This is a genomic window from Luteimonas padinae (genome assembly GCF_014652935.1).
In the GTDB taxonomy this organism is placed as follows: domain Bacteria; phylum Pseudomonadota; class Gammaproteobacteria; order Xanthomonadales; family Xanthomonadaceae; genus Luteimonas; species Luteimonas padinae.
This window is the reverse complement of record NZ_BMZT01000001.1, coordinates 340,970-396,844: the sequence shown is the minus strand read 5'-3', so window position 1 is coordinate 396,844 and position 55,875 is coordinate 340,970. Positions and strand designations below refer to the sequence as shown.

Annotated in this window: 54 protein-coding genes (2 of these 54 only partly in view); 21 read left to right on the top strand and 33 right to left on the bottom strand. The window is 71.0% G+C overall.

The window, feature by feature from the left end; genetic code table 11:
• The 14 genes from lpxK to IE168_RS14675 form a co-directional block, all read right to left on the bottom strand.
• On the bottom strand, positions 1-597 hold the 5' portion of the coding sequence (gene lpxK, locus IE168_RS01810; protein WP_189494492.1) for a tetraacyldisaccharide 4'-kinase. 408 nt of this gene lie to the left of the window's left edge; the window shows 597 of its 1,005 coding nt (coding positions 1-597); the start codon lies at positions 595-597; the stop codon falls past the left edge of the window.
• Positions 594-2,258, bottom strand: a complete 1,665-nt coding sequence (gene msbA / locus IE168_RS01805) for a lipid A export permease/ATP-binding protein MsbA (RefSeq protein ID WP_229823004.1) — start codon at positions 2,256-2,258, stop codon at positions 594-596. The genes lpxK and msbA overlap by 4 nt, the downstream gene beginning before the upstream one ends.
• Positions 2,259-2,458: 200 nt before the next feature.
• Positions 2,459-2,905: an ExbD/TolR family protein gene (locus IE168_RS01800; protein WP_189494490.1), complete on the bottom strand. Its 447-nt coding sequence runs from the start codon at positions 2,903-2,905 to the stop codon at positions 2,459-2,461.
• A gap of 7 nt (positions 2,906-2,912) precedes the next feature.
• Positions 2,913-3,623, bottom strand: a complete 711-nt coding sequence (locus tag IE168_RS01795; RefSeq protein WP_189494488.1) for a MotA/TolQ/ExbB proton channel family protein — start codon at positions 3,621-3,623, stop codon at positions 2,913-2,915.
• The gene (locus IE168_RS01790) at positions 3,541-6,084 is read right to left on the bottom strand and encodes a DNA internalization-related competence protein ComEC/Rec2 (RefSeq protein WP_386659819.1); all 2,544 of its coding nucleotides are present in this window, start codon (positions 6,082-6,084) and stop codon (positions 3,541-3,543) included. The genes IE168_RS01795 and IE168_RS01790 overlap by 83 nt, the downstream gene beginning before the upstream one ends.
• A gap of 237 nt (positions 6,085-6,321) precedes the next feature.
• Positions 6,322-7,071, bottom strand: a complete 750-nt coding sequence (gene lolD, locus IE168_RS01785; RefSeq protein WP_189494484.1) for a lipoprotein-releasing ABC transporter ATP-binding protein LolD — start codon at positions 7,069-7,071, stop codon at positions 6,322-6,324.
• Complete coding sequence (locus IE168_RS01780; protein ID WP_189494483.1) at positions 7,064-8,305, bottom strand: lipoprotein-releasing ABC transporter permease subunit; 1,242 nt, start codon at positions 8,303-8,305, stop codon at positions 7,064-7,066. Before IE168_RS01780 ends, lolD begins: the two co-directional genes overlap by 8 nt.
• A 24-nt stretch (positions 8,306-8,329) precedes the next feature.
• Positions 8,330-8,782, bottom strand: a complete 453-nt coding sequence (locus tag IE168_RS01775) for a hypothetical protein (RefSeq protein ID WP_189494481.1) — start codon at positions 8,780-8,782, stop codon at positions 8,330-8,332.
• Positions 8,730-8,987 carry an FAD assembly factor SdhE gene (locus IE168_RS01770; RefSeq protein ID WP_225218168.1) on the bottom strand — a complete coding sequence of 86 codons (258 nt, stop codon included), beginning with the start codon at positions 8,985-8,987 and terminating at the stop codon, positions 8,730-8,732. Before IE168_RS01770 ends, IE168_RS01775 begins: the two co-directional genes overlap by 53 nt.
• A 46-nt stretch (positions 8,988-9,033) precedes the next feature.
• Positions 9,034-9,825 carry a succinate dehydrogenase iron-sulfur subunit gene (locus IE168_RS01765; RefSeq protein ID WP_189494480.1) on the bottom strand — a complete coding sequence of 264 codons (792 nt, stop codon included), beginning with the start codon at positions 9,823-9,825 and terminating at the stop codon, positions 9,034-9,036.
• Positions 9,826-9,838: 13 nt separating this feature from the next.
• Positions 9,839-11,629, bottom strand: a complete 1,791-nt coding sequence (gene sdhA / locus IE168_RS01760; RefSeq protein ID WP_189494478.1) for a succinate dehydrogenase flavoprotein subunit — start codon at positions 11,627-11,629, stop codon at positions 9,839-9,841.
• Positions 11,630-11,639: 10 nt separating this feature from the next.
• On the bottom strand, positions 11,640-12,047 hold the full coding sequence (sdhD, locus tag IE168_RS01755) for a succinate dehydrogenase, hydrophobic membrane anchor protein (RefSeq protein WP_229822985.1): 408 nt from the start codon (positions 12,045-12,047) through the stop codon (positions 11,640-11,642).
• A complete protein-coding gene (sdhC, locus tag IE168_RS01750; RefSeq protein WP_189494476.1) occupies positions 12,044-12,433 on the bottom strand; it encodes a succinate dehydrogenase, cytochrome b556 subunit in 390 nt (129 codons plus the stop codon). The genes sdhD and sdhC overlap by 4 nt, the downstream gene beginning before the upstream one ends.
• Positions 12,434-12,524: 91 nt before the next feature.
• Positions 12,525-12,704 (bottom strand): DUF1674 domain-containing protein, encoded by a 180-nt coding sequence (locus IE168_RS14675; RefSeq protein WP_268245184.1) that lies wholly within the window; start codon positions 12,702-12,704, stop codon positions 12,525-12,527.
• Between the two features lie 29 nt (positions 12,705-12,733).
• On the opposite strand from IE168_RS14675, the gene ygfZ reads away from it, so the two are divergent.
• A complete protein-coding gene (gene ygfZ, locus IE168_RS01740; protein WP_229822982.1) occupies positions 12,734-13,624 on the top strand; it encodes a CAF17-like 4Fe-4S cluster assembly/insertion protein YgfZ in 891 nt (296 codons plus the stop codon).
• A gap of 167 nt (positions 13,625-13,791) precedes the next feature.
• Entirely contained in the window at positions 13,792-14,280 is a 489-nt protein-coding gene (locus IE168_RS01735) for an OmpA family protein (protein WP_189494474.1), read from the top strand.
• 260 nt (positions 14,281-14,540) lie between these two features.
• Here IE168_RS01735 and IE168_RS01730 read toward each other — a convergent pair whose 3' ends face one another.
• The 4 genes from IE168_RS01730 to IE168_RS01715 all read right to left on the bottom strand — a co-directional run bounded on the left by IE168_RS01730 (position 14,541) and on the right by IE168_RS01715 (position 19,609).
• A complete protein-coding gene (locus IE168_RS01730) occupies positions 14,541-16,814 on the bottom strand; it encodes a thiamine pyrophosphate-dependent enzyme (protein WP_189494472.1) in 2,274 nt (757 codons plus the stop codon).
• A gap of 96 nt (positions 16,815-16,910) precedes the next feature.
• A complete protein-coding gene (locus IE168_RS01725; protein WP_189494470.1) occupies positions 16,911-17,465 on the bottom strand; it encodes a GNAT family N-acetyltransferase in 555 nt (184 codons plus the stop codon).
• Between the two features lie 52 nt (positions 17,466-17,517).
• Complete coding sequence (locus tag IE168_RS01720) at positions 17,518-18,687, bottom strand: acyl-CoA dehydrogenase family protein (protein WP_189494469.1); 1,170 nt, start codon at positions 18,685-18,687, stop codon at positions 17,518-17,520.
• 112 nt (positions 18,688-18,799) lie between these two features.
• A complete protein-coding gene (locus IE168_RS01715) occupies positions 18,800-19,609 on the bottom strand; it encodes a glycine zipper 2TM domain-containing protein (protein WP_189494467.1) in 810 nt (269 codons plus the stop codon).
• Between the two features lie 155 nt (positions 19,610-19,764).
• Here IE168_RS01715 and IE168_RS01710 point away from each other — a divergent pair, with 155 nt between their 5' ends.
• The gene (locus tag IE168_RS01710) at positions 19,765-20,025 is read left to right on the top strand and encodes a DUF6116 family protein (RefSeq protein WP_386659828.1); all 261 of its coding nucleotides are present in this window, start codon (positions 19,765-19,767) and stop codon (positions 20,023-20,025) included.
• A gap of 5 nt (positions 20,026-20,030) precedes the next feature.
• On the top strand, positions 20,031-20,795 hold the full coding sequence (locus tag IE168_RS01705) for a TatD family hydrolase (RefSeq protein ID WP_189494465.1): 765 nt from the start codon (positions 20,031-20,033) through the stop codon (positions 20,793-20,795).
• 4 nt (positions 20,796-20,799) lie between these two features.
• Here the strand turns inward: IE168_RS01705 and IE168_RS01700 are convergent, their stop codons facing one another.
• Positions 20,800-21,636, bottom strand: a complete 837-nt coding sequence (locus IE168_RS01700; protein WP_189494463.1) for a tRNA threonylcarbamoyladenosine dehydratase — start codon at positions 21,634-21,636, stop codon at positions 20,800-20,802.
• A 68-nt stretch (positions 21,637-21,704) separates the two neighbouring features.
• Between IE168_RS01700 and IE168_RS01695 the strand changes: the two genes are divergently transcribed.
• The 5 genes from IE168_RS01695 (at position 21,705) to IE168_RS01675 (ending at position 25,969) form a co-directional block, all read left to right on the top strand.
• On the top strand, positions 21,705-22,193 hold the full coding sequence (locus tag IE168_RS01695) for a hypothetical protein (RefSeq protein WP_189494461.1): 489 nt from the start codon (positions 21,705-21,707) through the stop codon (positions 22,191-22,193).
• A 167-nt stretch (positions 22,194-22,360) separates the two neighbouring features.
• Positions 22,361-22,837 (top strand): glycine zipper 2TM domain-containing protein, encoded by a 477-nt coding sequence (locus IE168_RS01690; protein ID WP_189494459.1) that lies wholly within the window; start codon positions 22,361-22,363, stop codon positions 22,835-22,837.
• Positions 22,838-22,907: 70 nt separating this feature from the next.
• The gene (locus IE168_RS01685; RefSeq protein ID WP_189494457.1) at positions 22,908-23,393 is read left to right on the top strand and encodes a DUF456 domain-containing protein; all 486 of its coding nucleotides are present in this window, start codon (positions 22,908-22,910) and stop codon (positions 23,391-23,393) included.
• Between the two features lie 80 nt (positions 23,394-23,473).
• Complete coding sequence (locus tag IE168_RS01680; protein ID WP_189494455.1) at positions 23,474-24,592, top strand: phospholipase A; 1,119 nt, start codon at positions 23,474-23,476, stop codon at positions 24,590-24,592.
• Between the two features lie 111 nt (positions 24,593-24,703).
• A complete protein-coding gene (locus IE168_RS01675) occupies positions 24,704-25,969 on the top strand; it encodes a phospholipase D-like domain-containing protein (protein ID WP_189494551.1) in 1,266 nt (421 codons plus the stop codon).
• A gap of 184 nt (positions 25,970-26,153) precedes the next feature.
• On the opposite strand, the gene IE168_RS01670 is transcribed toward IE168_RS01675, so the two are convergent.
• Positions 26,154-27,680, bottom strand: coding sequence for a fumarate hydratase (locus IE168_RS01670; protein ID WP_189494453.1), 1,527 nt, complete (start codon positions 27,678-27,680; stop codon positions 26,154-26,156).
• Positions 27,681-27,773: 93 nt separating this feature from the next.
• On the opposite strand from IE168_RS01670, the gene IE168_RS01665 reads away from it, so the two are divergent.
• The 7 genes from IE168_RS01665 (at position 27,774) to IE168_RS01635 (ending at position 35,715) form a co-directional block, all read left to right on the top strand.
• Positions 27,774-28,355 (top strand): RNA polymerase sigma factor, encoded by a 582-nt coding sequence (locus tag IE168_RS01665; RefSeq protein WP_189494451.1) that lies wholly within the window; start codon positions 27,774-27,776, stop codon positions 28,353-28,355.
• A 10-nt stretch (positions 28,356-28,365) separates the two neighbouring features.
• Positions 28,366-28,989 (top strand): hypothetical protein, encoded by a 624-nt coding sequence (locus IE168_RS01660; protein WP_189494449.1) that lies wholly within the window; start codon positions 28,366-28,368, stop codon positions 28,987-28,989.
• Between the two features lie 15 nt (positions 28,990-29,004).
• On the top strand, positions 29,005-29,901 hold the full coding sequence (locus IE168_RS01655) for a DUF4097 family beta strand repeat-containing protein (protein ID WP_189494447.1): 897 nt from the start codon (positions 29,005-29,007) through the stop codon (positions 29,899-29,901).
• Between the two features lie 132 nt (positions 29,902-30,033).
• On the top strand, positions 30,034-31,929 hold the full coding sequence (locus IE168_RS01650) for an ABC transporter ATP-binding protein (protein ID WP_189494445.1): 1,896 nt from the start codon (positions 30,034-30,036) through the stop codon (positions 31,927-31,929).
• Positions 31,930-32,090: 161 nt separating this feature from the next.
• The gene (locus IE168_RS01645; protein WP_189494443.1) at positions 32,091-32,900 is read left to right on the top strand and encodes a ferredoxin--NADP reductase; all 810 of its coding nucleotides are present in this window, start codon (positions 32,091-32,093) and stop codon (positions 32,898-32,900) included.
• 76 nt (positions 32,901-32,976) lie between these two features.
• Positions 32,977-33,399, top strand: a complete 423-nt coding sequence (locus IE168_RS01640; protein ID WP_189494441.1) for a universal stress protein — start codon at positions 32,977-32,979, stop codon at positions 33,397-33,399.
• A 96-nt stretch (positions 33,400-33,495) separates the two neighbouring features.
• Positions 33,496-35,715: a M3 family metallopeptidase gene (locus tag IE168_RS01635; protein ID WP_189494439.1), complete on the top strand. Its 2,220-nt coding sequence runs from the start codon at positions 33,496-33,498 to the stop codon at positions 35,713-35,715.
• A gap of 187 nt (positions 35,716-35,902) precedes the next feature.
• Here IE168_RS01635 and cfa read toward each other — a convergent pair whose 3' ends face one another.
• The 6 genes from cfa to IE168_RS14785 form a co-directional block, all read right to left on the bottom strand.
• Complete coding sequence (cfa, locus tag IE168_RS01630) at positions 35,903-37,021, bottom strand: cyclopropane fatty acyl phospholipid synthase (protein ID WP_189494437.1); 1,119 nt, start codon at positions 37,019-37,021, stop codon at positions 35,903-35,905.
• Positions 37,022-37,094: 73 nt separating this feature from the next.
• Complete coding sequence (locus IE168_RS01625; protein ID WP_189494435.1) at positions 37,095-37,943, bottom strand: DUF3298 and DUF4163 domain-containing protein; 849 nt, start codon at positions 37,941-37,943, stop codon at positions 37,095-37,097.
• Positions 37,944-38,082: 139 nt separating this feature from the next.
• Positions 38,083-38,292, bottom strand: coding sequence for a cold-shock protein (locus IE168_RS01620; protein ID WP_132999490.1), 210 nt, complete (start codon positions 38,290-38,292; stop codon positions 38,083-38,085).
• Positions 38,293-38,554: 262 nt separating this feature from the next.
• Positions 38,555-39,274 carry a pseudouridine synthase gene (locus tag IE168_RS01615; protein ID WP_189494432.1) on the bottom strand — a complete coding sequence of 240 codons (720 nt, stop codon included), beginning with the start codon at positions 39,272-39,274 and terminating at the stop codon, positions 38,555-38,557.
• Between the two features lie 66 nt (positions 39,275-39,340).
• The gene (locus tag IE168_RS01610; protein WP_189494430.1) at positions 39,341-39,619 is read right to left on the bottom strand and encodes a GNAT family N-acetyltransferase; all 279 of its coding nucleotides are present in this window, start codon (positions 39,617-39,619) and stop codon (positions 39,341-39,343) included.
• A gap of 9 nt (positions 39,620-39,628) precedes the next feature.
• Positions 39,629-40,504 carry a hypothetical protein gene (locus IE168_RS14785; RefSeq protein ID WP_189494429.1) on the bottom strand — a complete coding sequence of 292 codons (876 nt, stop codon included), beginning with the start codon at positions 40,502-40,504 and terminating at the stop codon, positions 39,629-39,631.
• A 206-nt stretch (positions 40,505-40,710) separates the two neighbouring features.
• Between IE168_RS14785 and IE168_RS01600 the strand changes: the two genes are divergently transcribed.
• Positions 40,711-40,893, top strand: a complete 183-nt coding sequence (locus IE168_RS01600; RefSeq protein ID WP_189494427.1) for a hypothetical protein — start codon at positions 40,711-40,713, stop codon at positions 40,891-40,893.
• Position 40,894: 1 nt separating this feature from the next.
• Here IE168_RS01600 and IE168_RS01595 read toward each other — a convergent pair whose 3' ends face one another.
• Entirely contained in the window at positions 40,895-41,497 is a 603-nt protein-coding gene (locus IE168_RS01595; protein ID WP_189494550.1) for a rhomboid family intramembrane serine protease, read from the bottom strand.
• 11 nt (positions 41,498-41,508) lie between these two features.
• On the bottom strand, positions 41,509-43,143 hold the full coding sequence (locus IE168_RS01590; protein ID WP_189494425.1) for a POT-type proton-dependent oligopeptide transporter: 1,635 nt from the start codon (positions 43,141-43,143) through the stop codon (positions 41,509-41,511).
• Between the two features lie 218 nt (positions 43,144-43,361).
• On the opposite strand from IE168_RS01590, the gene IE168_RS01585 reads away from it, so the two are divergent.
• Positions 43,362-45,131, top strand: a complete 1,770-nt coding sequence (locus IE168_RS01585; protein ID WP_229822997.1) for a M14 family zinc carboxypeptidase — start codon at positions 43,362-43,364, stop codon at positions 45,129-45,131.
• A 16-nt stretch (positions 45,132-45,147) separates the two neighbouring features.
• Here the strand turns inward: IE168_RS01585 and IE168_RS01580 are convergent, their stop codons facing one another.
• The 4 genes from IE168_RS01580 to IE168_RS01565 form a co-directional block, all read right to left on the bottom strand.
• Positions 45,148-46,221 (bottom strand): sensor domain-containing diguanylate cyclase, encoded by a 1,074-nt coding sequence (locus IE168_RS01580; protein WP_189494422.1) that lies wholly within the window; start codon positions 46,219-46,221, stop codon positions 45,148-45,150.
• A gap of 69 nt (positions 46,222-46,290) precedes the next feature.
• Entirely contained in the window at positions 46,291-48,231 is a 1,941-nt protein-coding gene (locus tag IE168_RS01575; protein WP_189494420.1) for an ATP-binding cassette domain-containing protein, read from the bottom strand.
• 38 nt (positions 48,232-48,269) lie between these two features.
• Entirely contained in the window at positions 48,270-49,877 is a 1,608-nt protein-coding gene (locus tag IE168_RS01570) for a protein adenylyltransferase SelO (protein WP_189494418.1), read from the bottom strand.
• Positions 49,878-49,918: 41 nt separating this feature from the next.
• Positions 49,919-51,445 (bottom strand): transglycosylase SLT domain-containing protein, encoded by a 1,527-nt coding sequence (locus IE168_RS01565; protein ID WP_189494416.1) that lies wholly within the window; start codon positions 51,443-51,445, stop codon positions 49,919-49,921.
• Between the two features lie 130 nt (positions 51,446-51,575).
• Between IE168_RS01565 and IE168_RS01560 the strand changes: the two genes are divergently transcribed.
• The gene (locus IE168_RS01560; RefSeq protein WP_189494414.1) at positions 51,576-53,102 is read left to right on the top strand and encodes a helicase HerA-like domain-containing protein; all 1,527 of its coding nucleotides are present in this window, start codon (positions 51,576-51,578) and stop codon (positions 53,100-53,102) included.
• A gap of 87 nt (positions 53,103-53,189) precedes the next feature.
• Positions 53,190-53,693: a transcription elongation factor GreB gene (gene greB / locus IE168_RS01555; protein WP_189494412.1), complete on the top strand. Its 504-nt coding sequence runs from the start codon at positions 53,190-53,192 to the stop codon at positions 53,691-53,693.
• A 267-nt stretch (positions 53,694-53,960) separates the two neighbouring features.
• On the opposite strand, the gene rimO is transcribed toward greB, so the two are convergent.
• Positions 53,961-55,349 (bottom strand): 30S ribosomal protein S12 methylthiotransferase RimO, encoded by a 1,389-nt coding sequence (gene rimO, locus IE168_RS01550; protein WP_189494410.1) that lies wholly within the window; start codon positions 55,347-55,349, stop codon positions 53,961-53,963.
• Positions 55,350-55,499: 150 nt separating this feature from the next.
• Here rimO and IE168_RS01545 point away from each other — a divergent pair, with 150 nt between their 5' ends.
• Positions 55,500-55,875 carry the 5' portion of a dienelactone hydrolase family protein gene (locus tag IE168_RS01545; RefSeq protein ID WP_189494407.1) on the top strand. It continues 368 nt past the right edge of the window, so 376 of the gene's 744 nt are visible here — the first part of the coding sequence; its start codon is at positions 55,500-55,502; its stop codon lies off the right edge, out of view.

The following is a 55,875-nucleotide window of genomic DNA, read 5'->3' as shown; positions in this document are numbered from 1 at the left end:
GTTGAGCACGCGGAAGTCACAGTCTTCGCCGCGCGCGGCCGGCTCGCGCATCGGGCCGGCGGGAATCGGGCGGCCGTTGCCGTGGCGGCGACGGCCGTCGATCACCTCGATCTCGATGTCGCGCGCCAGCGCGTAGTGCTGCAGGCCGTCGTCACAGACCACGATGTCGCAGCCGGCCCTGGCCAGTGCGCGCGCGGCGGCGACGCGGTCGCGGTCCACGCGCACGCGGGCCTCCGACTGGCGCGCGATCAGCACGGGCTCGTCGCCGGCCTGCCCGGGCGACGTGCCGGCCTCCACCCACAGCGCCTTCGAGGCGTCGACGCGGCCATAGCCGCGGGTAGCGACGCCGGGCGTCCAGCCTTCGGCGCGCAGGCGCTCGACGATGGCGATGGTCAGCGGCGTCTTGCCGCTGCCGCCGGCCACCAGGTTGCCGACGACCAGCACCGGCACCTTCAGCGACTGCCGGCGCAGCAGGCCGATGCGGTACAGGCGCCGGCGCAGCGCGACCGCCGAGGCGTACAGCGGCGCGACCGCGGCCGCCCACAGCGGCACGCGTGCGCCGGGCTGGTACCACCACTTCGGCGCCTGACGACTCACGGCGCGGCGCCCTCCCGGAACTGCATCGCGTGCAGGTGCGCGTACAGACCGCCGCGCGCCAGCAGCTCGAGGTGCGTGCCCTGCTCCACCATCCGGCCCTGGTCGAACACCAGCACCTGGTCGGCGTGCTCGATGGTCGACAGCCGGTGCGCGACGACCAGCGTGGTGCGGTCGGGCATCAGCCGCTGCAGCGCGTCCTGCACCAGGCGCTCGGACTCGGTGTCGAGCGCGGCGGTGGCCTCGTCGAGGATCAGGATGGGCGCGTCGCGCAGGATCGCGCGTGCGATCGCCAGGCGCTGGCGCTGGCCGCCCGACAGCAGCGAGCCGTTCTCGCCGATCGGCGTGTCCAGGCCCTGCGGCAGGCGCTCGATGAACTCCCAGGCGTTGGCGGCCTCGGCGGCGGCGCGGATGGACTCGCGCGGCGCGTCGATGCCGTAGGCGATGTTGGCGGCCACGGTGTCGTCGAACAGGGCCACGCGCTGGCCGACCAGCGCGATCTGCCGGCGCAGGTCGGCCAGCGGGTAGTCGGCCAGCGGCACGCCGTCGAGGGTGATGCGGCCCGAGGTCGGCTCGTAGAAGCGTGGCACCAGCCGCACCAGGCTGGTCTTGCCGCTGCCCGAGCGGCCGACGATGGCGGTCACGGTGCCGGGCGCGGCGCGGAAGCTCACCCCATCCAGCGCGCTGGCGTCACCGCGGGCGTAGCGCAGGCCGACGTCGTCGAACACCAGCTCGCCGCGCGCGCGCTCCACGCGGTGGCGGCCGCGGTCGTCCTCCTCCTCGTCGTCGAGGATCGCGAACAGGCGTTCGGCGGCGGCCACGCCGCGGCCGAGCACGCTCTGCACGTTGGTGATCCGGCGCAGCGACGGGATGATGCCCATCATCGCGGTCATGAGCTTGATGAACTCGCCCGGGTTCAGGCGCCCGGCCAGCGACTCGTGGATCGCGACCCAGACGATTGCCGCCAGCGCGGTCGCGGCCAGGATCTGCACCAGCGCCGACGAGGTCGCGCGCGTGGCCTCGACCTTCATGTTCAGGCCCAGCACGCGGTTGGCCAGCGCCGAGTAGCGCGACTGCTCGAAGCCCTGCGCGCCGTGCACCTTGACGTCCTGCTGCGCCGCCAGCGACTGCTCGGCGCTGTGCGCCAGGTCGCCCATGCCGGTCTGGATGCCGCGGCTGATGCGCCGGTAGCGGCCGCCCACGTACCAGACCACCACGCCGATCAGCGGCGCGATCAGGATCATCGCCAGCGTGACCTTGACGCTGGTCCACAGCATCAGGCCGAATAGGAAGACGATGGTCAGGCCGTCGGCGATGATCATCTTCAGCGCGTCGGCGCTGGCCTGGGTGACCTGCTCGGTATCGAAGTTGAGGCGGCTGACCATCTGCGGCACGGCTTCGGTGTCGAAGCGGCTGCTGGGCAGGCGCAGGTACTTGCCCAGCACCAGCTCGCGCAGGTCGCGCACCACGCTGCGGCCCACGCGCGCGATGCCGTAGTCGGTGCAGAAGGTGGCGGCGCCGCGGAGCAGGAACAGGCCGATGATCGCGGCCGGCAGGATCAGCGCCATCCGCGGCTGCGGATCGACGAAGCCCTCGTTGGTGAGCGGCTCCATCAGCCAGACGAAGGCCGCGCCGGCGGCGGCCTCGACCACCATGCCGATCATGGCGACGACCAGCAGCGCGCGGTAGTTGGCGGTGTGGCCGAGCAGGCGGCGGTAGGTCTGCCAGGCGGATGGTGGTGACGCTTCAACCTCAGGCCGGGCCGACCCCGCCGGCCGCCCCGTGGCGTCGGCCGTCGTCCCTGCAGGGCCGGCGGCGGGCCCCGTGGCGGGGCGCTGCGGCGACCTGCGCCCGCCCGCGCTGCTCACTGCGCGGCGCCCTGCACGGCCGCGGCGCCGGCCTCGGGCGCGGTGGCGATCGAGACGCGGCGGAAGCCGAGCTGGCCGAGCGCGTCCATCGCGGTCACCACCGCCTGGTGCGGCGTGCGGGCGTCGGCGCGCAGCAGCACCGGGCGCTCGCGGTCGTCGCCGGCGACTTCCAGGATCGTGGCCTTGATCGACTCGACGTCGGTGCGCAGGGCCTCGCGGTCGTCGATGAAATAGCGGCCCTCGGCGTTGACCAGCACGCTCAGCGCGGGCTGCTCGGTGTCGGCTGGGCGGGCGTCGGCGCGCGGCAGTTCGAGCTTCAGCATCGAGCGCGCGTCGAAGGTGGTGGTGACCACGAAGAAGATGATCAGCACCAGGATCACGTCGATCAGCGGCACGAGGTTGATCTCGGGGATGTCCTCGGCGCGGCGGTCGCGGATGCGCATGTAGGGCTCAGGCCTCGGCCGGGCGCGCAGCGGCGCCGTGGCCGGTGTGGCCGGCGTGCGCGCCGCCCTGCACCGGGGCGCCGGCGGCGGCGGCCGCGGCGGCGGGACGGCGGTTGCGCGGATCCAGCGCGTCCATCAGCGCGATCGCCTCGTGCTCCATCTCGACGATGTAGCCGTCGATGCGGCCGCGGAAGTAGCGGTGGAACATCAGCGCCGGCACCGCCACCACCATGCCCGCGGCGGCGCAGACCAGGGCCTTGCCGATGCCGCCGGCGAGCTCGTTCACGTCGCCCACGCCGACGTCCATGATCCCGAGGAACATCTGGATCATGCCGACCACGGTGCCGAACAGGCCCAGCAGCGGCCCGATGCCGGCGATCGTGCCCAGCGCGTTGAGGTAGCGCTCCATGCGGTGCGCGAGGTGACGGCCGACGTCCTCGACGCGCTCGCGCATCTCCTCGCGCGGGTGGTGGCGCATGTCGAGCACGCTGGCCAGCAGGGTGCCCAGCGGCGAGTTGCCGCGCAGGGACTCGATGTGGGCCGGGTCGAGCTGGCTGCCGCGGCCGACCCAGTCGCGCACCTCGCGGCCGAGGCCAGGAGGCAGCACCTGGCTGCGGCGGAGCGTCCAGAACCGTTCAACGATGATCGCCAGCGCCACCGCCGACAGCAGCAGCAGGGGCAGCATCGGCCACCCGCCTGCCTTGACCAGTTCCAGCACGTATCGACTCCTGGGGCCGGGGGGCCCGCGGGGGAAACAAGGGGGCATAGGATACCGCCAGCGACGCCGCCCGCGATCCGCCCTCGCGCCCCCCCGCATCCCACAGCCGCCGCCTGCGCCGCCGCTCCGCCTCGACCTCCAGCCCGTCCGCCCCCAGCCTCACCCGCACCGCACCCGCCTCCGGCGTGCCGAGCACGCGGGCCCCGGCCCCCTCCCATCGCGCCACCGCACCGGCGTCGGGATGGCCGAAGCGGTTGCCATGGCCCGCCGACACCAGGGCCAGCCGCGCCCGGGTCGCGGACACGAAGTCCGCGGTCGAGGAATGCCGCGAGCCGTGGTGCGGCACCGCCACCACGTCCGCCGGCAGGTCATCCGGGATCCGGCAGGCAAGCCGCTCCTCCACCGCCTCGCCGATGTCGCCCGGCAGCAGGATCGCGCCGTGGGCGGTCTCGATGCGCAGGACGCAACTGGCCTCGTTGCGCAGGTACGGGAAGTGCAGCGGCGGGTGCAGGAAGCGGAAGCTGACGCCGTCGCGCTGCCAGCCGCTGCCGGCGAGGCAGTCCGCGGTGCCGTCGATGCCTGCGCGGGCCGGCGCGAACAGCGGCGCACCGGGAAAGCGGCGGCGCACGGCGTCGAGGCCGCCGGCATGGTCGGCGTCGGCGTGGCTGACCACCATGGTGTCGATGCGGCGCACGCCCAGCGCCTGCAGCGCCGGGACCACCGCGCGCTCACCGGCATCCCAGCCGTCGCGCACGGCCGGGCCCATGTCGTAGAGCGTGGCATGGCCGGCAGTGCGCAGCAGCAGCGACGTGCCCTGCCCCACATCGAACATCACCAGATCGAGTTCGCCGTGGCGCGGCAGGTCGCGGTCGGGCCAGAGCAGTGGCAGCCAGAGCAGCAGCGCCAGCGGACGCCCGGGAACGCCGCGCGGCAGCAGCAGCCAGAATGCGCCGCACAGCGCCAGCGGCAGCGCGAACCAGGCCGGTTCGGGCAGCCACCACAGGGCGAGCGGACTGCGCCCCAGGCGCTCGAACAGCGGCCACGACAGCTCGAACGCCGACGCGGCCAGGCGCCAGGCGCCGGTGCCCCAGCCCGCATGCAGCGCATCCAGCGCGGTGCCCAGCAGCGACAGCGGCACCACCACCAGGCTCCACCACGGAATCGCGACCAGGTTGGCGAGCGGGCCGGCCAGCGAGGCCTGGCCGAACAGGATCGCGGTCAGCGGCAGCAGCCCCAGCGTGGCCACCCACTGCGCCGACAGGAAGTCGCGCAGCGGCCTGCGCCCCGCATCGGGCAGGCACCACAGCAGCCAGGCCACGCCGCCGAAGCTCAGCCAGAAGCCGGCCGACAGCAGCGCGAGCGGATCGACCAGGACGATGGCGATCGCGGCCAGCGCCAGCGATCCCGACACACTCAGCGGACGCCGCCCGAGCCGCGCCGCCACGGCCACCGCGATCATCAGCACCGTGCGCACGGTGGGCAGGGCGAATCCGGCGACGGCCGCATAGGCGAGCGCGCCGGCGAGCGCCGCCACCGCCGCCGCCTGTGGACGCGGCATGGCGTGGGCCAGCGCGGGAAACAGCCGCCACAGCGCCGCTCCCAGCAGCGCGAACGCGCCCGCGACCAGGCCGACGTGGAAGCCGGAGATCGCGATCAGGTGGGTGAGCCCGGTCGCACGCAGCAGCTGCCAGTCGTCGTCGGCCAGGGCGCGGGTGTCGCCCAGCGCGAGCGCGCGCACGTAGCGCGAGGCCCCACCGGGCACCGCGGCGGCGATGCGCCCGGCGACGCGGTCACGCCAGGCGTCGAGCCCACGCGGTGGCGACAGGTTCTGCGCCGTCGCCTGTTCCCGCACATACCCCGTGGCCGCGATGCGCTCCGCGAGCGCGTGGCGCTCGGCATCGAAGCCGCCTGGATTGCGCAGCCCGCGCGGCGCACGCAGGCGCAGCTGCAGGCGCCACTCGGCACCGGGCCGCAGCTCGTGCCGGCGCGAGGGCTCGTCGGACCACTCGTTGTCGTACCAGGACAGGCGCAGCTTTGCGCCGCGCAGCACGTCCGGGAGCGCGGGATCGTCATGGACGCGGAACTGGAAGCGGGTGCGGCGCGCCTCGGCCTCCGGCAAACCGACGATGCGGCCCGTCACGGTGAAGTCGCCGCGCTCGTGCCGCACCGGCAGCTGGCCGCCAAGCGACACCAGCGCATGAAGGCCGCAGAGGGCGAAGCCCGCGACCGCCGCCCCGCCCCAGCGCCAATGGCTGCACAGCCGCCACCAGCCGACGAGCCCCGCGACCAGCAGCACGGAAAGCACGGCCACGTGCGGCAGCGCCGGCAGCCGAAGGCAGGCCAGCGCCCCCAGCACCAGCGCAGCCGCCGTCCCGGCCCCGAACGCCGCCACCGGAACCTGGCCCGAGGTCGGGACCACACCCGCAGGAGCAGCTACAGCTGCGACCACGCCAACCCCCACGCACCAATGTCGAACCAGCCCCGCTCCGGAGCACGACTTTCGCGGACTGCATGGAAGCTGCGCGGGAACATGCCCGGCAGCTTGCGCGACCGCCGGACCCGGCAGCATTGGGGGACGCCGCGGTGGTGCGTAGGGGTCCGCCGCTGCGGTGTGCGTTTGCGTCCTGGTCGTGAGGGTCGCAGCTGTAGCTGCTCCTACAGGGGGAGCGGCGAGGGTTTCGGCGGGTATGGCGTGGGGTCAGGCGCTCGCGGGGGAGATCTCGCGGAGGCGGCCTTCGTGGAGTTCGAGCACGCGGTCGAGGCGGCGGGCCAGGCTGCGGTCGTGGGTGACCAGGACCAGGCTGGTGCGCTCGGCGCGGTTGAGCTCGAGCATCAGTTCGAACACGGTCGCGGCGGTCTTCTCGTCGAGGTTGCCGGTGGGCTCGTCGCCGAGGACGCAGGCGGGACGGTTGACCAGGGCGCGCGCGACGGCCGCGCGCTGGCGCTCGCCGCCGGAGAGTTCGCCCGGCTTGTGCTCGAGGCGGTGGCCCAGGCCGACGCCTTCCAGCAGCGCGCGCGCGCGCGCCGCGGCATCGGGCACCCCGGCGCCCGACAGCAGCACCGGCAGCATCACGTTCTCCAGCGCGGTGAACTCGGGCAGCAGGTGGTGGAACTGGTAGACGAAGCCGAGCGCGCGGTTGCGCAGGCGGCCGCGGTCGGCGTCGGACAGCGTGCTCATGCGCTGGCCGGCGACGTAGACCTCGCCCGCGGTCGGGGTGTCGAGCCCGCCGAGCAGGTGCAGCAGCGTGCTCTTGCCCGCGCCCGAGGCGCCGAGGATGGCCACGGTCTCGCCCGCGGCGACCGTCAGGTCCAGGCCGTCGAACACCGGCGTGTGCATGCGGCCCTCGGCGTAGGTCTTGCCGAGGGCGTGCGCGCCCACCACCTCGTCGGCCGGACGGGCCGCGTCCACGCCGGCGTTCGCGGCGGATCCCAGGGCCGTCCTACTCATAGCGCAGCGCCTCCGCCGGCGCCGTGCGCGCCGCGCGCCGCGCCGGATAGATGGTGGCCAGGAAGGCCATGACCAGCGCGACGATCGCCACGATGGTGATGTCCCGGGGACTGAGGTCGGTCGGCAGCCCGGTGATGTAGTACACGTCCGCCGGCATCAGCTCGGCGCCGGTGAGCTTCTCGATCAGGCGCAGGATGTGCTCGAGGTTGAGCGTGAGCAGCACGCCGCCGATCACGCCCATCACCGTGCCCAGCACGCCGATCAGGGTGCCCTGCACCATGAACACCTGCATCACCCCGCGCGGGGTCAGGCCGAGCGTGCGCAGGATCGCGATGTCGGACTGCTTGTCGGTCACCAGCATCACCTGCGAGGACACCAGGTTGAAGGCGCCTATGGCGATGATCAGCGACAGCAGGATCGCGATCATGGTCTTCTCGAGCTTGAGCGCGCGGAACAGGTGCGCGTTCTCCATCGTCCAGTCGCTGACCATGTACGGGCCTTCCAGCTTCAGCGCCAGATCGCGCGCGACCGCATAGGCCTGGTCCATGTCGTGCATCTGCAGGCGCACGCCGGTGACGCCGTCGCCCATGCGCAGCAGCCGCTGCAGGTCTTCGATGTTGACCACGGCCAGGCCGCGGTCGAAGTCCTGGTAGCCGGCCTCGAAGATGCCGCTGACGGTGAAGCGCTTGAGCTGCGGCACCGCGCCCATCGGCGTGGCCTGGAAGTCGGTGGTGGCGACCACGCTGTCGCCCAGGCGCACGCCCAGCCACAGCGCGAGCTCACGGCCGAGCACGATGTTGTAGCTGCGCGGGGTCAGGGTCTCGAGGCCGCCCTCGACCATGCGCTCGCCGAGGATCGAGACCTTGGCCTCGTCGTCGGGGCGCACGCCGCGCAGCATCGCCGGCTCGCGGCGCTTGCCCGACAGCAGGGCCTCGGTGGAGATGTAGGGCGCGGCGGCGGCCACGCGCGGGTCGGCGTTGCCGGCGTCCACCGCCTGGCGCCAGTTGGCCATCGGCTCGCCGTGGGCGCTGACCGTTGCGTGTTGCGTCATCTGCAGCATGCGGTCGCGGATCTCGCGCTGGAAGCCGCTCATGACCGCAAGCGTGGTGATCAGCGCGGTCACGCCGATGGCGATGCCGAGGATCGAGGCCAGCGAGATGAAGGAGATGAAGCCGTTGCGGCGCTTGGCGCGCAGGTAGCGCAGGCCGATGGCGACAGGCAGTGGTTTGAACATCGGGTCTCGCCGGCTCGAAGGCCGCTATGGTGCCACCGATGGCCGTCTGCGCGCAGTGCAGGACCGATCCGCGGCCAGCCGGAGTTCACGGCGCCACTGCGACGGCAGCGTGTCGGGCCACCAGGCCAGGCGCATGCGGCGGCCGGCCGGGTCGCGCCAGGCCATGAAGGCCAGCGGCCCGCGCCAGTGCAGCCGGACGTCGTCGGCCTCGACTTCCCCGACCAGTACGCGGCCGTCCGCGGTGAAGAGCACGCTGGTGGCGGGACGCCGCCATTCGCGCCAGGCCAGGTGCAGGCCGTGCATCAGGGCCGCGGCCGCGAGCAGCCAGGACGCCGGGCGCGCGAGTTCGCTGGCCAGCACCGCGAGCGGGGCCAGCACGGCCAGCACCAGCAGCGCGGCCAGCAGCCAGCGCGAGGGCCGCCAGTCAATGCGGCAGGGCGGCGATCCTGCGGACGAGGGCTTCGAGTGCGGCGTCATCCGGACGTTCGTGGCCGAGGAACCATTTCCACAGCCTATCGTCCTCGCTGTCGAGCAGCCGCAGGAAGGTTTCGCGCTCGTGCGTCGGGGAATCCCGCCAGCCCTGCTCCAGCCAGCGCTCGAGCAGGCGGTCGAGCTCGCGCATGCCGCGGCGGCAGCGCCAGCGCAGGCGGCGGAGCTCGGCCTCGTCGTCGTGCATGGTCATCGCGTGCCCGGAACGATCGCGCCGGCGGTGGCCGGCGCGTCGTGGATCAGACCTGGCGCTCCAGCATCAGCTGCTTGATCGAGCCGATCGCCTTGGCGGGGTTCAGCCCCTTCGGGCAGGTCCGGGTGCAGTTCATGATGGTGTGGCAGCGGTAGAGCTTGAACGGATCCTCGAGGTCGTCCAGGCGCTTGCCGGTGTCCTCGTCGCGGGAATCGACGATCCAGCGGTAGGCCTGCAGCAGGATCGCCGGGCCGAGGTAGCGGTCGCCGTTCCACCAGTAGCTGGGGCACGAGGTGCTGCAGCAGGCGCAGAGGATGCACTCGTAGAGGCCGTCGAGCTTGGCGCGGTCCTCCTTCGACTGCAGCCGCTCGCGGTCCGGCGGCGGCGAGCTCTGGGTGCGGATCCAGGGCTGGATGGACGCGTACTGCGCATAGAAATGTGTCAGGTCCGGGACCAGGTCCTTGACCACCTCCATGTGCGGCAGCGGATAGATCGGCACCTCGCCCTTGCCCTTGCCGCAGTCGTCGATCGCCTTGGTGCAGGCCAGCGTGTTGGTGCCGTCGATGTTCATCGCGCACGAACCGCAGATGCCCTCGCGGCACGACCGGCGGAAGGTCAGCGTGGGATCGACCTCGTTCTTGATCTTGATCAGCGCGTCGAGAACCATCGGGCCGCACTTGTCGAGGTCGACCTCGTAGGTGTCGGTGCGCGGGTTCTCGGTGTCGTCGGGGCTCCAGCGGTAGACCTTGAACTGGCGCACGCGGGTCGAACCCGACGGCGCCGCAAAGTGCTTGCCCTTGTGGACCCTGGAGTTCCTGGGGAGCGAAAATTCGGCCATCTGCTTATCGATCCTAGTAGACGCGCGCAACGGGCGGGACGACTTCGACCTCGTCGTCGAGCGTGTACATGTGCACCGGGCGGTAGTCGATGCGGGTGTTGCCCGCGTCGTCCACCCAGGTGAGCGAGTGCTTCTGCCACTCGGCGTCGTTGCGGTCCGGGAAGTCCTCGCGGGCATGCGCGCCGCGCGATTCCTTGCGGTTTTCCGCCGACACGATCGTCGCCAGCGACAGGCCGAGCAGGTTCTGCAGCTCCATGGTCTCGATCAGGTCCGAGTTCCAGACCAGCGAGCGGTCGCTGACCTTGACGTCGGCGAACGAGGCGTGGATCTCGCGGATCTTCGCCACGCCCTCGGCCAGGGTCTCGCCGGTGCGGAACACCGCCGCGTCGGCCTGCATGGTGCGCTGCATGTTGTCGCGGATCACCGCCGTCGGCGTGCCGCCGTTGGCGTTGCGCAGCCTGTCGAGGTTGGCCAGCGCCTTGTCGCAGGCGTCGCCGGCCAGGCGCTTGTGCGGCGCGCCCGGCTTGATGGTCTCGGCGCAGCGGTTGGCCACCGCGCGGCCGAACACCACCAGGTCCAGCAGCGAGTTCGAGCCCAGGCGGTTGGCGCCGTGCACCGAGACGCAGGCGGCCTCGCCGATGGCGTACAGGCCCGGCACGACCGCATCGGGATTGCCGTCCTTCAGCTGCACCACTTCGCCGTGGTAGTTGGTCGGGATGCCGCCCATGTTGTAGTGGACGGTGGGGATGACCGGGATCGGCTGCTTCTCGACGTCGACGCCGGCGAAGATCCGCGCGCTCTCGGCGATGCCCGGCAACTTCTCGTGGATGTCCTTCGGGTCGAGGTGGGTCAGGTCGAGGTGGATGTGGTCCTTGTGCTCGCCGACGCCGCGGCCCTCGCGGATCTCGATGGTCATCGAGCGGCTGACGACGTCGCGCGACGCCAGGTCCTTGGCGTTGGGCGCATAGCGCTCCATGAAGCGCTCGCCCTGCGCGTTGCGCAGGATGCCGCCTTCGCCGCGCACGCCCTCGGTGATCAGGCAGCCGGCGCCGTAGATGCCGGTGGGATGGAACTGCACGAACTCCATGTCCTGCAGGCCGAGCCCGGCGCGCAGCGCCATGCCGCCGCCGTCGCCGGTGCAGGTATGCGCCGAGGTCGCGGAGAAGTAGGCGCGGCCGTAGCCGCCGGTGGCCAGCACCGTGCCCTGGGCGCGGAACAGGTGCAGCGTGCCTTCGGCCATGTCGATGGCCAGCACGCCGCGGCAGACGCCCTCGTCGTCCATGATCAGGTCGAGCGCGAAGTACTCGACGAAGAACTCGGCCTGGTGCGCCAGCGACTGCTGGTACAGCGTGTGCAGCATGGCGTGTCCGGTGCGGTCGGCCGCGGCGCAGGTACGCTGGGCGATGCCCTTGCCGTAGTGCGTGGTCATGCCGCCGAAGGGACGCTGGTAGATCTTGCCCTCCTCGGTGCGCGAGAACGGCACGCCCTGGTGCTCGAGCTCGATGATCGCCGGGATCGCCTCGCGGCACATGTACTGGATCGCGTCCTGGTCGCCCAGCCAGTCGGAACCCTTGATGGTGTCGTAGAAGTGGAAGCGCCAGTCGTCCTCGCCCATGTTGCCGAGCGCGGCGGAGATGCCGCCCTGCGCCGCGACGGTGTGCGAGCGGGTCGGGAAGACCTTGGTGATGCAGGCGGTGCGCAGGCCCTTCTGGGCCAGTCCGAACGTGGCGCGGAGGCCGGCGCCGCCGGCTCCGACCACGATCATGTCGTACTTGTGTTCGGTGATCTTGTAGGCGTTGGTCATTTCGGTCTCGTCAGGCCAGCAGCGCGATCCGGGCGATCGCGTAGAGCGACGTCAGCGCGCCGAGGCTGCACAGGAGGAGGTTGAGCACCAGCAGCGCGAGCTCGGTGGCGCGGTCGTGGACGTAATCCTCGATCACCACCTGCAGGCCGAGCTTGGCGTGCCAGAACAGCGCGACCACGAACAGCGCCATCAGGATGGCGTTCCACGGCCGCGAGAACACCTCGTGCACCTGGCCGAGGTCGGCGCCGACCATCGACACCAGGGTGCCGACCAGCCAGGGCACCAGCAGCGCCAGCACGATGGCGGTGACGCGCTGCCACCAGAAGTGGCCGGTGCCCGACCTGCCCGAACCCAGGCGGCGCGCGCGCTTGAGCGGCGTGCGGTACTCGGGGATCGCCTTGGCGTCGACGTCGGTCATGCCGCACCTCCCATCGCGAAGAACCAGATCAGCGCGGTCAGCACCACGGTCAGGCCGAACACCGCATAGCCGGAGCGGTAGACCTCGGGCAGCTCGAAGCCCCAGCCCGAATCCCACAGCATGTGGCGGATGCCGTTGAGCAGGTGGTAGACCAGCGCCAGCGAGAAGCCGAACAGCGCGAGCTTGCCCAGCGGCGACGCCAGGCAGGCCGCGGCCGATGCATAGGCGTCGCCACCGGCGGCGACGGCGAGCAGCCACCAGGCCAACCCGAACGCACCGGCCACCAGGGCGATGCCCGTGGCACGGTGCAGGATCGACATCAGCATGGTGATCTGCCAGCGGTACACCTGGAGGTGCGGCGACAGGGGGCGTTTGGGGTGGGTCATCGCGGCAGGCATCTCTCGCTGGGCGGCGGTGAGGCCGCGTTGGCTTCCATAGACAGGTGGGACTTCCGGCCGCGTCCTGCAGCCCGCGGCATCAGAAGTCGATGCAGCGTCCGTTCTTTTCCCAGTCCCCGTAGCGCGTCGGATCCAGACCTCCGCGGCCGCCCTGTTCCGGCGCCGCTGGCGGCGTCACGGGAGTGGCCCTGGAATCGTCCGACCTTGCGTCCGGAACGGTCCGAGGCGGCGTTTCGCCTATGATTGCGGGGTCTGGCACGAGCCGAAGTTTACGTCCCGGAGCACAGTTTGGACAAGCCAGCCGCCGTCAAGGCGCCGTTTTTCGCCCTTTCCGACCACGCCCTGCTCGCCCTGGAAGGCCGCGACGCCGTCGCCTTCGCGCAGGCGCAGTGCATGAGCGATGTCGCCGCCCTCGCCGACGGGCAGTGGCAGTGGAGCGGCTGGCTCTCGCCCAAGGGGCGGGTGCAGGCGCTGTTCGCGCTGCTGCGCGTGGGCCCCGAAACCGTCTGGCTGCTGCTGCCCGACGGCGATGCCGGCGCGCTGAAGGCGGCGATGGAGCGCTTCGTATTCCGCAGCAAGGTGAAGCTGCAGGTGCCTGGCGGGCTGACGCTGTGCGCTTCGTTCAGCGCACCGGCCGGGGCCTCCGGAGCCATGACGGCGACCGATGCCAAGGGGCGCCTCGAACTCGACCTGGGCGACGGCACGACGCCACGGACGCTGCGCATCTGCCAGGGCTGCACAGCGCCGTCCGATCCCGACGCCCTCGCCCGCTGGCGCGCTTTCGACCTGGCCCATGGCCTGCCCCGCCCCGGTGCCGCCGGGCTGGAGGCGTTCACACCGCAGCAGCTGTCGCTGGAACGCCTGAAGGCCTACAGCGTGCGCAAGGGCTGCTACCCCGGCCAGGAGATCGTGGCGCGCACGCACTTCCTCGGCCAGGCGAAGCGCGGGCCCGGACTGTTCGCGGCAGATGCCCTGCCTGCGCACGAGGCCCCGGTGATGGAAGGCGAGCGCGCGATCGGCGCCGTGGCATCGGCGGCAGCCGCGGCCGGGGAGGCGGACGGGCATGCGGCGCTGGTGCTGGCCGTGCTGCCGCTGCAACGGCCCGAGGATGCCCCGGGGCTGGCCGTTGACGGGATGCCGCTGGTACCGCTGGCGCTGCGGGACGGCCTCGCCCGCTGACCGCCGGCCAGAGCGGCCGTGAACGCGCTGGCCGCTGCTCCCGCAGTTTCGGGAAACGCGACCCAGGTTGCAGAAGCGTCACGCATGCGGGCTATGCTCCGGCACAGGGGATCCGGAGGGACGCCGGGCATGGTGCCTGGCGCAGCTGCACACCAAGGGGACCATCCATGCATCGATACACGAAGCCGCTGCTGGCGGCATTCGCGACCGCCTGCCTCGCCACCGCCTGCTCCACCACGCCGCCGCCCGCTCCCGAGCCCGCGCCGCCGGCACCGGCCTCGTTCGACCACACGCTGTCGGGCGACGCGCTGTTCGCGTTCGGCAAGGCCAGCGTGGCGAACCTGAGCGATGCCGGACGTGGCGAGCTCGACGCGCTGGCCGCGCGCGTGCTGGCGACGCCGGGGATCGACGTGGTCCACGTGATCGGCCACAGCGACCGCATCGGCCGGGACGCGGCCAACGTCGAACTGTCGCGCAAGCGCGCGGCCGCGGTGCGTGACCATCTGGTCGCCGCCGGCGTGCCGGCGGACAAGGTCACCGCCGTGGGCCGCGGCAGCGTCGAGCCGGTCGCCACCTGCGAAGGCGAACGCGGCCAGGCGCTGATCGACTGCCTGGCGCCGAACCGCCGCGTCGAGGTGCGCGTCATCGCGCCCTGACATACCCCTTGCACTGGCCTGGCCTGCCCAGGCCTGCCCTGTAGGAGCAGCTACAGCTGCGACCGGCATCACCAAGACATCGCCACAGCTCGGAATGCCGTCGGTCGCAGCTGTAGCTGCTCCTACAGGCCGTCAGGTGGGCGCAGCCAGCGTATGGCGGCAACCTGCCAGGCGGGCATGGCCGACGCAGCGGCAACCTGCCAGGCGGGTATGGCCGACGCAGCGGCCAACCTGCCAGGCGGGTGCGGCCAGCGCAGCGGTCAGCCGGCCAGGCGGTCGGCGGCGGCCACGATCTGCTCTTCGGACGGGATCACCAGGAAGGCGGCGCCCGCAAGCGGAGTGAACGTGTCCGCGCCCACCACGCGCTGCAGCGGAATGCCGGCCAGGCCGCCCTCCACCAGCGCGGTGATGATGCCCTCGCCCACGCCGGCGCTGCGGCGGCCTTCGTCGACGACGAGGATGCGCTTCGCGCCCGCGGCCTGTTCGCGGATGAAGCCTTCGTTGAGCGGCGCCAGCCAGCGCAGGTCGACCACGCGCACCTTCCAGCCATGCTTCGCCTCGATCGCACGCGCTGCACGCAGGCTCATCGGCACGCCGTTGCCGAAGGTGAAAACCACCAGGTCGTCGGCGCCGTCGCCGTAGACGCGGCCTTCGCCAAACGGCATGGCCTCGCCCGGCGCCGGGAACTCCGTCAGCCAGCCGCCGTCGCCGGCCTCGTGCAGGTCCTTGGTCATGTACAGCGCGATTGGCTCCAGGAAGGCGCAGACGCGGCCGTCGACCTTGGCCATCGCCATCAGCGTGCGCAGCATGGTGACCGCGTCGTCGCCACGGCTCGGGCAGCCGACCACGAGGCCGGGAATGTCGCGCAGCGCGGTGATCGAGTTGTCGTTGTGGAAATGCCCGCCGAAGCCGCGCTGGTAGCCCAGCGAAGCGATGCGCATCACCATCGGGTTGCGGTACTGGCCGTTGCTGAAGAACTGCAGGCTGGCCGCCTCGCCGCGGATCTGGTCGCAGGCGTTGTGGAAGTACGCCAGGTACTGGATCTCGGGCATGGGCAGCAGGCCCATGTTGGCGTAGCCCTGGGCCAGGCCCAGGATCACGGTTTCGTCCAGCAGCGTGTTGAAGACGCGGCGCGGGCCGAAGGCCTTCTGCAGGCCCTTGGTGACGGTGTAGACGCCGCCCTTCTGCGCCACGTCCTCGCCGAACAGCAGCGTCTCGGGGTACTTCGCGAACAGGTCGTGCAGGGCCTGGTTGATCTGGATGGCGAGGTGCTTGGGCGGCTGGCTCTCGGGCAGCTTCGCTTCGCCACCGAAAACCTCGAGGCGGCGGTCGCCATAGTCGGCGCGCGCCGCCTCGGCGGCCACCGCGTCCGGCGTGTACGGCGCCAGCGGCGCCGTCACCTCCTCCAGCGACTCCAGGCGCGGCCGGCGGTCGGCGTCCTCGGCGGCGGCGAAGCACTTCGCGCGCGTGGCTTCGTACAGGTCGAGGACATCGTCCTTCGACATCAGCCCCGATTCCAGCGCGATCGCGGCCGAGCGCAGCAGCGGGTCGGTGGCCTCGACCGCGCACAGCTCCTCGATCGGACGCCATTCGATCTCGAAGTCGGTGCCGGCGTGACCCATGATCCGGGTGGTGCGCAGGTGCAGGAAGGTCGGGCGACGGGTGCGGCGGCAGTGCTCGACCGCCTTCTGCACGTCACCGTAGCCCGAGGCGAGGTCGAGGCCGTCGGCTGCGAAGTAGTCCAGGTCCGGGCGCTGGCTGAAGTTGCGCGCGATCCAGCCGTCGGGCGTCTTCACCGAGATGCCGATGCCGTTGTCTTCGCACACGAACAGCACCGGCGCCGGCAGCTTCTGGTACGCGGTCCACGCCGCGACGTTGAACGCGGTCTGCGCGGTGGCGTGGTTGCTGGAGGCATCGCCGAAGGAGCAGATGGCGATGCTGTCGGCCGGGATCGGCAGCGCATGGCCGATGCGTCGCGCCTGCTCGATCGCCACCGCCGTGCCGAAGGCCTTGGGCAGGTGAGAGGCGATGGTGGACGTCTGCGGCAGCACCCACAGCGGCTTGCTGCCCCACACCTTGTGACGGCCGCCGGACGCGGGATCCTCCTTCGAGGCCGCGAACGACAGCGCTGAATCCATCACCGGATCCATGCCCGGCAGCTTGCGGAAGCGCTCGGCCATGAAGCCGCCGGAGCGGTAGTGCAGGAACGCCGGATCGGTGTGGCGCGTCGCGCGCGCGACCATGGCATTGCCTTCATGGCCGCTGGAACCGATGGTGTAGAAAACCTTGTTCTGCACGCGCAGCACGCGCGCCATCAGGTCGAGGTGGCGGCTGATGAGCTGCGATTCGAACAGCTCGCGGAAGCCGCGGGCGTCGAGCGCGCTGCCGGAGAGGACGGCTTCGTGATCACCGGGCGCCTGCCCGGCGCGGCCTTCCCAGCCGCGCACGAACTCGCTGAAGTTGACGTCGCAGATCTCGGCGCGGTTGAGGCCGCGCATGCGGGCGGGGATGGGGTTGGAAACGGCCTGCGGCATGGCGATACGGGTTCCGTGGTCAGGGCGTCGCCGGCAGCGCGGCGACTTCGGGGGTCTGGGAATGCTCGGGCACGAAGCCTGATGTCTCTGCAGCGGTCATGCGGGCAAGCCTTGTCGGCGCGCGAGCCACTGCCTGCGGGTCTGGCCCCACATCTCGCAGGCGGCGTCCTCGTGCGGCGGCGGCAGCCGGACTGGCCCGCGCAGGGTCGAGCCCAGGCGCGTAGCCACCTTCTGCGAAGCCGCGTTCTCCGGTGCGATGCAGTGGATGAAGTCGTCCCAGCCGAGGTTGGCCAGCGCCCAGTCGATGGTCGCCGGCAGTGCTTCGGTGGCGTAGCCCTTGCCCCAGGCATCGCGGTGGAGCATGTAGCCGATCTCGTTGCCCGGCCACCCGTCCGGCTTCCAGGGCCCGCCCTGCCCCAGCCAGAGGCCGCTGTCACGGTCGATGATCGAGAACATGCCGAAGCCCTGGATCATCCAGGCGCCCGGCTGCTGCAGGAACTTGCGCCAGGCCGCGGCGCGCCGCTGGTGGCCACCGATCCAGCGCGCCGCCTCTTCATCGGCCTGCAGTTCGGCATAGCGCTCGAAGTCCCCGGCCTGCGGCAGGCGCAGGACCAGGCGTTCGGTTTCGATCCTGAGGTCGGCCAGGGACATGTGGCGCTCCGGCAGCAATACGGGCCGCGCCGGTGCGCGGCCGGATGGGCGCTCAGCCGCCGAAGGCGTTGATGCCGGTCAGTTCGCGGCCCACCACCAGCTGGTGCACGGTCTCGGTGCCCTCGTAGGTGATCACCGATTCGAGGTTGAGCGCGTGGCGGATCGGCGAATGCTCGGTGGTGATGCCGGCGCCGCCCAGCAGGTCGCGCGCCTCGCGCGCGATGTCGATGGCCATGCGGCAGTTGTTCCACTTCGCCAGCGACACCTGCGTGGGCTGCATCTTGCCGGCGTCCTTCAGGCGGCCGAGCTGGAGCGACAGCAGCTGCGCGGCGGTGATGCGGCGCGCCCAGTCAGCCATCTTGATCTGCGCACTCTGGGTCGCGGCCACCGGGCGGCCGAACAGGATACGCTCCTTGCTGTACTCCAGCGCCTCGTCCAGGCAGGCGATGGCGGCGCCAATCGGACCCCAGGTGATGCCGTAGCGCGCCTGGGTCAGGCAGCCCAGCGGCCCCTTCAGGCCCTTCACGTTCGGCAGGCGGTTCGCCTCCGGCACGCGCACGCCGTCGAAGAACAGCGCGCTGGTCACCGAGGCGCGCAGGCTCATCTTGTGCTTCACGACCTGGGCCTTGAAGCCGGGGAAGTCCTTCTCGACCACGAAGCCCTGGATGCCGTCATCCGTCTGCGCCCACACGATGGCGATGTCGGCCAGGTTGCCGTTGGTGATCCACATCTTGGAGCCGTTGATCACCCAGTCGTCGCCGTCGCGCTTGGCATGGGTCTTCATGTTCGCCGGGTCGGAGCCGCCGTGCGGCTCGGTCAGGCCGAAGCAGCCGATGACCTTGCCCGCGGCCATGTCCGGAAGCCAGCGCTTCTTCTGCTCCTCGGTGCCGTAAGCGAAGATCGGATACATGCACAGCGAGGACTGCACGCTGGCGAAGCTGCGCAGGCCGGAGTCACCGCGCTCGAGCTCCTGGCAGATCAGGCCGTAGCTGACGTAGTTGAGCTCGGACCCGCCGTACTCGGCCGGGAGCGTCGCACCGAGCAGGCCGAGACCCGCGATCTCCGGGATCAGCTCGGTCGGGAAGCGGCCTTCGTCGAAGCACTCGCCGATGATCGGCAGCACGCGCTCGTCGGTGAACCGGGCCACGGTGTCCTGGACGGCGCGCTCCTCCTCGCTGAGCAGGGAGCGAACGTCGTAGAGGTCGTAGGGGTTCAGGGCCATGGAAGCGTTACCGGTGGGCGGAAACCCCGCATTGTAGCCGCGCGGCACGCCAATGAAATGGCCGCGCCCCGAAGGAGCGCGGCCATTCCGGGGGTACGCCCGGCGGCGGGACTCAGCCCCGCGTGGCGCCGCCCTCCACGGCGGCCACCTGGGTCACCACCTGGCCGTCGATCACCGGCAGGCGGTCGCCGGGGCGCTCGTCCATGCGGATGCTGCGCTCGACGCCGTCGTACTCGTAGGTCACGTCATAACCGACGGTGACTTCGGTGTCGCCAAGGGCAATGCGGTTGGCCGGCTTGCTGTCGGTGCGCATGCTGCCGGTGGTGCCGTCCGGGTTGCGGTAGGTCACGTTGTACGCGACCACGCGCGAGGACTGCGAGCTGTCGTGCACGGTGCGGCACTGGCGATCGACGCGCTCGACCACGCGGCCGCCGACGTGGCGGCGGTCGACCTCGCGGCCGGCGAAGCCGCCACCGACCGCACCGGCCACGGTGGCCAGCTTGCGGCCGTTGCCGCTGCCGACCTGGTTGCCGACCAGGCCGCCGATGACGGAACCGGCGACGGTGCCACCGGTCAGCCCATCACGCTCGGGCAGGCGCTCCTGCACCACCACGTCCTCGCAGACCTCGCGCGGCGAGCTGGTGGTGCTGGTTTCGCGGATGGCCTCGGATCCGATGACCGTGGCGTACTGCGGCTCGCGCTCGGTGATCGGCTCGATGGCGAGCACCCGGGCGTACTCCAGGCGGCCCTCGGCGGGAAGCGCGCTGCCGTCGCCGAATGCGTCGCCCACGCGGGCGTCATCGGCGGCAAGCGAGGCGACGTCGGCGCGCGGGCCGTCGTCGCGATTGCCCTGGAAGGCGGCGACCGCGACGCCGCCGACGAGCAGGGAAGCGAGGGCAATGGCGAGGGTGTTGTTTTTCATGGGAGGCTCCTCGGGGGCGAAACCGGCGCTTGCGCGGTCCATGGATGGGGGACGGGTGGATTCGAACACCCCCCGCCTGAACGGGTGCCGATTGGACGGCGCCGAACTGCACGGATCGTGAACCCTGTCGCCGCCGGGCCCGTGCTAGCGTGCGGATGAGCGCGTTCCTGCTGGAGACCTGTGTGGCCAATCCCATCCTCGCCCCCTTGCTGGTCTGGCTGGGCCGGCTCAGCTACCCGAAGCTCTTCGTACTTGCCGCCGTGCTGTTCGCCATCAGCGTGGTCGTGCCCGATCCACTGCCCTTTGTCGACGAACTCCTGCTGGGCATGGGCGCGTTGCTGATCTCGCGCCGCAAGCGCAAGCCGGCGCCGCAGGGGGGCGGCCGCGTCGTCGATGGCGAGGCGCGCCGCGGCTGAACGCCATGCTGGTCGATACGCACTGCCACCTGGATGCCGACGAATTCGCCCCCGACCGCGCCGTCGTGGTCGCCCGGGCACGTGCCGCGGGCGTGGTGGTGCAGGTGCTGCCCGCCACCCATGCCGACGAATGGCCCGCGCTGCGCGAAGCCGCCGCCCTGGACCGCGGGCTGCACGCTGCCTACGGCCTGCATCCCACCTTCCTGCGCCACCACCGCGGGCCCCACCTGGCCCTGCTCGAGGAGTGGATCGAACGCGAGCGCCCGGTCGCGGTGGGCGAATGCGGCCTCGACTTCTTCGTCGAGGGCCTGGACGCGGACGCGCAGTCGCGCTTCTTCGAGGGCCAGCTCGCCATCGCGCGCGACGCCGGCCTGCCGGTGATCGTGCACGCGCGGCGCGCGGTCGACCAGGTCACCGCCGCGATCCGTCGCGCCGGCGGCGTGCGCGGCGTGGTGCACAGCTTTTCGGGCAGCAGGCAGCAGGCGGAAACGCTCTGGGACCTGGGGTTCATGCTCGGGCTCGGCGGCCCGGTGACCTACGAGCGCGCCAATCGGCTGCGCACGCTGGCCGCGACCATGCCGCTGGATTTCCTGCTGCTGGAAACCGACGCACCGGACCAGCCCGACGCCGGCCACCGCGGCCAGCGCAACGAGCCGGCAAGGCTGCGCGTGGTCTGCGACACCATCGCCGCGCTGCGGGGCATGGCACCGGAAGGCGTGGCCGCGGCGACCACGGCCAACGCGCGCCGCCTGTTCGGCCTGCCGGGCTGAGGTCCTAGGCGTCCGCGTCGGCACGGGTGCCGGTGGGCGCCGCTTGCCGCGGCTGCGCACGCGCCAGCAGCATTTCCAGCGCCTTGCCCGCCGCCGCGAACGCGAAGGCCCCGGTGATGTGGGTGGCCGCGCCCAGGCCGCCGCCGCAGTCGAGCTTGAAGCCGTCCTCGCCGCCGACCTGCGGCCGCAGCCCGCACACGCTGCCATCCCCCTGCGGGTAGCGCACGTTTTCCAGCGAGTACACCGCCGGGATGCCGAAGTAGCGCTTCGGGCCCTTGGGGAAGTTGAACTCCGCGCGCAGCTTCTTGCGCACCAGCGCCAGCATCGCGTCGTGCTCGGTCCTCGACAGGTCGCGGATGCGCACCAGGGTGGGATCGATCCGGCCACCGGCCGAGCCCACCGCCACCAGCGGCAGCTTGCGGCGCCGGCACCAGGCGATCATCTCCACCTTGCTGCGGAAGCTGTCGCAGGCATCGACCACCAGGTCGTAGCCGCGATCGAACAGCTCCGCGAGGTTGGAGGGCGTCAGGAAGCTCGGCACTTCGTGCACCACCATCGACGGATTGATCGCGCGGCAGCGCTCGCCCATGGCGGTGACCTTGGGCCGGCCGTACTGGCCGGCCAGCGCAGGGAGCTGGCGGTTGGTGTTGGAGACGCACAGGTCGTCGGCGTCGATCAGGGTGAGCGTACCGACGCCGCTGCGCGCGAGCGCCTCCGCCACCCAGGAGCCGACGCCGCCGAGGCCGACCACGGCGACATGGCAGGCGGCGAAGCGCTCCACCGCGCCGCGGCCATAGAGGCGGTCGATGCCGGCGAACCGCTGGTTCCAGTCTGCGTCCATCGGCGCATTTTACCGGTGCGCCCGCATACAATCCCGCTTCCGCCATCTGCACCACAGGAAGCCAGCGCATGTCGACGCCCCAGCCGCAAGCCACGCCGGTCGATCCCTCCAGGCCCCGCCCGCCGCGCAAGGCGCCGTCGGCGGCCGGTCGCTACCTGTTCCTGTTCCTCCTGGGCCTGGTGCTCGGCATCATCGCGGTGGTGATGCTGCTGCGTGCCCTCGAAGGCCGGAAGACCTGGCAGGACCACTACCCCACCGCGGCGATGCACCTCATGTCGGCGCACTCCGCGCAGTTGCACCAGAAGCTCGAGGCCAACCGCTGCGCGGCCACCGACGTGCTGCCGCACCTGCAGGCGCTGCGCACCCTGGGCAACGACCTCGACCCGGCCTTCCCCGACCTGCGCGACAACACCCGCTTCGCCAGCCACACCGGCAGCTTCCGGGCGACGCTGGACAACGCGCTGGCATCGCCGCCGATGAACTGCGCCGGCCTCAAGAGCACGCTCGAAGCCATCGGCAGCGACTGCAAGGCCTGCCACACCGACTTCCGCGGCTGAGGCGAGGATGCTCCGCGCGCCGGCCGGGCACGTGCAGGATGAACGATGCCTGCACGTGTCCGCCCGCCGGCCGCGACAGCCGCCGCGATTGATTGGCCGTTCACGGCCGCCTGACTAACGTCGGCTGCGAGGCATCACCTCCAGGTGCCATGCAGGAGTCTCCCCCGATGAAGGCCAGACTGATCAGCGCCAGCGCGATCATCGCCGCAGCCACCCTGGTGGGCTGCGCAAGCACGTCCCCCGGATATTCCAGCGGCGGCTACGGCGCCGGCGGCTATGGCAGCTCCGCCCGCTGCGACACCTGCGGTGTGGTCACCCGCATCGACCACCGCGCACGCGCGTCCAATACGCCCAATGCCACCGGCGCCGTGCTCGGCGGCATCGTCGGCGCCGTGGCCGCGCGCGAGATCGCGGAACGCAACACCGACAGCGATGGCCGCACCAACACCGCCACCGTGGCGGGTGCGGTCGGCGGCGCGGTCGCCGGCAACGCCATCCATAACCGCGTGCAGGGACAGTCGGTGTACGACATCCACGTGCGGCTGGACAACGGCCGGATGACGGTGGTCACCCAGAACGACCTGGGCGGCATCCGCGAAGGCTCGTACGTCAACGTCGCCAACGGGCGCGCCTTCGTCCGCTGATCCCCAACGATCCACTCTCTCCCTTTGACGGCCCGCCACGCGGGCCGTCCTTCTTTGGCAGACTGCGCCCATGGACCTGCAGCCCCTCTACTACGCCATCGCGGTGATCCTGGTGCTGGTCGGCATCGCCGGCACCATCCTGCCGGCGCTGCCCGGCCTGCCGCTGGTGTTTGCCGGCATGCTGCTGGGCGCATGGGCCGGCGACTTCGCCTATATCGGCGTTCCCACGCTGGTGGTGCTGGGTGTCCTGACGGCGTTTTCGCTGGTGGTGGATTTCTGGGCCACGGCGCTGGGCGCAAAGCGGGTAGGCGCCAGCGGCAAGGCGGTCGCGGGCGCGGTCATCGGCACGTTGGTGGGCATCTTTTTCGGCCCCATCGGCCTGTTCGCGGGGCCATTCATCGGCGCCCTCGCGGGCGAACTGCTGCATGGGCGCGACGTCGGCCAGGCCACGCGGGTCGGCTTCGGCACCTGGCTCGGGGTGGTGTTCGGCACCGTCCTCAAGCTGGCGCTCGCGTTCACGATGGTGGGCCTGTTCGTGCTGGCCTGGGTGTTCTGATCCGCCGCGGCGATCGCCGGGCCGCGGCCGGGCGGGCGGGACGATACACTTCCCCGCCGACCCCTCCGGAACCCGACGCCATGGAACGACGCCACTCCGCACCCCTGCTGCTGGCCTGCGTGCTCCCGGTCACGGCCCTCGCGCAAACGCCCGCGGCCACAGCGCCCACGGCGCTCGAGGCCTGCGTCGCCATCGAAACCGCCGCCGAGCGCCTGGCCTGCTACGACACCGTTGCGAAGCGCGTGGCCCCGACCGCGCAGGAAGCCGACGCCGCCGCGGCAGCGGCGGCCGCGGCGGTGGCCACCGGCGCCCCGGAGCCGGCGGCCGACACCAGCAGCGACGTATTCCCGCATGACGCCGACCCGCGGCGCGCGCTCGCCAACGCCGGCCGCGGCTCGCTGCTCGACAGCCGCTGGGAGCTGGCCGCCGACTCCAAGCTGGGCACCTTCAACATGCGCGCGTACAAGCCGGTGTACCTGCTGCCGGCGTTCTGGAGCAGCGATCCGAACCGCCGCCCGACCTCGTCGCTCGACGGGCAGCCGCTGGAGATGGACGGCACCGACAGCATCGAGACCAAGTTCCAGATCAGCTTCAAGACCAAGGCGGTCGAGAACCTGTTCGGCGACAACGGCGACATCTGGATGGGCTACACCCAGAGCTCGCGCTGGCAGGTCTACAACGCCGACAACTCGCGGCCGTTCCGGGAAACCAACTACGAGCCGGAAGTGCTGCTGGTGTTCCGCAACAACTATTCGATCGGCGGCTGGAAAGGCCGCATGGCCGCGGTGGGCATCAACCACCAGTCCAACGGCCGCAGCGACCCGATGTCGCGCAGCTGGAACCGGATCATGTTCAACGTCGGCCTCGATCGCGAGGACTGGGCAGTGACCTTCCGGCCCTGGATCCGCATCAGCGACGGCAGTGACGATGACAATCCGGGCATCGAGGACTACATGGGCCGCGGCGACGTGACCGTCGTGCACACGCGCGGCGACCAGGTCTTCTCGCTGATGGCGCGGCACTCGCTGAGAAGCGGCGACCGCTCGCGCGGCGCGCTGCAGTTCGACTGGGGCTTCCCGATCAGCAGCCACCTGCACGGTCATCTGCAGCTCTTCAACGGCTACGGCGAGAGCATGCTCGACTACGACCACAAGGCCACCTACGTCGGCCTGGGCATCTCGGTGCTGGACTGGTTCTGAGCCGCGGCGCCACCGGCTTCACGCGCCGCTGAATGCGGCCGGCGCACAGTGCGGCTCCGGCGTCCGCCGCCGAGGAAGTCGATGAGCCTCAGAACCTGGAGCCGCAAACACATGGCCTGGACGATCGTCCTGACCGCCGCGATCACGGTGCTGGCCGTGGTGCTGGCGATGAACTTCTCCACGCCGGAGAAGAAGATCGAGCGCAGGATCGAGCACCGCCACGCGATCGCCGACCCGCAGTTCCGGCGCGAGATGTCGGTGCTGCTGGGGCCGGCCATTCTGCCGGGGAACCACGTCACCGACTACGAGAACGGCGACGAGATCTTCCCCGCCATGCTGGGCGCCATCGCCTCGGCGCAGAAGACCATCACCTTCGAGACCTACATCTACTGGTCCGGCGACATCGGCAGGAAGTTCGAGCTCGCGCTGTCCGAACGCGCGCGCGCCGGCGTCAAGGTGCACCTGCTGGTGGACTGGGTGGGCAGCATCAAGATGGACGAGGAGATGCTGCAGGCGATGCAGGACGCCGGCGTCGAGGTCGAACGCTACCGTCCGCTGCACTGGTACAACCTCGGCCGGATGAACAACCGCACGCACCGCAAGCTGCTGGTCATCGACGGCAAGGTCGGCTTCACCGGCGGCGTCGGCATCGCCGACCAGTGGACCGGGCATGCCCAGGATCCCGACCACTGGCGCGAGGCGCACTTCCGCATCGAGGGGCCGGCCGTGGCGCAGATGCAGTCGGCGTTCAACGACAACTGGATCAAGACCACCGGGGCCCTGCTCAACGGCCCGGACTATTTCCCGCCGCTCGAGCGCGTCGGCGACATGGACGCCCATCTCTTCATCGCCTCGCCCGCCGGCGGCAGCGAGAGCATGCACCTGATGTACCTGTCGGCAATCGCCGCGGCCGAGCACACGATCGACCTCACCGCGTCCTACTTCGTCCCGGACGAGCTGATCACGACCGCCCTGGTGGCGGCGCGCAAGCGCGGCGTTCGCGTGCGCGTGCTCCTGCCCGGCAAGCACATCGACTCGGAGACGGTGCGGCTGTCGTCCAAGGCCAGCTGGGGCGAACTGCTCGAGGCCGGCATCGAGATCCACGAATACCAGCCGACGATGCTGCACGTGAAGCTGCTGGTCGTGGACGGCGAGCTGGTGTCGCTGGGCTCCACCAACTTCGACATCCGCTCGTTCCGCCTCAACGACGAGGCCAGCCTCAATGTCTACGACCGCGGCTTCGCGGCGCGCATGACCGAAGTGTTCGAGCGCGACCTGCAACACGCGGTCCAGTACTCCCACGAGATGTGGGAGCGCAGACCGCTGCGCGAGAAGCTCGCCGAGAAGTTCGTCCGCCCCATCCGCTCCCAGCTGTAGCCGCGATTCTGCAGGAGCGGCTGCAGCCACCACGACCGCACCGCCCCACGCCTGTAGGAGCAGCTACAGCTGCGACCATACCGCCTCATGGCCCGTGGAGCGGCTATAGCCGCGATTGGCTCTGGGCTCGTCGCTGGTCGCGGCTGTAGCCGCTCCTACAGGCGTAGGGCGTCGGCGTGGGGCGTCAGGCGGTTGCGATCACCTGCAGCGGGATCTTGCCGATCCGCGACTGCCATTCGCGCGGTCCGGTCTCGTGCACGGACACGCCCGTCGAATCGACCGCCACCGTCACCGGCATGTCCTGCACCGTGAACTCGTAGATGGCCTCCATGCCGAGGTCCTCGAACGCGACCACCTTCGCGGCCTTGATCGCCTTCGACACCAGGTAGGCCGAGCCGCCCACCGCCATCAGGTAGGCCGAGCCGTGCTTGCGGATCGCCTCGATCGCCGCCGGCCCGCGCTCGGCCTTGCCGACCATGCCCAGCAGGCCGGTCTGCGACAGCACCTGTTCGGTGAACTTGTCCATGCGCGTGGCCGTGGTCGGGCCGGCCGGACCCACCACTTCGCCGGCCACCGGATCGACCGGGCCGACGTAGTAGATGAAGCGGCCGGCGAGGTCCACCGGCAGCGCCTCGCCCTTGTTCAGCATGTCCACCATGCGCTTGTGCGCGGCGTCGCGGCCGGTCAGCAGGCGGCCGTTGAGCAGCAGGGTCTCGCCCGGCTGCCAGGCCGCCACGTCCCCGCGGGTCACGGTGTCGAGGTCGACGCGGCGGCCCTTCGAGGCGTCGTACGTGATCTGCGGCCAGTCCTCAAGCGACGGAGGATCCAGCATCACCGGGCCGCTGCCGTCCAGCGTGAAGTGCGCATGGCGGGTGGCGGCGCAGTTGGGGATCATCGCCACCGGCAGGTTCGCCGCGTGCGTCGGATAGTCCTTGATCTTGATGTCGAGCACGGTCGTCAGGCCGCCCAGGCCCTGGGCGCCGATGCCCAGCGCGTTGACGCCGTCGAAGATCTCCAGGCGCATCTCCTCCAGGCGGTTGGACGGGCCGCGCGCCTTGAGGTCGACGATGTCGATCGGCTCCATCAGCGCTTCCTTGGCTAGCAGCATCGCCTTCTCGGCGGTGCCGCCGATGCCGATGCCGAGCATGCCCGGCGGGCACCAGCCGGCGCCCATGGTCGGCACGGTCTTCAGCACCCAGTCGACGATCGAGTCCGACGGGTTGAGCATGGCGAACTTCGACTTCGCCTCCGAGCCGCCGCCCTTGGCGGCCACGATCACGTCGACCTTGCCGCCCGGCACCACCTTGAAGTTGACGATGGCCGGGGTGTTGTCGCCGGTGTTGCGGCGCTTGCCGGCCGGATCGGCCAGCACCGAGGCGCGCAGTTTGTTTTCGGGCAGGTTGTAGGCGCGGCGCACGCCCTCGTTGACCATGTCCTCGACGCCCATGGTGGCGTCGGGCCAGGTCACATCCATGCCGATCTCGAGGAAGACGGTGACAATGCCGGTGTCCTGGCAGATCGGGCGGTGGCCCTCGGCGCACATGCGCGAGTTGATCAGGATCTGCGCCATCGCGTCCTTCGCCGCCGGCGACTCCTCGCGCTCGTACGCCGCCGCCAGGTTCCGGATGTAGTCCACCGGGTGGTAGTAGCTGATGTACTGGAGGGCGTCGGCGACGGACTGGATGAAGTCTTCCTGGCGGATCTCGGTCACGGCTGGCTCGCGATGGCGGGGTTTGCCGGCCATTTTAAGCCGGCGCGCGCGCGCGGCTTGAACCCTTCGCCGCGACGGTGCATCCGACTGGGTATGCTCGATGCCGCCATGACCGACAGCCCGCAAGCCCCGGCCGCCGACGCCGGGGACGGCGACCATGCCCTGGCGCTGGCCGCCGCCGGTGGCGATACGGACGCCTTCGAAGCGCTGTACCGCCGCCACAGCGCGCGCGTCCACGGTGTCGTGCTGCGCCTGGCCGGCTGGCAGCGCGCCCGGGCAGAAGACCTGGTGCAGGAGGCCTTCCTGCGCGCCTGGCAGGCCCTGCCCGGCTGGCGCGGCGAGGCCGCCTTCGGCACGTGGCTGCACCGGCTGGCGGTGAACGTCGCGCTGATGGACCTGCGCGCGCGCCGTGTCCGGCCGGCCCTGGAAGGCGACGACGACGACGCGCTCGACGCCTTGGCGGCCCCGGAGCCCTCCGGACATGCCGCCGCCCTGGCCATCGACCTCGAGCGCGCCGTCGCCACCCTGCCGCCCCGCGCCCGCGCGGTGCTGGTGCTGCACGACATCGAAGGCTGGACCCACGGCGAGATCGGCGCGGCCCTCGACATGGCCACCGGCAGTTCCAAATCCCAGCTGCACCGCGCGCGCGGGCTGCTCCGCGCGCGCCTAGCCTAGGAGACACGCCATGAACACTGGTCCGGACCGGTCCGACGACCATCCCGCTCCCCTGCCCGGCGCGCTCGCGTCCGGACTGCGCGCGCTGCGGGTCGACGCCCCGCCGCGCAGCGACCTGTGGCCGGCGATCGCCGCCCGGCTGGAGCCGCGCGGCACCGCGACCGTCGCACCCACGGCCGTGCCGCCGCCCCCGCGCGCGTCGCGTCACGCCGGCCGGTGCCTTGGTTCGCAGCGGCGCAACGCCGGCTATGCCGCGGCCGCCGCCGTGGTGCTGGCCGCCGGCATCGGCTGGCAGCTGTGGCCGGCAGCGGACGCGCCCGGGGCGTTGCCGCCGGTTCCCGGATCGACCGTCGGCACCGGCGCGGCGGCCGATGCCGACGCCCCGCTGCTACGCGCCGCCGATGCGCTGGCGCGCGAGTACCAGGGCGCGCTGCGCGAGGTCGACGCCGGTGCCGCGAACCCGCTGGCCGGCGCGGCCCCTGTCGCGACCGCCTTCGGCCTCGACGCCGAGCTCGAACGCAGCGCAACCGAAGTCCGCGCCGCTCTCGCCCGTGATCCCGACGCGCTGCACCTGTTCCATCGGCTGCAGCGCATCTACGCCCACCGCCTGGCGCTCAGCCTGCGCCAGGCCTGACCAAGGAGCCTTCCCATGTCCCGATCCTTTTCCGGCCTCGCCCTCGCGGGCCTCGTCCTCGGCGGCCTTGCCCTGCCCGCCTTCGCGGCCACCCCCATCAACGAGACCCGCCCGCTGGATGCCCGCGGCGAGATCGAAGTGTCCAACCTCAAGGGCAGCATCGAAGTGCGCACCTGGGACCGCAACGAGGTTCGCATCACCGGCAGCCTGGGCGAGGGCGTCGAGCGCCTCGAGATCGACGGCAGCGGACGCAAGCTGGCAGTGCGCGTGCGCTACCCGCGCAACAGCCACAACACCGAGGAGACCGTCCTGGTGCTCGAAGTCCCGCGCCAGGCCAGCCTCGACGTCGATTCGGTCGCGGCCAGCGTCGACGTGCAGGGCATCGCCGGCGAGGAGCTCGACATCGACAGCGTCAGCGGCACGGTGGTGGCCGTGGGGGCGCCGCGCAAGGCCGGGATCGAGAGCGTGAGCGGCGACCTGAGGCTCAACCTAAACAGCCGCGACGTCGAGGTCGACAGCGTGAGCGGCAAGGTCTCGCTGCGCGGCCGCATCGCCGGCGCGGTGGAGGTGGAAACGGTGTCGGGCAACATCGACGTGGACACCCGCGGCGAACGCCCGTCGCGGCTGGAGCTGAGCACGGTGTCGGGCGACGCCAGCGTGCGCAGCGGCATCGCCGACGCCGGCCGCTTCAGCTTTGAATCGGTCAGCGGCGACCTCCGCCTGTCGCTTCCGGCCAACGCCTCGGCGCGGGTCGAGGCCTCGACCTTCAGCGGCGACATCGACGCCCCCGGCGCCAACGTGGTGCGCAAGCGCTACGGGCCGGGTGCAAGCCTCGAGCACCGCTACGGCAACGGCGATGCGTCGATCGCGATCGAGACGTTCTCGGGCGACGTGCGCCTGGCCCTGGAGTAATCGTCCGCACGGTCGGCGGGAGCAGGTCCCGCCGACCGCGACGGCGGCCGCTGCCCGCGACGCCCGGCCGGGGCGGCCAGGTGGCCTGCCGCCTCACTCGCACGCTCAGGCCGCCCGCGGCATGATGCGTCGATGTCGACCCCAGCCCCCGGCGCCGCCGCCCGCACCGCCCCCTCCCCCGATCCGCAGGCCGGACGCCCCTCGTTCCGCGAGCGCGTCAACGCCCTGCGCAACCTGCCGCCCTTCCTGCGCGAGATCTGGCGCACCAGCCGGCCGCTGACCCTCGCCACCATGACGCTGCGCCTGCTGCGGGCGCTGCTGCCGGTGGCGATGCTCTACCTGGGCAAGCTGATCATCGACGAGGCCATCGGCCTGGTGGGGGCCGGCGCCATCGGCGGCGGCATCGCCGAGGCCTGGCGCAGCGGCGTCCTCGACCACCTGGCCCTGCTGCTGGCCGCCGAGTTCGGGCTGGCGATCCTGTCCGACCTGCTCGGCCGCCTGGTGTCCTACTGCGACCAGGTGCTGTCGGAGATGTTCACCAACGCCGCCAGCGTGCGCCTGATGGAGCACGCGGCCACGCTCGACCTCGAGGACTTCGAGGACCCCGAGCTGCAGGACCGGCTGGACCGCGCGCGGCGGCAGACCATGGGCCGCATGAGCCTGATGGGCCAGCTGTTCGGCCAGGTGCAGGACATCGTCACCATCATCAGCTTCGCCGCCGGCCTCCTGGTCTACGCGCCCTGGCTGATCCTGCTGCTGGCGGTGGCCCTGATCCCGGCGTTCATCGGCGAATCGCACTTCAACGCGCTGAACTATTCGCTCAACTTCCAGTGGACGGCCGAGCGCCGGCAGCTGGAATACCTGCGCCAGACCGGCGCCAGCGTCGACACCGCCAAGGAAGTGAAGATCTTCGGGCTGCACCGCTTCCTGGTGGAGCGCTTCCGCACGCTGTCGCAGGCCTTCCTGGTGGCCAACCGCCGGCTGGCGCGGCGGCGCGCGTTCTGGGGCACGCTGCTGGCCGCGCTGGGCACGCTGGGCTACTACGTGGCCTATGCCTACATCGCCTGGCGCACGGTGCGCGGCGACTTCACCATCGGCGACCTCACCTTCCTCGCCGGCAGCTTCCGGCGCCTGCGCCAGCTGCTGGAGGGCCTGCTGGTGGGCTTCTCGCAGGTGGCCGGCCAGGCCATGTACCTCGACGACCTGTACTCCTTCTTCGAGATCCAGCCGGAAATCGTCTCGAAGCCAGGCGCCTCCCCCATCCCGCGCCCGATCACCGCCGGCTTCGTGTTCGAGAACGTCGGCTTCCGCTATCCCGACGCCGCCCGCTGGGCGCTGCGCCACGTCGACCTCGAGCTGCGCGCGGGCGAGGTGCTGGCGCTGGTGGGCGAGAACGGCGCCGGCAAGACCACCCTGGTGAAGCTGCTGGCGCGCCTGTACGACCCCGACGAGGGCCGGATCCTGCTGGACGGCCGCGACCTGCGCGACTACGACCTCGACGACCTGCGCGCCAACATCGGCGTGATCTTCCAGGACTTCGTGCGCTTCCACATGACCGCGGCCGAGAACATCGGCGTCGGCCAGATCGACGCCATGGGCGACCGCGGCCGGATCGAGGCCGCCGCCCGCCGCGCCATGGCCGACGAGGTCGTCGCCGGCCTGCCGCTGGGCTACGACCAGATCATCGGGCGCCGCTTCAAGACCGGCGTCGACCTGTCCGGCGGCCAGTGGCAGAAGATCGCCATCGCCCGCGCCTACATGCGCGACGCGCAGGTGATGATCCTTGACGAACCCACCGCCGCGCTCGATGCCCGCAGCGAATACGAAGTGTTCCAGCGCTTCCGCGAGCTTTCCGACAACCGCACCGCGATCCTCATCTCGCACCGGTTCTCGAGCGTGCGCATGGCCGACCGCATCCTGGTGATGGCCGACGGCCGGATCGAGGCCAGCGGCACCCACGACGCACTGATGGCCGCAGGCGGCCGCTACGCCGAGCTGTTCGAGCTCCAGGCCGCCGGATACCGCTGAGCCCGCCCCTCCCTCCTGCCCGCCCCCGCCCTGTAGGAGCAGCTACAGCTGCGACCCGTATCGCTGTCGCCAGATCGGGGTCGCAGCTGTAGCTGCTCCTACAGGGGGGAGGCTGGGGCGGCGTACAATGGGCGGGTTTCCTCCCCTTCAGATGGTCCCGCATGTCCTCCGCGTTTGGCACCGAGACGGTGCTGGACGTCCGTCACTGGACGGACGACTACTTCAGCTTCACCACCACCCGCGACGACGGCTTCCGCTTCGACAACGGCCAGTTCGTGATGATCGGCCTGCCGGTCGAGCAGCCCGGCGGCGGCATGAAGCCGCTGATGCGCGCGTACTCGATCGCCAGCGCGAAGTGGGAAGAGCAGCTCGAGTTCTTCAGCATCAAGGTGCCCGATGGCCCGCTGACGTCCCGCCTGCAGCACATCAGGCCCGGCGACGAGGTCCTGATCGGCCGCAAGCCCACCGGCACCCTGCTGATCAGCGACCTGCACCCGGGCCGCAACCTGTACCTCCTGGGCACCGGCACCGGCCTGGCGCCGTGGATGTCGGTGATCAAGGACCCGGAAACCTACGAGCGCTTCGAGCGCGTGGTGCTCTGCCACGGCGTGCGCCACGAGGCCGACCTCTGCTACCGCGACTACATCGTCAACGAGCTGCCGCAGCACGAGCTGCTGGGCGACATCCTGCGCGAGCGGCTGGTCTACTACCCTGCGGTGACCCGCGAGGACTTCGTCTTCGACGGGCGCCCCCGGCGCGGTCGCCTGACCGACATGATGGCAACCGGCCAGATGATGTCCGACCTCGGCCTGGACGCGCTGGATCCGGCGAAGGACCGGGCGATGATCTGCGGCAGCCCGGGCATGCTGGCCGATTTCCGCGCCCTGCTCGACGGCCGCGGCTTCAAGCCCTCGATGCGCATCGGTGCCATCGGCGACTACGTGTTCGAGCGCGCCTTCGTCGAGAAGTGACCCGGCAAGCGCCATGCCCGGACGCCTGCCACCGCGTAGAATCCCGCACATCACGCACGAACCGAGGAAACCCCGCATGAAGATCCTGGTCGCCGTCGACGGCAGCGATATCAGCGTCCGCGCCGCGAAGCACGCCAATGCGCTTGCGAAGAGCCTGGCCAAGCCCGCGAAGATCTTCCTGGTTGCCGTGGACGCCGCTCCCTTCCCGGGCGTGGTCAGCAAGATCGGGAAGGACGCGATGGACAGGATCCACGCCGAAAACCACGAGCGCATGCTGGCCCCCGCACGCAAGGCGCTGGCCCGCAGCAAGGCCGACGTGCGCGAGCTGGCCGTGGTCGGCGAACCGGCCGAGGCCATCCTCGCCGCCGGCGGCAGCAACAGGGTCGACATCGTGGTGATGGGCTCCCACGGCCGCGGCTCGGTCAAGGGCATCCTGCTGGGCTCGGTGTCGAGCAAGGTGATCGCCCAGACGGACATCCCGGTCACGATCGTCCGCTGACCACTGCGGGAGCGGCGGCACCGTGCCATTCGTCACGGGAGCCGCCGCGGCCGCCCGGGGTACCCTAGGGGACTCAGTCCCGCAAGGAATTCCCTGATGAAGCATCCGCTGTCCCTCGCCCTGGCCGTCGCCCTCGCCGGCGCCGCCATGTCGCCCGCCTTCGCCCAGACCAGCAGCGCGGAGTCCGCCATGTCCGCCAGCGCCGAGGCCCTCAAGGGCAATCCCTTCGCCGCGAAGAGCACGCTGCCGCTGCAGTACCCGCACTTCGACCGCATCAAGGACGAGCACTTCGCCCCGGCCTTCGACGCCGGCATGGCCGAGCAGCTGGCCGAGGTCCGCGCGATCGCCGACAACCCCGAAGCGCCGACGTTCGAGAACACCATCCTCGCCCTGGAAACCAACGGCGAGACCCTGGGCCGCGCGATGCGCGTGTTCTTCAACCTGGTCGGCACCGACACCAACGACACCCGCAAGAAGCTGCAGGCCGACTATTCGGCGAAGTTCGCCGCCCACCGCGACGCGATCGCGCTGGATCCGAAGCTGTTCGCGCGCATCAAGACGCTGTACGACGGCCGCGCCGGCCTGGGCCTGGACGCCGAGGGCGTGCGCCTGGTCGAGGAGTACTACAAGGACCTGGTCCGCGCCGGCGCCGCGCTCGACGAGGGCCAGAAGGCGCGCCTGAAGGAGATCAACTCCGAGCTGGCGACGCTGGGCACGACCTTCAGCCAGAACGTGCTGGCCGAGGTCAACGACTCCGCCGTGGTGGTCGACACCGCCGCCGAGCTCGAGGGCCTGAGCCCCGAGCAGATCCAGACCGCCGCCAACGCGGCCAAGGCCCGCGGCCACGAGGGCAAGTACGTCATCACCCTGCTCAACACCACCGGCCAGCCGCCGCTGTCGCAGCTCGCCAACCGCGAACTGCGCGAGCGCATCCACAAGGCCTCGGTGGTCCGCGGCGCGCGCGGCAACCAGTGGGACAACACCGCGCTGGTGTCGCGCGTGCTCGAGCTGCGCGCCGAGCGCGCGAAGATGCTGGGCTTCGACACCTACGCCGACTACGTGCTCGACGGCGAAACCGCCAAGACCACCGAAGCCGTGAACGCCATGCTCGGCCAGCTGGCCCCGGCCGCCGTCGCCAACGCCCGCCGCGAGGCCGGCAAGCTGCAGGCCATGATCGACGCCGAGCAGAAGGCCAAGGGCGAGCCGACCTTCCAGCTCCAACCCTGGGACTGGGCCTACTACACCGAGAAGGTGCGCAAGGCCGAATACGACTTCGACGAGTCGCAGCTCAAGCCCTACCTGGAAATGAAGAACGTGCTGGAGAACGGCGTGTTCTTCGCCGCCACCCAGCTCTACGGCATCACCTTCAAGCCGCGCACCGACCTGCCGAAGTACCACGAGGACACCTGGGTCTACGAGGTTTCCAACGCCGACGGCAGCCAGCTCGCCTTCTTCATCTTCGATCCCTACGCGCGCGACTCCAAGCGCGGTGGCGCCTGGATGAGCTCCTACGTCTCGCAGTCGGAGCTGGAAGGCACGAAGCCGGTGGTGGCCAACCACCAGAACATCCCCAAGCCCGAGGCCGGCAAGCCGACGCTGCTGACCTGGGACGAGGTCACCACGATGTTCCACGAGTTCGGGCATGCGCTGCACGGCATGTTCTCGGACGTGAAGTACCCCTACTTCTCCGGCACCAGCGTGCCGCGCGACTTCGTCGAGTTCCCCTCGCAGGTCAACGAGATGTGGGCCGACTGGCCGTCGATCCTGGCCAACTACGCCAAGCACCACGAGACCGGCGAGCCGATGCCGCAGGCGCTGCTGGACAAGGTGGTCGCCACCGCCAAGTTCAACCAGGGCTTCGCCACCACCGAGTACCTGGGCGCGGCCATGCTCGACCAGTACCTGCACCAGCTGCCGGCCGACCGGCTGCCGAAGGCCGGCGACATCCTCGACACCGAGGCCGCCGCGCTCAAGGCCGCCGGCCTGGACTTCGCCGCGGTGTCGCCGCGCTACCGCACCACCTACTTCAGCCACATCATGGGCGGCTACGCGGCCGGCTACTACGCCTACATCTGGTCCGAGGTGCTGGACGCCAACACCGTGGCCTGGATCGAGGAGAACGGCGGCCTGACCCGCGCCAACGGCGACCGCTTCCGCGCCACGCTGCTGTCGCAGGGCGGCAGCAAGGACGCGCTGCAGCTGTTCAAGGACTTCTCGGGCAAGGATCCGGACATCCGCCCGCTGCTGGTCAAGCGCGGCCTGGACGGCGCGGTCGAGGACGGCGCCCCGCCGGCCGAAGCCACCCGGCAGGACTGACGCCACACCACTTCCCCCGCTCCGGCGGGGGAAGTTCTTTCCGCCCGCGCCCTCCTCCTGTAGGAGCAGCTACAGCTGCGACCGGCCTGTCGGCAACAACCGGTCGCAGCTGTAGCTGCTCCTACAGGGGGCGGGGGGCGGGGAGCGGGAAGGCTCGATCAGATCGTCAGCGACCGGGTTGCCGGCGTCAGCGCGGCGCGACGATGCCGCCGGGAACGCCCTCCGGCGACAGCAGGATCTGCCAGAGCTGGATCCGCCGCGTCCTGAAGCTCGCCATGGAGCCGGCGAGGTAGTACCGCCACATGCGCCGGAAGCGTTCGTCGTAGCGCGCGGGCAGCCGCTCCCAGGCGGCCTCGATATTGTCGCGCCAGGCCTGCAGCGTGAGGTCGTAGTCGGCGCCGAAGTTGTGCCAGTCCTCGATCACGAACAGTCCCTCTGCGGCCTCCGCCACCTGCCGCGCCGAGGGCAGCATCGAGTTCGGGAAGATGTGCCGGGCGATCCAGGGATCGGTGCGCCGGCGCGAGACGTTGCCACCGATGCTGTGCAGCAGGAACAGTCCGTCCGGCAGCAGCAGCGAGCGCACCAGCTTGAAATAGCCGCGATAGTTGCGCACGCCGACGTGCTCGAACATGCCGATCGACACCACCCGGTCGAAGCGTTCGCCGCGCAGCTCGCGGTAGTCCTGCAGCCGGACCTCCACGGGCAGCCCCTTGCACAGCGCGCTGGCAAGGGCCTGCTGCTCGCGCGAGATGGTCACGCCCACGCCCTCGATGCCGTAGCGCTCGGCGGCGAACTTCAGCATCTCGCCCCAGCCGCAGCCGATGTCGAGCAGGCGCATGCCGGGGCGCAGGCCGAGCTTGCGGCAGGCCAGGTCGAGCTTGGCCTCCTGGGCGGCGTCGAGCGAGGCCGCGCGCCGGCCGTCGCGGTCGTGCCAGTAGCCGCAGCTGTACACCAGCCGGCGGCCCAGCATGGCCTGGTAGAGGTCGTTGCCGAGGTCGTAGTGGCGCTCGCCGACCGCGAAGGCGCGATGCCCCAGCTGCAGGTTCCACAGCCGCGCGGCCACTGCGTCGCGCAGGTCGGCGGCGCCGCGCACGCGGCGGTCGACGCGCGCGGCCAGCAGGCGCGCCAGCAGCCCGTCCAGCGAGCGCGCATCCCACCAGCCGTCCATGTAGGCGTCGCCCAGCGCGAGCGAGCCGCCGGCCAGCAGCCTGGCATCGTGGACCTGCATGTCCCAGGGCCTGTCGCCGTCGACCCGCACGTCGGCCGCCGCCAGCAGGCCATGGACGCGATCCCTGAGCGGATGCATCGCGCGCTCCCGAAGGGCCCGCTGCGGATCCTAGCCCCGGCGGCGGGCCCAGGGCCAGCCGCGGGCGCGTCGCTCAGCCGGCGGCGAAGAGGTCGCGGTACTCCGGGGCGAGGTGCGGCAGGAGCACGGACGCCGGCACTTCCACCGTCTGCATGCCGTCCGAGTACGGGCCGACCTGGTAGGGCGGGAACACGAAGCGCAGGGCGCGCAGGCGCCCGCCGTCGCCCGGCACCGGTTCGAACTGCGCGAAGTTGCCGGGTTCGGGGGTGGTGCCGTCATCGATCATCCGGCTGCCGCTGCCCATGAGCTTCGCGCGGTCGGCCGGCTCCACGGCGTCGGCGTCCAGGCGCTGCGACAGCGCCGCATGCAGGGCGTCGCGCACGAAGGCCGAGATCTCGTCCCAGCCGCCCTGGTCGGCGATCAGCGCCTCGGCGCGCAGCATCTCGTCGCGCTGTGGCAGCCACACGAAGCGCGCGACCAGCGGATTGCCGTGGGCTCCGCCGGTGTACAGCGTGCCCCAGGCCTGCACGGCCACCACGGTGGGCGTGTCCATCAGCACTTCGTAGGCAAGGGTCAGGTCGTAGGGAACGCCTGCGCTGCCGGCGGCGGGGTCGTGCGCCTCGACGGCCTCCATCAGGTCGCCGCGCGCGGCATCGGCGTAGCGCTTGAGCTCCGCGGCGAGCCCGGGGTAGCGCTCCATGCCCGGCGGATAGCTGATCCCGAGGATGTAGCGCGGGTCGCTCTCCATCACGTCCTCGAGCCGGACCGGGCCCGCTGTCGCGGTCGCGGCGTCCTGCGCCGCCTGCGGCGTCGACGGACTGCCGTCGGCGGCGGCGCCCGGAACTTCCGCTTCGCGGCGACAGCCTGCCAGCGCGAACGCCAGCAGCAGCGCCAGCGCGACGACCCTGTGTGTGCGATGCATCCCGTATCCCCCGTGCCAGTCAGCTGTGTGAAAAGGCTAGCCCGCGGTGCGTGATGCCCGCGATCACACACCTTCGCGCACACGAAAAAGCCCCGGGCGTCGCCGCCCGGGGCCTGGTCTTTCGCGAAGTCGCGAGGCCTTAGATGGCCTGCACTTCGTCAGCCTGCAGGCCCTTCTGGCCCTGCACGACCTTGAACGAGACCTTCTGGCCTTCCTGCAGCGACTTGAAGCCGGTGCCCTGGATGGAACGGAAGTGCACGAACAGGTCCTGGCCGCTCTCGGGGGTGATGAAGCCGAAGCCCTTGGCGTCGTTGAACCACTTGACGGTGCCGGTCTGACGATCGGACATGGTGTTACTCCTTGGAACAGTTTTTGGATTGGCACGGTCCGCGATGCGGATCCGAGACTGCGAAGCAAGGGGTAACACAGGAACGATGGAGCGGATCGTCAGGACCCGGCCGTTGACCGGCCTTGAAACCTTGGATCTACCGCACCGGAGCCACGATGTACCGTGATCCCGCTTTGAACAGTGGACGCACCATACCGCACTTTCGATTGCAAATGTGAATGCCGGATGCCGGCCGTCGGCGCGCCGGCCACCACAGTCACCGCTACCAGGTCTCGCGGCTGGGGACCAGCGCCGCCAGCTCGGCGTCGCTGAGGTTCCGCCAGCGTCCCGGCTTCAGGTGCCCGATCCGGACCGGCCCGATCCGCACCCGCACCAGGCGCTTCACCCGGTAGCCGAAGTGCGCGGCCATGAGGCGGATCTGCCGGTTCAGGCCCTGCACCAGGGTCACCCGGAAGCCGTAGCGGCCGAGCTTGCCGGTCCGGCACGGCAGGGTGACCTGGCCATGCACCGGCACCCCGCGCGCCATGCCGCGCAGGAACTCGTCGGTCACCGGGTTGTTCACCCCCACCAGGTACTCCTTTTCCAGCTTGTTCTCCGCCCGCAGGACGGCGTTGACGATGTCGCCGTTGCTGGTGAGCAGGATCAGGCCTTCGGAATCCTTGTCCAGGCGGCCGATCGGGAAGATCCGCTCCTGGTGGCCGACGAAGTCGACGATGTTGCCGGCCACCCCGGCTTCGGTGGTGCAGGTGATCCCCACCGGCTTGTAGAGGGCGATGTAGACGTGGCGCCGCTTGCCCGGCGCCGTGCTGCGGGCGCGCAGCGGCTGGCCGTCGACCAGCACCTGGTCGCCCTCGCCCACTTCGGCACCCACGCGCGCGCGGATCCCGTTGACGGTGACCCGGCCCTCGCCGATCAGCCGGTCGGCCTCGCGGCGCGAGCACGCCCCGGTCTCGCTGATGTGCTTGTTCAGGCGGATCGACACGGGGCGGCCTTGCGGAAAAGGGGCGCAAGTCTGCCAGATCGCGGGCGCTCGCGCCCGCGGCGCCGGTCAGCGCACCAGGTCGGCGTACTCCGGGTGGCGGCCCACCCAGGCGGCGGCGTAGTCACACAGGGCACGCACCTTCCAGCCCTCGGCCCGGGCGTGGTGGAAGGCCGCTTCCACCAGCTTGCCGGCGATTCCGCGGCCGCCGATGGCCGCGGGCACGCGCGTGTGGGTGATGTGCATGATGCCGTCGGCCATCTCGTAATCGAGGTTGGCGACGTGTCCGTCGACCTCGGTGACGAAGCGGCCCGGGATGCCGTGGTGGGTGATGTCGATGGCGGACATGGCCGGATCCTATTCGGTGTCGCCGCGATGGTCGCGCTTGCCCTGATTGTAGCGGTCGCGCGTCGAGCTGCTGCCATGGATCGAGGCCATCCGCGACTCGCCGGCATGGAGCTCCCGGGCTTTGCTGGCGGCCTGTGGCGACTGGTATCCGGGCTGGGGAGCGTGGTCGACGACGGGATCGAGCGACTGCCAGGGCTGCGGGCTGCGGGCGCGTGCCTGCTTTTCCTCGAGCAGGTGACGGGTGTTCTCCAGGGCGCGCTCCGGGGACACGCGCCGCGCCGCCTTGCGGGTGGCGGGCTTCTTGCCCGCGGGCTTCCGTGCCACGGCCTTCCTCGCGGTGGCCCCCGTGTCGGCGGCCCGGTTCGGCGTGGCCCTCACCACCGCCTTTTTCGCAACGGCCTTCCTCGCTACTGCTTTCTTCACTACCGCTTTCTTCGCAGCAGCCTTCTTCGTGACGGCCTTCTTCGTGACAGTCTTCTTCGCGGCAGCCTTCTTCGTGACGGCCTTCTTCGCAGCAACCTTCTTCACGACGGCTTTCTGCGCCGCCTTCGTTGTCGTCTTCCTGGCGGACTTGGCGGCGGCCTGCTTCACCGGCGCCTCCCGGCGCGCATCGCTGAAGCGCTGCAGCAGTTCGACCAGCAGGGCTTCCTTGCGGGCGGTGCGTGCGGCGATGCCGTCGTCGCGGCCGTCGCCACGCTTGCGGGCCGCCAGGCGCTGGCGCTTGAGCAGGTCGCGGGCGCGGTCGCGCGCCGCCCGCGTCCGCTCGACCCGGCTGGCCAGGGCCGCGCGGTCGAAGCCTCGGAGGGCATTGGCGCGGCTGTCGTCGAACAGCCGCATCTCGGACTTGTTGAGCAGCGCGCTCGCCTGGGCTCGGGTAAACGCCATGGGCAACCTCCATCGGGTGGGATGGCAAGAGGCTTAACACGCGGAAGATTCAGGCCCGGTGAGCGGGCCCGTCCGCGTCACAGCCCGCCGGAAGCGATCCGGGTGTGACCGGCAGCGTCACCCCGCCGCGGCCGCGGCGCCGCGCGAGAGCGATTGGCACGCTTGATGCGTCGCCCCCGAAGACGCACAACAGGGGAGTTCCCGCCATGCACGCCACCCTCGATACCAGCGCCGAGCACGAAGCCGTCACCCGCCTGTTCGACCTTGCCCGTGCCGGCGCCGTCGACAACGTCGAGTTCAACCAGCTGGACTCGCTGGTCTACTCCCGCCTGCTCGAGGCCTACGACTGCGACCAGTCCGGCACCGGCGGCGGCGAGTCGATTTCCTGACTCAGAACGACGGCGACGCCAGCCGCGCGAGGAAGACCTCGACCACCCGCGGCTCCATCATCACCGTGAACAGCACGCCGTAGCCCGCGCCCCAGAGGTGGGCGCTGTGGTTGACGTTGTCGCCCCCGCGCCGGTCCATCCAGATCGAATAGCCGATGTAGAGCACGGCATAGACGATCGCCGGCACCGGGATGAAGAACACGAAGATCAGCGTCCACGGCTGCACCAGGATGAACGCGAACAGCACCGCCGACACCGCGCCCGAGGCGCCCAGGCTGCGGTAGGACGGATCGCGCCGGTGCCGCAGGTATGTCGGCAGGATCGCGACCAGGATCGCCGAGAGATAGAACAGCGCGAAGCCGAACGCCCCGATGTAGGGCGTGAACAGCGCTTCGACGTGGCGCCCGAAGAAATACAGGGTGATCATGTTGAACAGCAGGTGCTGCCAGTCGGCGTGCACGAAGCCGTGGGTGACCAGGCGGTCGTACTGGTGCTGCCGCTCGACCGCCGGCGGCCACAGCAGCAGCCGCTCCAGCAGGCGCCGGTTGCCGAAGGCCTGCCACGACACCAGCACCGTCACCGCGAGGATCGCCAGGGTCACCATCCCCTCGCCCATCAGCCCGCTCCCGCCACGCGATAGTGGTCCTGCATCGGATAGCGCCGCGCGTACGCCGCGAACGCCGCCGCCGCCAGGAAGGCGAAGCCGGCGAAGAAGAACATCAGGAACGCGTTCTCGCTGAGCCCCGTGTTGGCAATGGCCGCGGTCACCGCGTCGTTGCGCAGGCCGGCGTTGGTGAGCAGCACCCAGAGGCTGCCGAAGGTGCTGGTGAGGTACCAGAAGGCCATGATCACGCCCTTCATCGCCATCGGCGCCTGGCTGTAGGCGAACTCGAGCGCGGTTGCCGACACCAGCACCTCGCCGAAGGTCAGCAGCAGGTAGGGCAGCGCCTGCCAGGTGATCGAGACCTGATCGCCGCCATCGATCCACAGCTGCAGCACGCCGGCCACGATCCAGGAGACGCCGGAGATCGCGATGCCCCAGCCCATGCGCCGCAGCGCCGTGACCTGGAAGCCCATGCGCCGCAGCGCCGGGTACAGCACCAGGTTGTTGAAGGGGATGAGCAGCATCACCAGCAGCGGATTGAGCGCCTGCATCTGCGCCGCGTCCTGGATGAGCCAGCTCGGCCACCACCAGGCGCCATGCGGGATCACCATCTCGCGCCCCTGGATGATCCAGGTGGACGCCTTCTGGTCGAACAGCGACCAGAACGGCGTCACCAGCGCGAACACGATCAGGATGCGCAGCACCGCACGCACGCCGTCGACGGCGGCGTCGGGATGCGCGCCGCGCGCGCGGTCGAGCTGCAGCGAGGCGCCGATGCCGCCGCCGGCGATGATCACGCCCAGCGCAAGGCAGGCGGTGATGACGAAGCCGAAGGATTCCGGCCACCACGTGGGCCAGCCCGCCATCGCATGCCCCGCCCAGCCAAGCAGCATGGCTGGCGCCAGCACCAGCGCGCCGCGGGCCACGATGCCGCCCGTGTTGCCACCGCCCGCGCGCCAGGCCAGCGCGCTGCGCACCACCTTCATGAAGCCGTGCGGGTCGTTCGCGGACGGCGGCACGTTGACGTACTGCCTGCGCCCCAGCCAGAACACGAAGGTCGCGATGAACATCAGCACGCCGGGGATGCCGAACGCGACCGCCGGGCCATAGTGGCGCAGGAACAGCGGCGCCAGCAGCGATGCGAAGAACGAACCGAAGTTGATGATCCAGTAGAACGCGTCGAAGACCAGCTTGGCCTTGTCCTTGTTGGTCTGGTCGAACTGGTCGCCGCAGAAGCTCACCACCAGCGGCTTGATGCCGCCCGAGCCCAGCGCGATCAGGAACAGCCCGGTGTAGAAGCCGCTGGCGTTGTTCTCGAACAGCGCCAGGCAGGCGTGGCCGGCGCAGTACACCAGCGAGAACCACAGCACGGTGTTGTACTTGCCGAAGTAGCGGTCCGACAGCCAGCCGCCCAGCAGCGGGAAGAAGTACACGCCGATGACGAAGCTGTGGAAGATGTCCTTGGCGGCGCCTTCGCGGTCCGGGCCGGCGGGCAGGTAGCCGAGCAGCACCGAGCTGATGAGGAACGGCACCAGGATGTTGCGCATCCCGTAGAAGCTGAAGCGCTCGCAGGCCTCGTTGCCGATGATGTAGCGGATCTGGCGCGGCATCCTGCCGGAGTCGGTGGCAACCTGGGCTGTGCTCATGCGATACGGGGGCTTTTCGGGGCGGAAGCGTGAAGGCTAGCGCATCGGGACCCGCGGCGCTTTGGCCGAAAGGTCATGGAGGGGCATCATGGAAGGCTCCGCCCGACCGGATCCCCGATGCCATGACCCGACCCGCCAGCAACGCCCTGCGGCTCCTGTTCACCGCCCTGCTCGCCGCCGGCTCCACGGCCGCGATCCTGCCGGCCGCGGCGGCCGGCATGCAGGAGCCCGCGGCGACGTCCGCCGCCGCGACGCCGCTGAGCACCCTGTCCGAACGTTCGGGCTTCGTCCGCACCGGCCGCTACCCGGAAGTCGTCGCCCTGTGCGAGGCTTTCGCCACCCGCTATCCGGACGCGGTGCGCTGCTTCGACTTCGGCACCTCGCCCGAAGGCCGGCCGATGAAGGCGATGGCGGTGTCGCGCAGCGGTGCGCTGACGGCGGAGACGGCGCGCGAACGCGGCCTGCCGGTGGTGCTGATGCAGGGCGGCATCCACGCCGGCGAAATCGACGGCAAGGACGCCGGCTTCCTCGCCCTGCGCCAGGTGCTGGAGGGCGAGGCGGCCCCGGATGCCCTCGACGCGCTGGTGTGGCTGTTCGTGCCGGTATTCAACGTCGACGGCCACGAGCGCTTCGGCGCCTGGAACCGGCCAAACCAGCGCGGCCCGGAGGAGATGGGCTGGCGCACGACCGCGCGCAACCACAACCTCAACCGCGACTACCTCAAGGCCGACTCGCCCGAGATGCAGGCGATGCTGGCCCTGGCCGAGGCCTGGGATCCGATCGTCTACGTCGACCTGCACGCGACCAACGGCGCGCAGTTCGAGCACGACATCTCGGTCCAGATCGAGCCCCTGCACTCCGGCGACGCCGCCCTGGCCCGCGCCGGCCTGGCGCTGCGCGACGGCCTGCTGGCCGGGCTGGAAGCGCAGGGTTCGCTGCCGCTGCCCTTCTACCCCTCGTTCGAAGTCCATGACGACCCGTCCTCGGGCATCGTCGACGGCGTTTCGCCGCCGCGCTTCTCGCACGGCTATTTCCCGCTGCGCAACCGCTTCGGGATCCTGGTCGAGACGCATTCGTGGAAGGAATACCCGGTGCGGGTGCGCATCACCCGCAACCTGGTGGTCGGGATGCTGGAACAGGCTGCGCGCCACGGCCGCGACTGGCTGACGATCGCCGCCGAAGCCGACGCCCGCGCCGCGGCGCTTGCCGGCCAGCCGGTGGCGCTGGACTACGCGGCCACGGAACGCACGCGCATCGTCGATTTCCGCGGCTATGCCTGGACGCGCACGCCCTCCGACATCTCCGGTGCACCGGCCACCCGCTACGACGAATCCACCCCGCAGGTCTGGAAGATGCCGCTGCGCGACGAGATCGTGCCCGGAACCGTGGTCGAGGCGCCGCGTGGCGGCTACATCGTGCCCGCCGCGTATGCCGGGCCGGTGGCGGAGAAGCTCGACCAGCACGGCATCGGCTACACGCGCATCGGCTGCAGCGACATGCACAGCTTCCGGCTCTGCGGATTCAATGCACCGGAGCCCAGCGACGTGGAGGTGTTCCGCGCCGATTCGGCGGACTTCGCAGCACAGTCGATGGAGGGTCGCCAGCGCCTGGCGGTCAAGGGCGGCTGGACCCGGGAGCGCCGCGTCGTCCGCGACGGCGCCCTGTTCGTGCCCATCGCCCAGCCGAAGGCGCGGCTGGTGATGGCCCTGCTCGAGCCGCAGGCGCCGGACTCGCTGCTGCAGTGGGGCTGGTTCAACAACGCCTTCGAGCGCAAGGAATACATGGAGGCCTACGTCGCCGAGGACGTCGCGCGCGACATGCTGCGCGATCCGGAAGTGCGCGCGGCCTTCGATCGCAGGCTGGCCGAAGATCCGGAGTTCGCCGCCAGCCCGGCCGCGCGCCTGGAGTGGTTCCACCGCCGGCACTCCAGCTGGGACGAGCGCCTCGGCCTCTATCCGGTCTTCCGCACCGCCACCGTGCCGCGCTGAGCGGCCGGCCAGGCGCTCAGCGCAGCTGGCGGACCAGGGTCGCGTCCGGCTCGACCCGGTTCCGCCCGCCGGCCTTGGCGCGGTACATGGCGGTGTCGGCGCGCTTAAGCCATTCGTCGGCGTTGACCACGGAGAGGTCGGCCTGCGCGAGTCCGATGCTCAGCGTGCAGTCCTCCGCAGCCGCCTGCGCAGGGCGCCCGGCGATGAAGGCCGTCCTCACCCGTTCCGCCACCCGCATCGCATCGACCAGGTTGGCTTCCGCCAACAGCACGCCGAACTCGTCGCCGCCGTAGCGCGCCGGCGTGTCGATCTCGCGAATGCAGGCGCGCAGCACCGACGAGACGCTGCGCAGCACGGCATCGCCCGCCGCGTGGCCGTGGGTGTCGTTGACGGCCTTCAGGTTGTCGACGTCGACCAGCATCAGCACCGCCGGCCTGCGCGTACGCGCATGGCGCGCGAGTTCGGCGCCCAGGGTCTCGTTCCAGCCGCGGCGGTTCTGCAGGCCGGTGAGCACGTCGATGCGATTCAGGCGCTCGAGCTGCCGGTTCTTGAGCGCCACGCTGCGGCCGAGGCCGTAGGTGATCGTGGCCAGTGCCACCGGATAGATGAACAGGAACGGCAGCGTGGCCAGCACGTTGGACATGCTGCTGTCGAGCCGGACCGGGAAGCCCAGCACCGCCGACGTCAGCACGCAGGCCGCGAGCAGCGCCGGCGTCGTCCGCGCCAGGAAGCGCCAGCCGCCGACGGCGATCTTGTCCATCGACACCATCGCCAGCAGCACCGCGCTCGGCACCAGGTTGAACTGCATGACCGCGATCCACATGCCCGCGGCCGCGGAATCGACCACGAGGTAGCGGCGCGCCGCCTGCGACGGCTCGGGCGAACGCAGGGTCAGCCAGTTGGCGAGCAGCGGCCACGCGAAGCCGTTGAACGCCCACATCACCCAGGCCCAGGCCGGGGCACCGTTGCCCGCCAGCACCGACGCCACCAGCAGCGCGGAGAGCGCACCGCCCAGCGTCCGCACGTGGTGCACGCGCCCGGCGAAGCGGAGTTCGCGCTGGCGCAGGTGGCCATCTTCGGTCAGTTGCATCCGCGCAGAGTGGCCATGAACGCCGGCTCCGGCAAGTCGGACGGACCTGCGTCACGCTTGTTCCGTGCGTCAGCCCGACGCCGCGTCGAGCGCCTCCCAGCGCGCGTACGCGGCGTCGAGTTCGGCCTGGACGTCGGCCATCTCCGCGTTGTGCGCGGTGATGGCCGACGCATCGCCCCGGAAGAACGCGGGGTCGGACAGGGTGGCGGTCATCTCCGCAAGCCGCGTTTCCAGCGCTTCGATGCGCTCCGGAAGCTGCTCGAGCTCGCGGGCTTCCTTGAATGACAGCTTGCGGCGCGTGACTGGAGCGGCGCCTGCGGCAGGTGCCGGCGCGGCAACAGCCGAAGCCGCGGCGGCGGGCCTGTCCGCGGCCTGGCCGCCGGTCGCGGACGCGGCCGCCGTGGCGCCGGCTGCCCTGCCCGGCGTGCGCGTCGGCGCCTGCCGCAACCAGTCGCTGTAACCGCCCACGTACTCGCCCACGCGCCCGTCGCCCTCCATCACCAAGGTGGAGGTCACCACGTTGTCGAGAAAGTCGCGGTCGTGGCTGACCAGCAGCAGCGTGCCAGGGTAGTCGGCCAGCAGCTCCTCCAGCAGCTCCAGCGTCTCCACGTCGAGGTCGTTGGTGGGCTCGTCCATCACCAGCAGGTTCGAGGGCTGCGCGAACAGCTTGGCCAGCAGCAGCCGATTGCGTTCGCCGCCCGACAGCCGCGTGATCGGCGCGCGCGCGCGTTCGGGCGTGAACAGGAAGTCCTGCAGGTAGCCGATCACGTGCTTGCGCTTGCCGCCGACCTCGACGAAGTCCTGGCCTTCGGCCACGTTCTCCAGCGCGTTCCAGTCCTCGCGCAGCGTGGCGCGGTACTGGTCGAAATACGCGACCTGGAGCTGGGTGCCGATGCGGATCTCCCCGGCCTGCGGCTGCAGCTCGCCCAGCATCAGCTTCAGCAGCGTGGTCTTGCCGCTGCCGTTGGCGCCGATCAGCCCGATGCGGTCGCCGCGCAGGATGGTGGTGGAGAAGTCGCGCACCATCGTCCGCTCGCCGAACGCGAAGCACACATCCGTCGCCTCGATCACCTTCTTGCCGGAGGCACCGGCCTGCGCGGTCTCCATGCGCACGCTGCCGACCTGCTCGCGGCGCGCGGCGCGCTCGACGCGCATCGCCTTCAGCCGGCGCACGCGGCCTTCGTCGCGGGTGCGGCGGGCCTTGATGCCCTGGCGGATCCAGACCTCCTCCTGCGCCAGCAGCTTGTCGAAGCGCGCGTTCTCCTGCGCCTCGGCGTTGAGCCGCTCTTCCTTGCGGCGCAGGTAGTTGCCCCAGTCGCCGGGCCAGCTGGTCACCTGGCCGCGGTCGATCTCGACGATGCGGGTGGCCAGCGCGCGCAGGAAGCGGCGGTCGTGGGTCACGAACACCAGCGCGCCCGGCCAGCCCTTGAGGAAGCCTTCCAGCCAGTCGATGGCCTCGATGTCGAGGTGGTTGGTGGGCTCGTCCAGCAGCAGCAGGTCCGGCGCCGACACCAGCGCGCGCGCCAGCAGCACCCGGCGCTTCATGCCGCCGGACAGGCGCGAGAACGCCAGCTCGCCGTCGAGCTCCAGCTTCTGCAGGGTTTCCTCGACCCGCTGGTCGGCGGCCCAGCCGTCGGCGGCATCGATCTTCGCCTGCACCGCCGCCATCGCGTCGGCGTCGTAATGGTCGCCGTGGCTCAGATGGTGGAACTCCGCCAACCATGCCCCCAGCTCGCCCATGCCTTCGGCGACCACGTCGAACACGGTGCCCGAGGCGCCCGCGGGCACTTCCTGCTCCAGGCGCGAGACGCGCACGCTGCCGTCGCGGCGGATGTCGCCGTCGTCGGGCCGGATCTCGCCGGACAGCAGGCGCATCAGCGTGGACTTGCCGGCGCCGTTGCGGCCGATCAGCGCGATGCGCTCGCCGGTGTCGATGGCCAGCTCGACTTTCTCGAGCAGGAGCGGGCCGCCGACGCTGTAGTCGACGGCATTCAGGGTGATGAGAGGCATCCGCGCATTCTACCGGGCGCCGCGCCGGGACCCGCGGCTCAGGAGCTGCAGGACAGCATCGAGCAGCCGGCCCGGTCGAGCGCCCAGTCCGGGCGCAGCGCGGCGAAGGCCTCGCGGCCGGGCTGTTCGCCGTAGGGATCGCGCAGCACGTCCAGCAGTTCGTGGATGCCGGCCTCGTCGCCGGCGGCCGCGCGGTCGATGGCCTGCTGCGCCAGGTAGTTGCGCGGCACGTAGCGCGGGCTGGCCGCGCGCATGCGGGCCACCCGCGCCTCGTGCGGCAGGCCGTCGGCGCGGCAGCGCGCGGCGTAGCGCGCCAGCCAGTCCTCGAGCGCCGGGGCATGCTCCGCCAGCCGCCGCTGGTCGTAGAAGGCGGCCCGCAGCGGGTCCAGCGAGGGCTGCGGCGCGTCGAGGTCGATGTCGGCCAGCGCGCGGAAGCAGTTCGTCATATCGGCCCCGGCGCGGTGCATCAGCGCCTGCAGGTCGCGCATCAGCGCCAGATCCACGTCTTCACCGCCCTCGAGGCCGAGCTTGGCGCAGGCGTTGTCGCGTTCGCACTCCGCCCAGGTGGCGGCGTAGGCGTCGAGCCCCGCCTGCAGTGGCGCCGCATCGGCGAACAGCGGCGACAGCGCCTGCGCCAGCCGCGCGAGGTTCCAGTGCGCGACCCGCGGCTGCCAGCCGTAGCGGTAGCGGCGATGCTGCGCGTCGGTGGTGTTGGGCGTCCAGTCCGGGTCGTAGTCGTCGATCCAGCCGTAGGGGCCGTAGTCGATGGTGAGCCCGAGGATCGACATGTTGTCGGTGTTGAGCACGCCGTGGACGAAGCCCACCCGCATCCAGTGGCCGACGAGCCTGGCCGTGCGCTCGCAGACTTCGCGGAACCAGGCCGCGAACAGCGCCTCGTCGAACAGGTGCTCCAGCTGCAGGTGCCCCAGCGGCCGTCCGGCGTGCTCGCCAAGCAGCCACGGGAAGTCGCGCCAGACGCAGAACTCGGCCAGCGCGCGCAGCAGATCGACATCGCCGCGCGAGGCCGGCAGTTCGAACGTGCCGAAGCGGATGAACGACGGCGCCACCCGGCACACGACCGCGCCCGGCTCGGGCCGCGGGTGGCCGTCGTAGAACATGTCGCGCACCACCGCTTCGCCGGTCGACACCAGCGAAAGCGCGCGCGTGGTCGGCACGCCGAGGTGGTGCATGGCCTCGCTGCAGATGAATTCGCGGATCGACGAGCGCATCACGGCGCGCCCGTCGGCGCTGCGCGAGTACGGCGTCGGCCCCGCGCCCTTGAGCTGCAGTTCGTGGCGGGCACCGTCGGCGGTCAGTGCTTCGCCCAGGCTGATCGCGCGGCCGTCGCCAAGCTGGCCGGCCCAGTGCCCGAACTGGTGGCCGCCGTAGTTCGCGGCCCACGGATCCATGCCCGCCAGCAGCGCGTTGCCGCCGAACACCGCCGCGAAGTCCGGCGAGGCGACGTCGTCCGCGGCGAGTGCCAGCATGTCGGCGACTTCGGCCGCGTGCGCGACCAGGCGCGGCGCCGCGACCGGCGTCGGTTCGACGCGCGACCAGGCTGCGCCATGGACCTGGCGCAGCCCCGGCCCGCTGGCCGGATCGCCCGGCAGCTCGCGCAGGAAGGCGTTGTCGAAGTACAGGCGCATGCGTGCAGCCTGACGCGCGGCGCTCGAACGCGCCGTGCGCGTCAGCCGCTGCAGCCCTCCAGGCGCAGGCGCTGGCCGACGCGGATCGCGTAGGACGGCGCTTTCAGGCGGTTGGCCTGCGCCAGCTCACGGGCCTCGCAGCCGTACTGGCGGGCGATACCGACCAGGGTTTCGCCGCGCGCCACGCGATGCTCGCGCGGCGCCGCGGTCGGCGTCGGCACGCCGGTGGCGACGGTGGTGCCGGCGGGCCGCAGCACTTCGACCGGGCCCGTGCGCACCAGCGCCGCATCGACCCGGCTGCCCATCAGCTGCTGCGCCAGGTCCGCGCGCCGGCCCTGGGCGCACCAGCGCTTGTACAGGGCCGCCATGCGCGTGGTGCCGGCAAGCACGGCGCCGGCCGGGATCACCTGGTCGGCCTCGAAGCGCGGATTGAGGTTGCGCAGCTGCCGCATGTAACCGTGGCGGCTGCCGCTGTCGCCCATGCAGATGGTCAACTCGTAGATCGACGCCGGCCGCGTCAGCGCGAAGTTCGCGGGCCGCACGTCGACCTTCGGGAAGCTCAGCCCGTACTCCTTCGGGTGCAGGTACAGCCAGGCCGCGGCGATCACCATCGGCACGTAGTCGCGGGTCTCCGCCGGGAACTGGCCGTAGACGTCGGCCTCCCAGAACGCGCGGCCGCCGCTGGCGTCATGGATGCGCCGGGCGCGCCCCTCGCCGCCGTTGTAGGCGGCCAGCCACTTCTCGACCTCGTTGCCGAACTCGGCGAAGCGCTCGCTGAGGTAGCTGGCCGCGGCATCGGCCGACTGCGCGGGGTCGTAGCGGGTGTCGAAGCCGCTGCCGTCCGGGCCGAGGCCGAAGCGGCGGCCGGTGGCGGGCATGAACTGCAGCGGCCCCACGGCGCCGGCGCGCGAACCGGCGTGCACGCGGCCGTTGGACTCCTTGGCCATGATCCCGAACAGCAGCGCCTCGGGCAGGCCGCGCTTCTCGAAGGCCGGCGCCATCAGGTGGCGCATGTACTGGTAGTTCTCGTGGCTGGTGATGAGCGAGACGCGCATGTCGGTCAGCCAGCGGCGGATGCCCTCCTGCACCGCCGGGTTGAACTGCACCATGCGCACGAAACGCTGGCCATCCTCGCTCAGCAGGGCCGCGGCGCTGGCCGCATCCGGCACGTCGCCGGTGGGCATGCCGTCCGCGGCCAGACCCTCCTCGCCCTCGCCATCAGCGCCTTCGACGCCGGCGGCCTCGTCGGCCTGGGCCTTCAGCAGCCGCTTCCACCCCGGCAGCATCGAGGCCACCTGGCAGCCACGCTGCTTCTCGCAGGCCAGCATTACGTCCTCCATGTCCTCGAGCGCGGCGTTGCCCTCCTCGATGGCCGTGGGATCGGCGTTGGCGGCCTTGACCAGCGACTCGCGGTAGCGCGCCTCGGCGGCGGCCATGCGCTCGGTCAATTCGGCGGAAGCGGCGCGGTCGCGGCGGGACTGCGCGGCGGCGTCGGGGGCGTGGGACAGGCAGAGCACGACGGCCGTGGCGAGCACGAGCCGGCGGAGGACAGCGGAATGTGGGGACATGCGACGACCAGGACTGCAGAAACGCAGCCCGCAGGGTATCGAGGCCGTACGGCCAGCGCAAAGGCCGTGACGGCGCCGGGGAGTCGCCACGGCTTGTGGCTAGAATCGCCCCATCACGCCAGGAGCTCACATGGACCCGATCCTCGTCGGCAAGGCCGTCACCACCCCCGATTCACTGCCCGAGACCGGCGGCCGCGTCTTCCTGCAGCCGAAGCTCGCCAACCGCCATGGCCTGGTCGCCGGCGCCACCGGCACCGGCAAGACGGTGACCCTGATGACCCTGGCCGAAGGCTTCTCGCGGATCGGCGTGCCGGTGTTCATGGCCGACGTGAAGGGCGACGTGGCCGGCCTGGCGGTGCCCGGCGACATCGGCGACAAGCTGCGCGAGCGCGCCGAGATGATCGGCGTCGATGCCTACGGCCCCGAGGCCAGCCCGGTCGTCTTCTGGGACATCTACGGCAAGCTCGGCCACCCGGTGCGGACCACGGTCAGCGAGATCGGCCCCACCCTGCTGGCCCGCATGCTCGAGCTCAACGACACCCAGTCGGGCGTGCTCGACATCGTGTTCAAGCTCGCCGACGACCGCGGCCTGCTGCTGCTAGACCTGGCCGACCTGCGCGCCCTGCTGGCGCTGGTGGCCGAGGAGCGCAAGGCGGTCTCGGCCCAGTACGGCCTGGTCAGCACGCCTTCGATCGGCGCCATCCAGCGCGCCCTGCTGCGGCTGGAGTCCGACGGCGGCGACGCCTTCTTCGGCGAGCCCGCGCTCGAGCTGGCCGACATCATGCGCACCAACACGAACGGCCGCGGCGTCATCAGCATCATGGCCGCCGACAAGCTGATCCTGAAGCCGCGGCTGTATTCGAGCTTCCTACTGTGGTTGCTGTCGGAGCTGTTCGAAACCCTGCCCGAGGTCGGCGACCTCGACCGGCCGAAGCTCGCCTTCATCTTCGACGAGGCCCACCTGCTGTTCGACGACGCGCCGCCGGCGCTGCTGCAGCGCATCGAACAGGTGGTGCGCCTGATCCGCTCCAAGGGCGTGGGCGTGTACTTCTGCTCGCAGTTCCCCGACGACGTGCCCGACAACGTGCTCGGCCAGCTCGGCAACCGCGTCCAGCACGCGCTGCGCGCCTACACCCCGCGCGACCAGAAGGCGGTGCGCACCGCCGCCGAGACCTTCGTGGCGAACCCGGGCCTGGACGTGGCCAAGGCGATCGGCCAGCTCGGGACCGGCGAGGCCCTGGTGTCGACGCTGCAGGGCAAGGGCGCGCCGATGCCGGTGGAGCAGACCCTGGTCGCGCCGCCGCGCTGCCGCATGGGCGCGATCACCGAGGCCGAGCGCGAGCGCGTGCGTGCCGGCAGCCCGGTGGGCGCGAAGTACGACACGCCGGTGGACCGCGAGTCGGCCTTCGAGATGCTGTCCAAGAAGGCCGCGGGCCTGGCCGAGCAGGCCGACGCGCCGCAGGCCCGCACCGCGAAGCAGGACGAGGACGAGGCCGGCGGCGGCTTCGCGCAGGCGGTGAAGGACGCCGTGTTCGGCACGAAGCGGCGTCAGGGCATGGTCGAGACCATGGCCAAGCAGACCGCGCGCACCGTGGGCAACCAGATCGGCCGGCAGATCCTGCGCGGGATCTTCGGCGGGATCACGGGCAGGAAGTGAGCGCACGCGTGGTCCGCTCCGCAGGGTCGGCGTCGGCGTCGGTGCCGGGATCGGCATCGGCGTTCGCGGCCGAGCGCTGAGCCGGCGATGTCGCGCTGGCGCCCGCCGCCCGAAAAATCCACCGCGCTGGTGACGCCGGAGGGCCACGCACGCCTGAAGACCGAACTCGACGACCTCTGGCGCGTGCGCCGCCCCGAGGTGGTGCGCGCACTGTCGGCCGCCGCCGCCGAGGGCGACCGTTCCGAGAACGCCGAATACACCTATCGCAAGAAGCAGCTCGGCGAGATCGACCGCCGGGTGCGCTACCTGTCCAAACGTCTGCAGGAGCTGCGGGTGGTCGACACCGCGCCCTCCGATCCCGACGCGGCCTACTTCGGCGCGGTGGTCGAGGTCGAAGACAGCGCCAGCGGCGAGTGCGCGACCTACCGCATCGTCGGCCCGGACGAGACCGACGCGGCGAAGGGCTGGATCAGCATCGATTCGCCGCTGGCTCGCGCGCTGCTGAAGAGGCGCGTGGACGACGAGGTCGAGGTCGAGCTTCCCGGCGGACGGCGACGCTTCGCCGTCGTGGCCATCGACTATCCGTCCTGATCCACCGCCGCCCTGATCGACTACGCGCCTCGATCAACCACCTACCCCGACCAACTACCTACCCCGATCGACCACGCACCCCGATCAACCACCTGCCCCGGTAGGAGCAGCTACAGCTGCGACCACGCAGCACGGCAACCCGGGTCGCAGCTGTAGCTGCTCCTACCCGTTTTCCGCCCACGGTTTCCGCCGTCGTTTCCCGTCGTCGTCTTCCGCCGTCGCTTTCCGGGGCGTGAGGGCTCCTGTCACCGCCGCGGCGGTGGCGGGTCAAGCGTTGTACTCGACTTCGCCGTACAGGTCGTGCTCGTCGCTGCCCATGATGCGGATGTCGGCGAATTCGCCCGGGCGCAGGCCGGCCTCGCGGCCATCCTGCACCTGCACCAGGCCATCGATCTCCGGCGCGTCGGCCATCGAACGCGCGATCGCGAGATCGCCATCGATGGCGTCGACGATGCAGCGCTGCACCGTGCCGATCTTGGCCTCCAGGCGCTGCGCGGAAATCTCGGCCTGGCGCTCCATGAAGCGCGCCAGCCTCTCCTGCTTGACCTCTTCCGGCACCGGATCGGGCAGCGCATTGGCGGCCGCGCCCTCCACCGGCGAATAGGCGAAGGCGCCGACGCGGTCGAGCTGCGCCTCGTCCAGGAAGTCCAGCAGCGCCTCGAACTCCGCGTCCGTCTCGCCCGGGAAGCCGACGATGAAGGTCGAGCGCACGGTCAGCTCCGGGCAGGCGGCGCGCCAGGACTGCACGCGCTCCAGCGTGCGCTCGACGGCGCCGGGGCGCTTCATCAGCTTCAGGATGCGCGGACTGGCGTGCTGGAATGGGATGTCGAGGTAGGGCAGCAGGCGCGGCGTGCCGTCGGCCTTGCGCTGCGTCATCAGCTCGATGACGTCGTCCACGTGCGGATACGGATAGACGTAGTGCAGGCGCACCCAGGCGTCGAGCTCCGACAGGCCCTCGCACAGCGCCTTCATGCGCGTGGCGTACTCGCGGCCGCGCCAGGTGCGCGGGGCGTAGCGCAGATCGACGCCGTAGGCCGACGTGTCCTGCGACACCACCAGCAGTTCGCGCACGCCGCCGTGCACCAGGCGCTCGGCCTCGCGCAGCACCTCGTCCACCGGGCGCGAGACCAGGTCGCCCCGCATCGACGGGATGATGCAGAAGCTGCAGCGGTGGTTGCAGCCTTCGGAGATCTTCAGGTATGCGTAGTGCTTCGGCGTGAGCTTGATGCCGGCGGCGTAGTCCTCGCCGGACAGGCGCGGCGCGGGCACCAGGTCGACGAAGGGATCGTGCTTAGGCGGCAGTGCCGCGTGCACCGCGTCCATCACGCTGGCGTAGTCCTGCGGGCCGCTGATCGAAAGCACGCCCGGGTGGGCCTCGCGGATCACGTCGGCGCGCTTGCCCAGGCAGCCGGTGACGATCACCTTGCCGTTCTCGGCCATGGCCTCGCCGATCGCGTCCAGCGACTCGGCCACCGCGGAGTCGATGAAGCCGCAGGTGTTGACCACCACCACGTCGGCGTCGTCGTAGCTGGGCGACAGGTCGTAGCCCTCGACGCGGAGCTGGGTGAGGATCCGCTCGGAATCGACCAGGGCCTTGGGGCAGCCGAGGCTGACGAAGCCCACGCGGGGGGCGTTGGAGGTGGCGGTATCGGTCATGCGCTGGCGACGGCTCGGCGGTGCGGTCCGCCGGGGAGGCGGGCGCGGTGTGGGAACGGCGGGAGACGGACCCGGGGTCCGGGCGGCGATTATACCGGCGGGCTAGAATCCGCCCGAGGCCGGGAACCGCCCGGCCGCCCGGAGGCGACGATGGGAACCCGCGTCCAGCTCGATGTGCCGGGGGTCGGCCAGGTTGGCGGCTGGCTGTCACGCCCGGAAGGCCCTCCCCGCGGCGCCCTGGTCGTGGTCCAGGAGATCTTCGGCGTCAACGCCCACATGCGCGCGGTCACCGACCGCTATGCGCGCGAAGGCTTCCTTGCCCTCGCCCCCGCCCTGTTCGATCCGGTCGAACGCGACGCTGACCTGGCCTACGACGAGGCCGGGTTCGAGGGCGGGCGGGCGCTGGCCACCGCGCTGGGCTTCGACCGCGCGGTGGCGATCGTCGATGCCGCCGCGGCCCGGCTGCGCACCCTGCTGGCCGAAGCCCCCGTCGGCAGCGCCGCGGCCGGCGCCGGAACCGGTCCTG

Bases quoted from the DNA above. Each gene is read 5' to 3' on its own strand.
- IE168_RS01560 (WP_189494414.1), top strand. From the start codon at position 51,576: ATGGACCCGATCCTCGTCGGCAAGGCCGTCACCACCCCCGATTCACTG.
- IE168_RS01680 (WP_189494455.1), top strand. From the start codon at position 23,474: ATGGAACGACGCCACTCCGCACCCCTGCTGCTGGCCTGCGTGCTCCCG.
- IE168_RS01635 (WP_189494439.1), top strand. From the start codon at position 33,496: ATGAAGCATCCGCTGTCCCTCGCCCTGGCCGTCGCCCTCGCCGGCGCC.
- IE168_RS01730 (WP_189494472.1), bottom strand. From the start codon at position 16,814: ATGCCGCAGGCCGTTTCCAACCCCATCCCCGCCCGCATGCGCGGCCTC.
- IE168_RS01580 (WP_189494422.1), bottom strand. From the start codon at position 46,221: ATGCAACTGACCGAAGATGGCCACCTGCGCCAGCGCGAACTCCGCTTC.
- sdhD (WP_229822985.1), bottom strand. From the start codon at position 12,047: ATGACCGACGTCGACGCCAAGGCGATCCCCGAGTACCGCACGCCGCTC.
- IE168_RS01570 (WP_189494418.1), bottom strand. From the start codon at position 49,877: ATGCGCCTGTACTTCGACAACGCCTTCCTGCGCGAGCTGCCGGGCGAT.
- greB (WP_189494412.1), top strand. From the start codon at position 53,190: ATGTCGCGCTGGCGCCCGCCGCCCGAAAAATCCACCGCGCTGGTGACG.
- IE168_RS01775 (WP_189494481.1), bottom strand. From the start codon at position 8,782: ATGACGCCGCACTCGAAGCCCTCGTCCGCAGGATCGCCGCCCTGCCGC.
- IE168_RS01645 (WP_189494443.1), top strand. From the start codon at position 32,091: ATGTCCTCCGCGTTTGGCACCGAGACGGTGCTGGACGTCCGTCACTGG.
- IE168_RS01585 (WP_229822997.1), top strand. From the start codon at position 43,362: ATGCAGGAGCCCGCGGCGACGTCCGCCGCCGCGACGCCGCTGAGCACC.
- IE168_RS01720 (WP_189494469.1), bottom strand. From the start codon at position 18,687: ATGGCCCTGAACCCCTACGACCTCTACGACGTTCGCTCCCTGCTCAGC.
- msbA (WP_229823004.1), bottom strand. From the start codon at position 2,258: ATGATCGGCATGGTGGTCGAGGCCGCCGCCGGCGCGGCCTTCGTCTGG.
- IE168_RS01565 (WP_189494416.1), bottom strand. From the start codon at position 51,445: ATGTCCCCACATTCCGCTGTCCTCCGCCGGCTCGTGCTCGCCACGGCC.
- IE168_RS01695 (WP_189494461.1), top strand. From the start codon at position 21,705: ATGTCGACGCCCCAGCCGCAAGCCACGCCGGTCGATCCCTCCAGGCCC.
- rimO (WP_189494410.1), bottom strand. From the start codon at position 55,349: ATGACCGATACCGCCACCTCCAACGCCCCCCGCGTGGGCTTCGTCAGC.
- IE168_RS01660 (WP_189494449.1), top strand. From the start codon at position 28,366: ATGAACACTGGTCCGGACCGGTCCGACGACCATCCCGCTCCCCTGCCC.
- IE168_RS01625 (WP_189494435.1), bottom strand. From the start codon at position 37,943: ATGCATCGCACACACAGGGTCGTCGCGCTGGCGCTGCTGCTGGCGTTC.
- IE168_RS01610 (WP_189494430.1), bottom strand. From the start codon at position 39,619: ATGTCCGCCATCGACATCACCCACCACGGCATCCCGGGCCGCTTCGTC.
- IE168_RS01780 (WP_189494483.1), bottom strand. From the start codon at position 8,305: ATGTTCAAACCACTGCCTGTCGCCATCGGCCTGCGCTACCTGCGCGCC.
- sdhC (WP_189494476.1), bottom strand. From the start codon at position 12,433: ATGACCCACCCCAAACGCCCCCTGTCGCCGCACCTCCAGGTGTACCGC.
- IE168_RS01590 (WP_189494425.1), bottom strand. From the start codon at position 43,143: ATGAGCACAGCCCAGGTTGCCACCGACTCCGGCAGGATGCCGCGCCAG.
- IE168_RS01715 (WP_189494467.1), bottom strand. From the start codon at position 19,609: ATGAAAAACAACACCCTCGCCATTGCCCTCGCTTCCCTGCTCGTCGGC.
- IE168_RS01710 (WP_386659828.1), top strand. From the start codon at position 19,765: ATGAGCGCGTTCCTGCTGGAGACCTGTGTGGCCAATCCCATCCTCGCC.
- IE168_RS01655 (WP_189494447.1), top strand. From the start codon at position 29,005: ATGTCCCGATCCTTTTCCGGCCTCGCCCTCGCGGGCCTCGTCCTCGGC.
- IE168_RS01600 (WP_189494427.1), top strand. From the start codon at position 40,711: ATGCACGCCACCCTCGATACCAGCGCCGAGCACGAAGCCGTCACCCGC.
- IE168_RS01725 (WP_189494470.1), bottom strand. From the start codon at position 17,465: ATGTCCCTGGCCGACCTCAGGATCGAAACCGAACGCCTGGTCCTGCGC.
- lolD (WP_189494484.1), bottom strand. From the start codon at position 7,071: ATGAGTAGGACGGCCCTGGGATCCGCCGCGAACGCCGGCGTGGACGCG.
- IE168_RS01735 (WP_189494474.1), top strand. From the start codon at position 13,792: ATGCATCGATACACGAAGCCGCTGCTGGCGGCATTCGCGACCGCCTGC.
- IE168_RS01665 (WP_189494451.1), top strand. From the start codon at position 27,774: ATGCTCGATGCCGCCATGACCGACAGCCCGCAAGCCCCGGCCGCCGAC.
- cfa (WP_189494437.1), bottom strand. From the start codon at position 37,021: ATGCATCCGCTCAGGGATCGCGTCCATGGCCTGCTGGCGGCGGCCGAC.
- IE168_RS01690 (WP_189494459.1), top strand. From the start codon at position 22,361: ATGAAGGCCAGACTGATCAGCGCCAGCGCGATCATCGCCGCAGCCACC.
- IE168_RS01765 (WP_189494480.1), bottom strand. From the start codon at position 9,825: ATGGCCGAATTTTCGCTCCCCAGGAACTCCAGGGTCCACAAGGGCAAG.
- sdhA (WP_189494478.1), bottom strand. From the start codon at position 11,629: ATGACCAACGCCTACAAGATCACCGAACACAAGTACGACATGATCGTG.
- IE168_RS01640 (WP_189494441.1), top strand. From the start codon at position 32,977: ATGAAGATCCTGGTCGCCGTCGACGGCAGCGATATCAGCGTCCGCGCC.
- IE168_RS01595 (WP_189494550.1), bottom strand. From the start codon at position 41,497: ATGGTGACCCTGGCGATCCTCGCGGTGACGGTGCTGGTGTCGTGGCAG.
- IE168_RS01650 (WP_189494445.1), top strand. From the start codon at position 30,034: ATGTCGACCCCAGCCCCCGGCGCCGCCGCCCGCACCGCCCCCTCCCCC.
- IE168_RS01620 (WP_132999490.1), bottom strand. From the start codon at position 38,292: ATGTCCGATCGTCAGACCGGCACCGTCAAGTGGTTCAACGACGCCAAG.
- IE168_RS01575 (WP_189494420.1), bottom strand. From the start codon at position 48,231: ATGCCTCTCATCACCCTGAATGCCGTCGACTACAGCGTCGGCGGCCCG.
- IE168_RS01700 (WP_189494463.1), bottom strand. From the start codon at position 21,636: ATGGACGCAGACTGGAACCAGCGGTTCGCCGGCATCGACCGCCTCTAT.
- IE168_RS01705 (WP_189494465.1), top strand. From the start codon at position 20,031: ATGCTGGTCGATACGCACTGCCACCTGGATGCCGACGAATTCGCCCCC.
- IE168_RS14785 (WP_189494429.1), bottom strand. From the start codon at position 40,504: ATGGCGTTTACCCGAGCCCAGGCGAGCGCGCTGCTCAACAAGTCCGAG.
- IE168_RS01800 (WP_189494490.1), bottom strand. From the start codon at position 2,905: ATGCGCATCCGCGACCGCCGCGCCGAGGACATCCCCGAGATCAACCTC.
- IE168_RS01685 (WP_189494457.1), top strand. From the start codon at position 22,908: ATGGACCTGCAGCCCCTCTACTACGCCATCGCGGTGATCCTGGTGCTG.
- IE168_RS01675 (WP_189494551.1), top strand. From the start codon at position 24,704: ATGGCCTGGACGATCGTCCTGACCGCCGCGATCACGGTGCTGGCCGTG.
- IE168_RS01770 (WP_225218168.1), bottom strand. From the start codon at position 8,987: ATGACCATGCACGACGACGAGGCCGAGCTCCGCCGCCTGCGCTGGCGC.